Consider the following 57671-nt stretch of genomic DNA (forward strand, 5'->3'; position numbering starts at 1 on the left):
ATAACATAACAGAATTGTTATTTTGTATTTTTACGGATGTAAAGGCACTTTCATGTTTTTTAGAATCGTTATGAATCATTTTACCATGTATTTCATGATCTGGATTAATAAGGTCTAATTCCATCCATAATTGACAACCATTGCAAATACCAACTGATAATGTATCATTTCTTTTAAAGAAGTTATTGATAACTTTATTAGCCTTTTCATTGTATTTAATTGCTCCAGCCCAGCCTTTAGCAGAACCTAAAACATCAGAATTACTGAAGCCGCCAACAGCACCTAAAAATTGAATATCCTCTAAAGTTTCGCGACCAGATATTAAATCTGTCATATGTACGTCTTTAACATCAAAACCAGCTAGATACATAGCATTTGCCATCTCTCGTTCTGAGTTACTTCCTTTTTCTCTTAAAATTGCAGCTTTTGGTCTTGATGCATTAAATTTCGGTAATTTTCCAGTAAAATGCTCAGGAAACTTGTAGTTAAGAGCTTGATTTTTGTAGTTCTCAAAACGAGCATCAGCTAATTTGTTTGCTGTTTGTTTGTGGTCGAGTAGAAGCGAGGTTTTGTACCACATGTCTCTTAACCTTGAAACTGTCATTGTAAAAACTTGGTTGCCATTAATAATACCTAAAACATCTGAATTTGTGACATGTCCTATTTTATGGAAATCAATATTAGCACTAGATAATTCAGACTCAATAGAATCATCTACAGACTGAATTACGATTCCTGCATTTTCAGCAAATAAAATTTTGAAAGCATCTTTTTCACCAATACTAGTAATATCCAGTTCTGCGCCTAAATTATTATCTGCAAAACAAAGTTCTAAAAGTGTTGTGATTAATCCACCTGAAGCTACATCATGGCCAGCTACGATCTGATTATTTTTTATTAGTTTTTGTATCGTATTAAATACGTTTTTCACATATTCTGCACTTTTTACAGATGGTGTTGTATTTCCAATTTTATTATTGATCTGTGCAAAAGAACTACCACCTAGCTCAAACGAATCTTGAGATATATTGATGTAGTAAATAGCGCCTTTATTTTTTTGAAAAACGGGCTCAACGACATTTGTAATGTCATTACAATTTGCAGCAGCTGAAATAATTACAGTACCTGGTGAAATAACATCACCATCAGGATATTTTTGCTTCATTGATAATGAATCCTTTCCAGTAGGAATATTGATTCCTAAATCAATAGAAAATTCTGAAATTGCTTTTACGGCTTCATAGAGTCTTGCATCTTCCCCTTCATTTTTACAAGGCCACATCCAATTTGCAGATAAGGATACACTTTTTAATCCATCTTTTAGTGGTGCCCAAATAATATTTGTTAAGGCTTCGGTAATAGAATTTCTACTTCCAGAGACAGGATTAATTAATCCCGAAATAGGTGAGTGTCCGATAGACGTCGCAATACCTTCTTTACCTTTAAAATCTAGCGCTATTACACCAACATTATTTAGAGGTATTTGTAAAGGACCTACGCATTGCTGTTTAGCCACTTTTCCACCTACACAACGGTCTACTTTATTTGTTAACCAATCTTTGCAAGCGACTGCTTCCAGTTGTAAAACCTGATCTAAATAATCGTAAAAATTATCTGTATTATAAGCAATCTCTGAATACTGTTTGTATACAGTTTCATCAGTCATTATAGTTTTTGGGGAACTTCCAAACATATCTTCAAGAGCTAAATCCATCGGTTTAGCTCCATTGGTTTTGGATTCAAATGTAAAACGATGCTTTCCTGTAACCTCTCCAACATCATAAATTGGTGAACGTTCTCTATCTGCTATTTTATGTAGCGTCTCTAAATGCTTATCAGCAATCACTAATCCCATACGCTCCTGAGATTCGTTGCCAATAATTTCTTTTGATGATAAGGTTGGATCACCAACAGGTAGTTTATCTAAATCTATATGTCCACCTGTATCTTCTACCAATTCAGACAAACAATTTAAATGCCCTCCAGCTCCATGATCGTGAATAGAAACTATAAAGTTTTCTTCACTTTCTACCATACCACGTACAGCATTTGCTGCACGTTTTTGCATTTCTGGATTAGAGCGTTGCACAGCATTTAATTCTATACCAGAATCAAAAGCGCCAGTGTCTGCAGACGAAACTGCAGCTCCTCCCATACCAATTCGGTAGTTATCACCACCAAGAATTACAATTTTATCACCTTCTTGTGGTATGTCTTTTAAAGCTTGTTCTGCTTTTCCATAACCAATACCTCCGGCTTGCATTATCACTTTATCATAACCAATTTTGTTATTTTGTTCTTGATGCTCAAAGGTTAAGACAGAACCGCAAATTAAGGGTTGACCAAACTTGTTTCCAAAATCAGATGCTCCATTACTTGCTTTAATTAATATATCCATTGGTGTTTGGTACAACCACTTGCGTTCGGGAAATTCTTTTTCCCAAGGTCGTTCATCGTTAAGTCTAGAATATGAGGTCATATAAACTGCAGTTCCTGCTAATGGTAAGGAGCCTTTACCACCTGCGAGTCTATCTCTAATTTCACCTCCAGATCCAGTAGCAGCTCCATTAAATGGCTCAACAGTTGTTGGGAAATTATGCGTTTCTGCTTTTAAAGAAATAACAGATTCAAAATCTTGAATGGCATAAAAATCTGGAATATCAGCACGTTTTGGTGCAAATTGCTCTACAACTGGTCCTTTAATAAAGGCAACATTATCTTTATATGCTGAAACAATATCATTTGGATTTTGCTTAGACGTTTCTTTTATTAGTTTAAAAAGAGAGGTTTCTTTTTCTTCACCATCAATTACAAACGTACCGTTAAAAATTTTATGACGACAATGTTCTGAATTTACTTGAGAAAACCCAAAAACTTCAGAATCGGTTAATGGCCGTTCTATTCGTTTTGAAACACCTTCTAAATAATCGACTTCTTCTTCACTTAAGGATAGACCTTCTTGTTGATTATATGCAGAAATATCTTCAATATTTTGAATAGCTTCTGGTTTTATATCAATTGTGAATATATCTTGATTTAGGCTGTTGAATTTTTCAGAAATCATTGGATCATAGCTCTTGAAATCTTCATTTATCTGAACAAATTCTTCAATTCTAATAAGACCAGAAATACCCATGTTTTGTGTGATCTCCACAGCATTGGTACTCCATGGAGTGATCATAGCAGCTCTCGGCCCAACAAAAAAAGCATCAATTGATGCTTGTTCTATTTTTGGTTGGTCGCCAAATAACCATGTCAGTTTTGATATAGTTTCAGTTGATAATTCTTTTGTGGCTTGAACGGCAAAAACTTTGCTGTTTTGGTTTCCAAAGAAATGAATCATTTATGTCTTGTTTTTGATGTGAAAATTAAAATGTAAAGTTAATTTATTTTGTGATACTCTCGAGAAAATTTAAAGAGCATATAGTTAAGTATTCAACATGTTTTAAACAAAAAAAAGCAGCTTATAAGCTGCTTTTTAATTATTTAATAATAAGACGTTTTATTTGAGATTTATCTTTCTGTATAAATTTAAAAATATACAGACCTGTTTTGAGCGAACTGATATCAATAGGTAAAGACTCATTTACTTTTCTAATAAATACACGCTTACCCAATACATCATAAATTTCAATTCTTGTTTCCTGATTATTAGAAATAGTTACATTAACTCTGTTTCTTGCAGGATTAGGTGAAATATTAAATACTGATTTAAAATCGAGTACATTGACATTAAGAATATTCCAAGTATCTTCAGGCTCTGGCGTACCACCCCAAATTGTTTTAGCTAAATAAGGATTATCAACAAAAGGATTACGATTACCATAAACACCTTCTAAATGATTATTTCTGTTATTTTCTATGTCTGAAACAGGATCATCCGCATTCCATTCTAGATAAATCTGAAGCATATCAGTAAAAGGTTCTGTAGCGCCAGATCCATTTAGATTCGGTAGACATCTGTCGCCATATCTTACGTACATATACATCATGGTGCGAGCTACATCTCCGCGCCATTCATCACCAGGATACCAATCGCCACTTCCTACATCACCAGAATTCCCTGTTCCTGCTCCAAATTTTTTACTTCCTCGAGCTCCATTACGTTGCACGTCACTGGCTCTTAGGTTATGAGGATCAGCAACTATACCTGTAAAAGAATTACTTGCGGAACCCATACCTGGATTGGCATTGGATCTAGCAAATATGTGCTCTCTATTATAATCGCAGTTATTACCACCAAAATCGTCTTTGTCTCTTATTCTTCTATCAGTTTGACCACTAGTACAGCTTAAAGTATTATTAAAACCATAAATAAGAAGTACGTTGCTTGAATTCGTTGGATCTAAATCCATTATTTTAAAATCATCTCTTACATCTCCGTAAGTATAAGTATCAGTGTTTGTATTATTACTTATTTTTAATTGTAATGCATTATACATATTTTGACCTGTTAGCGTAAAATCTACATTGTTTTGGCCATTAGTATAATATGCTTGTTGTGAGTAAGATGTTAGGGTAATTAGTAATAAAAATCCTAAGTAAATTTGTTTCATAAATTTCATTTAATATAAATTCGGGCTATTTTTTTTCTAATAATGCCATATAAAATCCGTCAAAACCAGATTTATAGGCTAATACTTTTTTATCTTTTACAAAGGTAAACTCTTTTCCTGCATCTGATGTTAAGAATTTGTCAACTTGTTTCTGATTTTCCGATGGCAATACAGAACATGTAGCGTATACCATTTTTCCGCCAGATTTAACCATTTTAGAATACTGTTCTAAAACTTCTAATTGGGTTTGTTTAATACTTTCTATGAATTTTGGTTGTAATTTCCATTTAGCATCAGGGTTTCGTCTTAAAACGCCAAGTCCTGAGCATGGCGCATCTATTAATAAACGATCTGCTTTGCCATGTAATTTTTTTATTGGTTTTGTAGACTCAATAACTTTCATTTCAATATTATGCACACCATTGCGTCGTGCCCTAATCTTGAGTTTTTTTAATTTACTTTCGTAAATGTCCATTGCAATTATTTGACCTTTATTTTCCATTAATGATGCAAGGTGTAATGTTTTACCACCAGCACCAGCGCATACATCAACTACTTTCATCCCTGGTTTTACATCTAAATAATCTGCAACTAATTGAGATGAAGCATCTTGTACTTCAAACCAACCGTTCTTAAATGCTTCAGTTCTAAAAACATTAGTTCGTTCTAATAATTTTAAGGCTGAAGGATGATTTGGTAAAAATTCAGTTTCTATGTCTTCAGATTGTAATTTAAGTTGTAAATCTTTTTTAGTTGTTTTTAAAGTATTTACTCTTAGAATAACATCAGCTTGTTCATTTTGCTTGGCCATTTCTTTGGACCATTCAGATTCACCCAATTCTTTTACACCCAATTCATCGATCCAGTCTGGTATCGACTCTTTAAATTTTCTGATTTTAGAAAGTTCATCAAATCGTCCTTTTATTTTACGACTAGGAGTATCAGAAAAATATTTCCAGTCTGGTAATTTAATTCCCTTAAGCGTGGCCCAAACAGCGAACAATCTCCACAAATCATCTCTATGATATGGGGCTTTTACATTTGCAATTTCTGCATAAAGTCGTTGATAACGTACTATACTATAAACGGTTTCTGCAACAAAACCTCTGTCGCGACTTCCCCAACGCTTATCGCGTTTTAATAATTGCTGAATTACTTTATCAGCATATTCACCTTCATTAAAGATGAGGTGTAGACCGTCTATAACGGCAAAACATAAGTTTCTGTGTAGTCGCATTTCAAAAAAATCTAAGCGTGCAAAGGTAAGGTAAAAGTTTAAAAATGTGAGACTTTATTGAAAAGTGTTATCTTTTAAAATAAATAAAAACAACGCAAGTTTTTATGCTAAAGAACATCTAAATTATATTAAGCCTTAAAAATATTGTTGACGGAAGCTGAGTTTATAAAAGAATTAAAACTGAAAAGCACTAGTGCGTACAGTAAATTGTTAAATGACTTTCAGCAAAAAGTATTTGCGACTTGCATTTCTTTTGTTCCTAATAAAGAGGATGCAGAGGATATCGCACAAGAGGTTTTTGTAGAGGTTTTTAGATCGATTATTAAATTTAAAGGTGATTCTAAATTATCAACATGGATTTATAGAATTACTACTAATAAATGCTTGGAGTTTATTAGAAAGAAAAGCACAAAAAAGCGTTTCGCTTTTTTACAATCAATAACAGGAAACGCAATCCCTTTTGATAAAACAAATTATTTTACAGATATAAAGCACCCAGGCATATTATTAGAAAATAAAGAACTCAGCATAACCCTATTTAAGGCTATTGACAGTTTGCCAGATAGTCAACGTGTAGTTTTTACACTTCATAAGGTTGATGGAAAAAGTTACCAAGAAATAACTGAGATTACTCAACGTAGTTTATCCTCAGTAGAATCTATAATGTTTAGAGCAAAAAAGAATTTGCAAAATATTTTAGAATATTATTATAAAAATGAAGTATAGCGCAAGTTTTATGCAAATTGTGCATCAAAAGTAATAGTTATGAAAGTAGATAATGAAATGAATAACAAAGTACAGAATACTCTAGAATCTGGCGAATTTATTGGAGAAGTTGAGGTGTCTCCCTTTTTTAAAGAAAGCGTTATGCATCGAATTCGTAATGAGTCAGAAGTGGTAACTGATTTAAATCGGTCTTGGTTTACGCCTAAATTACAATTGGCAACTTTGGCTTGTGTAATTATTTTAAATATTGTTGCATTTAATGAAATGAGAACAAGTACTTATGATGAAGATGTTAACGATTTTGCCGAGTCTTACGGACTTTCAACTAATATAGAATCCTCTATTTTATACTAAATATGAAAAGAAATACAGTTTTATACGTTCTGATAATTTTCTTAATAATAGCTAATGGGTTTTTCTTATTCAATTATATAGGAAACAATAATCATAAAGGCCCTGAGACTGAGGGTAGAGATAAAGAGTTTCTTGTTAAAGAACTTAATTTTAATGATGCTCAACTCGCTGAGTTTAGAGAAAAAAGTAAAGATCATCGCGAAATTATGATACTTTATTCGGATGATATTAAGCGCCTTAAAGACGAGCTTTTTAGCCACCTATCTAATGAATTGGTCAACGATTCAGTGATTGATTCGATTACATTATTAATCGGTGAAAAAGAAAGGCAAAAAGATCGAGAAGTCTTTAATCATTTTAAAATGATACAAGAAATCTGTAATAATAAACAAAAGGAAAAATTTAAAGTTATCATAAAGGATGCTATGCGCCAAGGAGAGCGTAGGCAAAGACCACCAAGGGGCAACAACAATGGTCAAAGACCACCACCGCCACCTCGATAATAATAGCTTTTAATAAAAAAGATCTCTCACAAAATGAAGGTCTTTTTTTATTAATGTTAGTAAAATTTTATTACTCAAATAAAACGCATTCTTTTATACTTTTTTTAACAATAATGCACACAAGTTTAAAATAACTCCAACATCTAAATATATATAAACTTAAAAACTCTAAACATGAAAAGTAATGCGTTTAAAACTTTAGTAATGGTATTTGGAATTGCACTTATATCTAATATAGTATATGGCCAGAATCAAAGAAATGAAGAACGGAAATCCCCTCCAACATTTAAGCAACTTTTAAAAGAGATGGATAAAGATGAAGATGGTAAGTTATCTAAGAAAGAGATTAAAGGGCCTTTAAAGGAAGATTTTGAGAAAATTGATCTTGATGAAGATGGATTAATTACTGCAGAAGAGTTTAAAAAAGCTCCGAAACCAAAGCGCAGAGAAAGAAATAATTAAATAGAAGAACTTATTTGAGTTAGTCCAAAAATAAATTTTAGTTTGATTGATTTGTTGGTTTGAAAAAGTTTCTCAAGAGATTGAGAAGCTTTTTTTGTGTTTAGACACAAGTATTTTCTCAAAAACTCATCTTAATTATAACAACCTTTTAAAATTATACAAATGCGCTATTCAATTTTATTATTACTAGTTATGGCATGTAATAGTCATAAGACAACAGAAGTACATAGCCATGATGATATTGCTCACGCGCATAATGATGCGCAAGAAGTAACATCTTATTTTAATGAGTATACTTTAAACGATAAAACCTACGGAACAAAAACTAGTGTTAAGATTAAAGGGGATAAGCGAATTATGACTACTAATTCATTACCAAATCATAAAACAGGTCAATTTCCAAATCAAGGTAATCCTAATTCTATATCTGCTCAAGAACGTACTTTTGATTTTCCGTTAAATCCTGTTTACACAGGGATAGCCAAATGGGCTAGAGAGCCTGGTATTGCTTTAAACGGAATAAAGTTCGAGCCTGGAACAGCTGAGGTTGTAGTTTGTGATACAGGTGAAAACTATAGAGTAGAGGCATTACAAGAGGTTATTGATTTAGGGTTAGATTTTAATCATGCACACGTGCAACCAACAGGTGCTTACCATTATCATGGAACACCAACATCTGTTATAGAGAATTTCGACGCAGGTAACGATTTGGTCCATGTAGGTTTTGCTCATGATGGTTTTCCTATGTATTATTCAAAAAGTGGTAAATATAAGCCAAGTTATAAAGCGCTATCAGGTAATAGAGAAGGGGAGGATTGTTCTTATGAAAATCCACATCAATCTATGAACCTTTCTGTGGGAGGTCATCATGATGGAACGTTCACTTCAGATTTTGAATTTATTGAAGGTTCGGGTGATTTAGATGAGTGCAACGGTATTACAATTAATGGTAAATATATGTATTTGGTTACTGCCGAATTTCCCTATGTAAGCCGATGTCTAATGGGTTCCTATGAAGAAGCCAGACCACAAGGTCCAGGTCAAGGATTAAATAGTAGAAATAGCACTGAGCCTAATCATAGACAGGGAGGTCGACCAAGCTTTTCAGAATTATTAAAGATGATGGATACTAATAATGATAAAAGGATTAGTAAAAAAGAAGCTAAAGGACCTTTGAGTGAAGATTTTGATAAAATTGATAAAAATAAAGATGGTTTTTTATCAGAGGAAGAAATACAAACAGGAGCAAGATCTAGTAAAAAAGAGCCTGAAGGTAGAAGACCAAGAAATTGATTCCTTGGCAGCTCATTAAACCTTATAAAAATTATAAAGTCTAAAACATAATGTAATAGTTGTTTTGAATGAATTTTTAAATAAAACAGATTAGAGAGCAATTTTTTTTAGTTAATCGCATCTAAATAATATATACAAACATAAATCAAAGAAAATGAAGAATTTATTTAAACTTATGTTACTTATAGTAGCCGTGTTTACACTAAGTGTTGCGTGCTCCTCAGATGATACAGGTAATGACAATAACGAGAATTCAAACCCCTCAGTATTTAATGTCACAGTTAGTTCTGTAACTGAATCTTCTGCGGTTGTTAACTGGACAAGCTCCACTGACACAGATGGAGATGTTGTAACATACACAGTTACTTTAAATGGCACGGAAGTAGTTTCTAACTCCTCAGATTTATTAATTTCACTTACAGCTTTAAATTTAGATACGCTGTATTCTGGTGATGTAACTGCAAGTGATGGTAATGGTGGAAGTGTAACAGTAGATTTTAATTTCACAACGTTGGCCGAAGCACCTACTTTACATGCAGCATTTGCTGCTTTTGACGTAGACTATACAGATATCTATTTGGATGGTTCTGATGTAATTATTGAAACGATAGGCGAGCCAAATCATTTAACACCATATTACAGTACAAGTCATCCATTGTATACTGCGCCAACAGTGACAAGTCAGGCCCAAATGACGCCTACACGAATTGATACGGCAAATCGCGATTACGAAGCCGCTTTAACAGTGTCGTCTAATCCACAACTTGCCAATACTACATCAGCCACTCAACTTGGTTCTATTGGTATTGCAGTAAGCGGTGCCTTTATATATAATGACCAAGAAGGTAATGGACCTTTAGATTCAGCAGCAGGAAGTTTAGATTATGCTGGTGCGCATATTGGGCCTTCAAACTACCATTATCATTTAGAGCCACTTCCTTTTACAGATGATGATGAAAATTTAGTAGGTATTATTTCAGATGGGTTTTTTATTTATGGAAGACAATGTAACTCTACAGGAACTTACCCTACAGATTTAGATGCATCCGGTGGACATACAAGTACAACACAGCATACCGATGAATCTGAGTATCATTACCATATTATTAATGAAGTATATGGTTCACTAGGTAGATATTTAGTTTTTGCAGGACCTTACCAAGGTACACCTAATGCCATCAATTAAGTATATAAACATATTAGTTTTTATACTACTTTTTAGTAGTTGTAATGTATCCTCTAAAAAAGAGATACAAATACAGACCTATAAAAGAATAGAAGATGTTAATATTGAAAAAAGTCAGCTCATTTTAAATGCATCGAAAGGCCAGTGGTTTTATAAGGGTAAACCCTTTAATGGATATGCTCTAAAATATTTTAGAAACAATGATTTGGCTGAAAAAACAGGCTATTTCAATGGTAAAAGAGAAGGTGAGTCCTTTGCTTATTACAGTAACGGAAATAAAAAAAAAGTAGCCTATTATTCTAATAATAAACTCAATGGTAAAAAAATGAATTATTATGAGAATGGTACTGTTGTAACAGAATTTAATTACGTGGATGGTATACCACAAGGAGTTCAAAAAACGTGGTTTCCAAATGGTCAGTTAGCAAAAAAAAGAATTTTAAATAAAGGGGTTGAAGAGGGTTTGCAGCAAGCTTGGTTAGAAAATGGTAAACTTTATGTTAATTATGAAGCTAAAAACGGGCGAATTTTCGGTATGTTACGTGCTAACTCATGTTATAAATTAGAGGATGAAAAAGTTGTTAGAAAAGATTAAATTCAGAATTATTTTTGTTTTCATCTTCTTAATAAATTTGAGTTGTAGCGAAAACACAAAGAAAGAAGAAATAAGAGCTGAAGAGACTAGCAGAGTAGATTACCTGCCTTATTATAATGAAGAATCATTTACTCCAAATTGGATAACACCAGGCACTGAAAAAGAAAAAGAGTTTCATAAAATAGAAGATTTTGAATTAACAAATCAGTTAGGGGAATTGGTAACACAAAAAACCTTTGATGATAAGATTTATATAACAGATTTCTTTTTTGCTAGCTGTCCAGGGATTTGTCCTCAAATGACTGGTAATATGTTTAAATTACAAGAAGAATTTAAACAAGATGATGAAATTTTGTTTCTCTCCCATACGGTAACGCCAACAAAGGACTCAGTACCTGTTTTAAAAAAATATGCAGAGAGAAATGGTGTAATAGATAATAAGTGGCATCTGGTAACGGGTGATAAATTAGCTATTTATAATTTAGGAAGAAAGCAGTATTTTGTTGAAAACGATTTAGGTGAACCAAAGGATATTAATGATTTTCTGCATACTGAGAATTTTTTATTGATTGATAAAAATAGACATATTAGAGGTATTTATAATGGATTGAATAGAGCATCCATGCAACAATTAATAACAGATGTTAAGGCTTTAAAAAAAGAGAATTAATTGTAAACGAATTATTTGGACTGATTGATAGTTGAATTTTACCTTGAAAGCTTTACGATTATATCGTAAAGCTTTTCTATTTTTAAAGAAAATTGGAGTAATGCGCATTTTATTTATTTTCTTAGTTTTTATTGGTTTTTATTCGTGCAAGGAAGGTTACGTTAGACCAATTAATGTTTCAGAAGTTTTTATAGAACCTATTGCCGAAGATAGCTTATTAAGTGTTAGAGCTTTAGATTTTAATGAAGAATATGTGTTTTATGGAAGTGCAGACCATTTCGGAAAAAGAGCTTTGAACAAAGAACTAAAAATCAATATTATTGATTTAAATGTAAGTAACGGTAAAAATCATTTTAAGTATATACATAAAGGTGATAGTTTGCCACTTCACTTTAGAGCTATCGCTGAGGTTAATGGTAACTTTTTTGCGCTCTCTATTTCTAATCCAGCACGACTTTATAAACTTAGTAGAAAAGGAAAAGGTGCTAATTTAGTATATGAGGAAAGACACGAAAAAGTGTTTTATGACGCTTTAGACTTTTGGAATGACCAAGAAGGTATTGCCATTGGTGATCCTACAGATAATTGTATAAGTATTATTATAACAAGAGATGGCGGCAATTCTTGGACTAAACTATCTTGTAACAATTTACCAACGGCTGAAGAAGGTGAAGCCGCTTTTTCAGCAAGTGATACTAACATAGCAATAGTTGGAGAGCATACTTGGGTCGCCACAGGTGGTAAAGCAAGTCGAGTTTTTTATTCACCAGATAAAGGGCAAACGTGGGAAGTTTATAATACACCAATAATTCAAGGTAAGGAGACCACTGGCATGTATTCAATAGACTTTTATGACCAAAATAACGGATTTGCAATAGGTGGTGATTATACTAAACCTAACGAGATATTAGCAAATAAAATTAGAACTAAAGATGGTGGTAAAACTTGGCAAATTGTTGCAGATGTAAGTGGACTAGGTTATAGAAGTTGTGTGCAATATATCCCAAACAGAAATGGTAAAGAGCTAGTAGTTGTAGGTTTTAACGGAATTGATTATAGTAATGATGCTGGCGAAACTTGGAAGCATTTAAGCGACGAAGGGTTTTATACTTTACGATTTTTGAACGACTCTGTTGCTTATGCAGGTGGTCGTGGACGAATTAGTAAACTAACATTTAGATAATAAAAAAGAGCCATTTGGCTCCTTTTTTTTATCTAATTTCTTTTACGACTTCCTCTATCCCCAGAATGGCGTTGTTTGAACTCTTCAATCATTTTTCGTTTAAAAGAGCGCTCGGCTTGTAATAGTGAGACTATCTTTTTAGCAGGCAAAATTTGAAGTAAGTCATTAATCATTTTAGATCTTAATCCTACACGTTGCTTTTCTATACTAACCATATTTAAGAGTAATGCTTTTGCTTCACTCTCATTTAACTCTTTATTTTTTCTATTACCCCTTTCGTTAGATTTAGTTCTTAATTTATTTTCAGCGTCTTCATTGGCGTTATAAACTGGCCAAAATTTTTGAGCCTCTTCTTTTGTTAAATCTAATTGTTCGGTAATATGAGCAATTTTTAAGGCTTTAATTTTTTCTCTATCTGGCCGTTGCCCAAAAACACTAGCAGAAATTAAAAGCGTAATAAGTAATAATTTTAGTGTCTTACTCATAGGATTTCTATTTTGTATATTCAATTGGTGATATCTATTTGTAAAGTTCATAAATTCTAATCTAATATAAAATCTTCTGTATCTATACTTTCTAAGTATTGATTTAGTGTTTCTTCACTAATGTTAACATCGATAAAATCAGTGTCTGAAATTTCATTCGTTTGAAAGAGTGATGCTAAATCGTCATTAGAATAATCTTCTTGATACAAATAACTTTCAATAGCCACTGTATCTATTGCGTCTATATCTACAGCTTTTTGTTGGCTAAACACCAAACCAAAAAATAAAACACAACTTGCAGCAATGCCACTTATATAATAAAGTTTAGAACTTCGCTTAAAAACTATTACTGGTTTATTAGTTTCACTTAATTTAGTAATTATATTAGTCTCAAAAGTATCAAAATATGTATCTGGTACTGAAAAACCCGAAGTGTCAATATCTTTAATTAATTTATTCTCTTTTAGTTGCTCAAGCAGAGTAACTTCAAAATTCTCAAAGTAGTTATCAGGTGTTTTAAAACCTGTAGATTTAATATTATGTAATTTATCGTTTTTCATTTTCACTTCCCGAAACACCGGAAACCTTTTTATTTTCTATTTATATGACTTCAAATTACTAAAATGGTTTAATCAGACCTTAAATAGGCCTCTATTTTTTTTGCTGCGATATGATAAGATGCTTTAAGAGCTCCTTCACTAGTATCTAGTATTTTTGACATTTCCTTGTATTTTAAATCATCAAAATATTTCATATTGAAAACTAATTGTTGTTTTTCTGGCAAAGTTGCGATAGCTTTTTGTAATTGAAGCTGTATGTCATCTCCCTCAAAGTAAACATCTGCGGTCAAATTATTAATAGCTCTTGCCTTATGTTCTTCATTAGAAATCTGTAAACGCTTAGCATTTTTATTAATATGTGTAATAGATTCATTTGTAGCAATGCGATACATCCAAGAAAAAAGCTGACTTTCTCCTTTAAATTTATCAATGCTTCGGTATATTTTTATAAAGGTGTTTTGCAATACGTCATCTGCATCGTCGTGACTAATAACTATTTTACGTATATGCCAATACAAGCGTTCTTTATAGAGTTTTAATAATTCTCTAAAAGCGGCTTCTTTAGATTTTGGGTCTTTAAGGCGTAATATAAATTCTGATTCGTCAGTCAAGTAATTTACTTTGGTATTTAGACCTCTTAAAATACTAAAAGTTTAACGGATTATTTTTCTTATTTATTTTTTTGAACATAATTATTGATAATCAAGTAGTTATATTTAATTAAATCGATAAAAAGCAATAAAACACGATAAAAAGCATTTTTTTCTTGTTTGCTATCAAGATTTATTTTATGTTTGACACAGCTTAACCTATTACTCGTTATCAGTTTCCCCAAATCTGGTAACAAAAAAGAAAAGGATGCATTTTTAATGCATCCTTTTTGATTTTTTAGTCTTAATTTGTTTTATTCGAAACTCTGCATTTCTACAAGTTTTTTATAAACACCATTTTTTTCTAGAAGTTCGTTATGCGTGCCTTGTTCTGCAATTTCGCCTTTTTGCATTACCACAATTACATCAGCATTCTGAATTGTAGAGAGTCTATGCGCAATTACAATAGACGTTCTATTTCTCATCATATTCTCTAAGGCATCTTGCACTAAACGTTCGCTTTCGGTATCTAAAGCAGAGGTCGCTTCATCTAAAATCATAATTGGTGGGTTCTTTAGTACAGCTCTAGCAATACTTAAACGCTGTTTCTGTCCACCAGATATTTTTCCGCCTGAATCACCAATATTATAATCTAATGCGCCTTTTAAGTCCTTAACAAATTCCCATGCATTAGCAATTTTTAAGGCTTCAATAATAGCCTCATCTGTAGCGTTTTCTTTTCCTAAAAGAATATTATTTCTTATCGTATCATTAAATAAAATAGAATCTTGAGTTACTAAACCCATTAGATTTCTCAATGAATGCTTTGTAAGATTTTTAATATTATCTCCGTCGATGTTTATCTCACCTTCATTAACATCATAAAAACGTGTTACTAAGTTTGCTATTGTAGATTTTCCGCTTCCAGATTGACCAACTAAGGCAACAGTTTTTCCTTTAGGAACATGTAATGAAAAGTTTTTTAAAACAAGTTCGTCTTCGTATTTAAAGGAAATATTATCAAGTTTTACTTCTGTTCTAAAATCACTTTTAACCTTAGCATTTGGAATGTCTTCTAAAGGTGAAACTGTATTTAATATTTCTAAGACCCTTTCGGCAGCTGCATTTCCTTTTTTAACACTGTAACTAGCTTTGCTGATCGCTTTAGCTGGCGTAAGTATATTGTACGCTAACCCCATGTAAACAATAAATAACCCAGGATCTAAGGCGTTTTCATTTAAAACCATTCGACCTCCATACCACAAAAGAATAGCGATAACTGAAATTCCTAAAAACTCGCTAGTTGGTGATGCCAAATTCTGACGATGAAGTAATTTATTTGAAAAATTAAAAAATCGGTTTGTTGAGTTTTGAAAACGTTTATTAAAATTGTCTTCAGAATTAAAACCTTTAATAACTTTTAAACCACCTAGAGTTTCTTCTACAACAGACAAAAATTGACCTTGCTCTTTTTGAACATATCCCGATTTACGTTTTAATGATTTTCCTATCAAGGAAATAATAAAACCACTGACAGGAATAAAAATAAATACAAAAATGGTAAGTTTAACACTAATAAGAAGCATCATTATTATTGTAAATAAGATCATTAAGGGTTCTCTAACAATTAATTCTAAGATAGATAAAAATGACGTTTGAATTTCTTGTACATCACTAGATATTCTAGCTATAGTGTCGCCTTTTCTCTTTTCAGAATAGTATGAAATTGGCAACAACATTATTTTATTGTAAAGGGCGTTTCTAATATCTCTTAGCACTCCGTTTCTGAGAAATGTAATAAAATACATTGCTAAATATGCAAAAATATTTTTGAGTAAGAACATTGATATTACAAGACCTACCATAAAAATAAGTACATCATCGTGCCCTTCGATGGATTTTTGAGTTACAAAATAATTTAGATAATTTTCGCCATAGTCTTTAACATTACCTAATCCCGTCCACTCAGGTTTAACCTTAAGTGGTTCTGTTTTTCCGAATAGTACATTAAGCATCGGAAATAAGGATACCATGGATAATGTGCCAAATAAGGCATAAAATATATTACAGGCTATATTTAAAATCGCGTAGCCTTTATAAGGTCTGGCAAAACCGAGTACTTGTTTAAAATAGTTCATTTAAAGCTTCATGTCCTTTAGGATAGCATCAATTCTATTTTCCAACAACTGCTCCGTTTCTTTAAAAGCAGACACATTGTCTAATTTTGTATTTACACTTATGTAGAACTTTATTTTTGGTTCCGTACCACTTGGTCTTAACGCAATTTTACTACCGTCTTCTGTATAATAGATAAGCACGTTAGATTTTGGTATATCTAGTGTTGATTCAGTATTATTAGCTATATCTTTTGCTTGAGAAAGTTGGTAATCTTCAATACGGATTACTTTAGAGCCATTAACATCTTTTAAAGGATTTTCTCTAGCATCAATCATCATTTGTTTAATTTCTTGCGCTCCTTCTATTCCTTTTTTGGTTAAAGAGACTAAGCGCTCTTTAAAGAAACCATGCTCTACATATAAATCTATTAGTGCTTGGTATAAGGTTTGTTTGTTTGCTTTTGCCTGTGCTGCAATTTCGCAAGCCAAAAGAGTAGAGGTAACAGCATCTTTATCGCGCACAAAATCACCAACCATAAAACCAAAACTTTCTTCACCACCACCTATAAAATCCATGGTTGGGAAATCTTCTATCATTTTTGCAATCCATTTAAAACCAGTTAAGCCAATTTTACATTCTACACCGTATGCATTTGCTAAAACTGTCATCATAGGTGTAGAAACTATAGTTGATCCTACGAATTGATTCCCATTAATTTTATTCTGATTTTTCCATTGTTTTAATAAGAAATCAGTCATAAGAATCATAGTTTGGTTACCATTAAGAATAACCAATTCGTTCTCCAAATTTCTTACCACAACACCTAAACGGTCACAGTCTGGGTCTGTACCAATAACAATATCTCCATCTACTTTTTCTGCAAGAGCCATTGCCATTTTTAATGCTTCTGGTTCTTCAGGGTTTGGGGAAACTACAGTTGGAAAATCGCCATTAGGTTCTCGTTGCTCTTCTACAATACTCACATTGCTATAACCTGCTCTTTTTAGAGTTTCTGGTATTGCTGTAATAGAAGTACCATGCAACGGAGTAAATACAATATTTAAATTTTGTTTTGCTTCTGCAGATGTATTAAAACTGCCGTTTTTAATAGATGCATCAATAAAGACATCATCTATATCTTTTCCTATATATTGAATTAAATCTGAATTAGAGTTGAATTTTATTTCAGAATAATCCAAACGATTAATTTCAGCAATAATTTTACCATCCTGAGGTGGTACTAGTTGACCGCCATCTTGCCAATATACCTTATATCCATTATATTCTGGTGGATTATGTGAGGCTGTCAATACAATACCACAATGGCAGTTTAAATGTTTTAAAGCAAACGATAATTCTGGTGTAGCTCTTAAATCTTCAAATAAATAGACTTGTATACCATTTGCAGAAAACACATCTGCAACTACTTTACCAAACGTTTTACTATTATGCCTGCAGTCATAAGCAATTGCTACCTTAATTGTTTCTCCAGAGAAAGATGCGTTTAGGAAATTACTTAATCCTTGCGTATTTTTTCCTAGTGTATATTTATTAATACGATTTGTACCCAATCCCATAACGCCGCGCATACCTCCAGTACCAAACTCTAAATCTTTATAAAAACTTTCTTCTATTTCCTTTGGGTTTGAAGCTATTAGATTTTTAATGTCATTTTGAGTGTCTTCATCGAAAGTATCTGTTAACCAAGAGTTAACACGTTCTAAAATTTCAGGTTTGATATGAATCATAAATAAATAAGTTTAATGTAAATGTAATAAATTCTAAATTTTAGACCTTAGGATACGTCTAAATATTCTTTAATAAAATAACGTTGTTGTTGACGCTTAGATCTGAGAATAAGTTCTCCTAGAAAACCAGCAATAAAGAATTGAGAACCAATAATCATAGTTGCTAACGCTATGTGAAATTGTGGTCTATCGGTTATTAATCTGCCAGTTGGGTTTAAAAAAAGTTTGTCTACTCCAAGATAAAAAGAAAAACCAAAACCAATAATAAACATAATGACGCCGAGGGATCCAAAGAGGTGCATTGGTCGTCTACCAAAACGAGATATAAACCAAATGGTTAAAAGGTCTAAAAAACCATTTATAAAACGATTCATGCCAAATTTAGTTTTACCATATTTGCGTGCTTGGTGCTGTACTACTTTTTCACCAATATTTAAAAAACCAGCATTTTTTGCGAGTACAGGGATGTAACGATGCATTTCGCCATAAACATCTATGTGCTTTATCACTTGATTAGAATAAGCTTTTAAACCACAATTAAAATCATTCAGCTTAACGCCAGATGTGCGTCTTGCAGCCCAATTAAATAGCTTTGATGGTAAGTTTTTTGAAATAATAGAATCGTAACGTTTCTTTTTCCATCCCGATACCAAATCAAAATTTTGTTTGGTAATCATTTCGTAAAGTTCAGGGATTTCCTCAGGATTATCTTGTAAATCGGCATCCATAGTAATAACAACATCACCTTGTGCTTTTGCAAAACCAGCATGCAAGGCTTGCGACTTCCCAAAGTTTTTTATAAAACGAATACCTTTTACATCGGTATTGATCTTAGAAAGTTCTGATATGACGCTCCAAGAATTGTCGGTACTACCATCATCAATAAATAGAATTTCATAAGAAAACGAATTGGACTGCATCACTGATACAATCCAATTGTGTAATTCTTTTAAAGATTCATCTTCGTTAAGTAGTGGTATAACTACTGATATATTCATATTGATGTTGTCTAGTTTTCGAGACTCCAAAAATAATAGAAATTATTTAAGCAGTTAATCATTACTTCGCATAATCAATCCCGTAATTAAAGAGACAATTAATCCAAAGACTAATGCTCCAATTATTGACATAATACTGAAGAAACCGGGAGTCATAAACATACTGCTCATGCCCATTGCCTGATCTATTTGATCTTGAGTCATACTAGGGTTGTTCTCTATCATCTGATTGTAAGCTGTTTCTTTTTGCATTTCAATGAATTCAGGGTAGATAAATTCATAATGTACATAAGAATAAATTGCCGTGATTAAACCACCGATTACTGCTATGGCAAGTCCAACTTTTATCGCTTGCCCTACAGATAAGACATTAGCGTTTGATAATTTATAAGCTCTGATTCCATAAACGTAAACAAGAATTCCAAGAATTAGACTAGCACCAGACAAAATCCAGCTTTTATCTATATTTGCGATGTACATTATTATTAGTCCTGTTATGCTAATAAGAGCAGAATATAAACCCCATGTATATGCGATTGGTTTAATAGGTGCAGTTTGATGTTCCATAATTTTGTTGATTTTATAGTTAATTGAATAGTTAGTAACCAAAGATAACGAAATGTTACACTAATTTAGTGAAATAAAATTATCAAAAAAGATTGTAGATTTATAAAAAATATTTAAATTTGCACCTCGAAAAAATCGAATTTATTTAAAGCATTTAGTGATGAAAGCAGGAATACATCCAGAAAATTATAGAGTAGTTGCCTTTAAAGATATGTCTAACGAAGACGTGTTTTTAACAAAATCTACAGCAAATACAAGTGAGACTATTGAAGTTGATGGTGTTGAATATCCATTAGTTAAATTGGAAATTTCTAGAACTTCACATCCTTATTACACTGGTAAATCTAAATTAGTAGATACAGCAGGACGTATTGATAAGTTTAAAAACAAATACGCTAAGTTTAAGAAATAAATATAGCTTACCGATAATCGAAAAAGCCTTTCTATAAACAGAAAGGCTTTTTTGTTTTCTATAATTAGGCTACTTTTGATATGCTAATCAGGGTTTTAGGATAAACCTCAAATTTTAAAAATCATAATGAATTACATACTTTTTGATGGACCTTACCGAAACAATCTCTTACCATTTACCTACACAAGACCAGTAGCAGATATAAGGGTAGGTATTTTAACTATACGCCAGAAGTGGGAGTCTTATTTAGAATATACCACAACTACTGTAACTGAAGATTATCTTACTGATAAATTTCCGATGGTAGAAATGGAAAGTAATATAATGATTAATGCATCTTTTTTGCCAAATGCAGAAGTTATTGAGTTTGTCAAAAATATAAAGCATAACCAAGCCTTGTTTAAGGATGAGGATGTTATTGCTTTTTTTGCAAAAGAGGGAGAAGAAGTAGTAGGTTTTTCGCAATTTGAAGCAATTGAGTTTGAAGGAGATATTTTAAAAATTGAAAATACTTGGGATATTTTTTCAAAAAATGGAGAAGCTATTGAAGAAGATTTTAGACTTATCACTAAGGACAGAATATCTCAACCTATACCATCTACAATTAATACAATTAATCCTGAGCATATATTTATTGAGGAAGGAGCTCTTTTAAATTTTGCTACACTTAATGCAAGTTCAGGACCAATTTATATTGGTAAAAACGCAGAAGTTATGGAGGGCTCAATTGTTAGAGGTCCTTTAGCATTATGTAATAACGCAGTGCTAAAATTGGGAACAAAAATTTACGGACCAACAACAATTGGTCCTTATAGTAAAGTAGGTGGAGAAGTTAACAATTCAGTGTTATTCGCATATTCTAATAAAGGGCACGATGGGTTTTTGGGTAATTCTGTCTTAGGAGAGTGGTGCAATCTTGGTGCTGATACAAATAATTCTAACCTAAAAAACAATTATGCAGAAGTTAGACTTTGGGATTACCAAACGAGTGGTTTTGCAAAAACGGGTTTACAATTTTGCGGACTAATGATGGGTGACCATAGTAAATGCGGAATTAACACCATGTTTAATACTGGTACAGTTGTTGGTGTTAGTGCTAATATCTTTGGAAGTGGCTTTCCTAGAAATTTTGTTCCAAGCTTTTCTTGGGGTGGACATAAAGGTTTTGTAACCTATAAAACCAATAAGGCCTTTGAAGTTGCAGAGGTTGTTATGGCAAGGCGTAAGGAAGAATTTACAGATAAGGATAAAGCCATTTTAGAGCATATTTTTGAAGAAACAAAACAATACAGAAGAGAATAAATTATGAGAAATACCAAATTTACAATACTACTTATTTTAGCCTTTACCTACGGATTTTCACAAAGTACTGATGTAAATGTGAAAAAACTTAAGATTAATACAGAACTAGATCATTTTGCTGCTAGAGTGGTTGGTGACAAAATTTATTTCAGTCATAACCTTACCACTAAAAGAGGGCGTGCCATAAAGGATAAATTTGATGGCTTTATTTATACAATGTATGAAGCACCATTAAGTACTGATGGCGAAATAAAAGAACCTAAACTTATTGATAAAACAGAATTAGGACGTTTTAATATGTCTGCAGCTACTTTTTCTAAAGATGGAAAAACTATATATTTTACGACAAACCAACTTGGTAAAGGCACAAATAAATTAAAAGGGATTGAAACCTACAATTTACAGATAAGACGAGCTGAATATATTGATGGCAAAGGTTGGACGAATTTTGAAACACTTCCATTTTGTAATCCAGACCATAACTATGCACATCCTGCTTTAAGTCCAGATGGAAATACACTTTACTTTATAGCAGATGAGAAAGGTACCAAAGGAAAATCGGATTTATATAAAGTATCGGTTTCTAGTCATAAAACTTATGGTGATATGGTAAAGTTGAATGACAAGATTAATTCATCTCGTACAGAGATTTTTCCATTCGTGAGTGCAGATAATATATTGTATTTCACTTCAAATAGAAGAGGTGGTAAAGGTGGTTTAGATATTTATAGTTACGATTTAAATTCTAAGAATACTGAGCAGTTACCCGTTTCTTTAGAAGCACCTATAAACAGTAGAGGAGATGATTTTTCTTTTTTCTTAAATGACGACTTAACAACGGGCTATTTATCATCTAGACGTTCTAGAGGTGAAGGTGGTGATGATTTGTATTATTTTTCTAAGTTTTAGGCATTAGAATTTAGTGACTTTATTAATATAATGACTTTGTCTTAGCGAGAACTATTTAGTTTTTTAACACCCTTCAATTCTAACAAATTAGTAGCATTAATACCAAGTCCATTAACGTCTTTTCTAGTAAAACGAATTACTTCATCATAAAATAAAGGAACAATCGGTGCATTCTCCATAATCAAAGAATCCATTGAAGTATAAAGTTTAGCTCTTATCTCTGGGCTGGTTTCTAAATAGGCAGCTTCATACATAGCATCAAATTTAACATTTTTAAAATGTGTATAGTTTGGGCCATTTGGCGCAAAATTGTTACTGTAATACAATGATAAGTAGTTTTCAGCATCAGGATAATCTGCAATCCAACTGGCTCTAAAGAAATCTAATTGTCCATTAGCTTTAGCATCCTTTAGGCTTGATGCAGGTATAACATCGACGTTAACTTGTAGTCCTATTTTTTGAAGTTCACGTTGTATAAATTCACAAAAGCTTAAATAGTTACTGGTTGTAGTTAAAGTTACTTCAGGGTTTTTAATTCCAGTTTCAGATTTAAATTTGGAAATAAGCTGTTTTGCCTGTTCAGGTTGATAAGTAAAACCTATAGAAGCATTATAACCAGGCAAGCCTTTTGGTATAAATCCACCAGAAGCTGGTATCCCAATTCCATTTCTTAGATAGGTCATCATTTTAGATCTATCAAAACCTAAGTTAATTGCTTTTCTAAGTTTTATAGATTGTAACTCAGAAACATCAGTTTCCATAAAAAAGGCTAAATATTCAGTATTTAAATATGGACCTCGAATCATGTTTACTCTATCAGCATAATTAGGTCGTAACTTGCCATCCGTGGTTAAAATTTCATCTTTATAAGAACCATCTAAACCAGATACAAAATCGATATTTCCTTGAGCAAATTGTAAAAATTCACTCTGTTTATCTGGTAAGAATGTTATAGCGATAGCTTCAAGATAAGGTAGGCTCTTATTGTCTTTGTCAGTTTCAAAATAGTTGTTATTTTTCCTGAAAACGAGTTTGATATTTTCTTCCCATCGCTTAAACTTAAAAGGACCAGTTCCTATTGGATGAGATCTAAAGTCGCTGCCGTAATGTTCTACAATTTCCTTCGGCACTACAGAACAATATTTCATAGTTAGCAAACCTAAAAAAGCAGGAAAAGGTTGTCCTAACTTTATTTGAAAAGTAGAATCGTTAATAGCTGAAAATCCTTCAACTTTATTTAAAACCCAACTACCTGGTGAAGCTAAGGATTCATCTTTTAAGCGATTAAAACTGTATTCAAAATCTGACGCATTTACAGTTCTGGTAGAGTCTTTTCCAAATAAATTGTCCTTATGATAAAATACATCTTTTCTAAGGTTAAATGTATAAGTTCTTGCACTATCAGAAACTGACCAAGTTTTGGCTATACAAGGTTGTACAGTAAGTTGGTCATCCATTTGTACCAAACCATTAAACAATTGATGCGTTCCCCAAATATCAGCTAAGTCTTTTGAAAATGCAGGATCTAAAGATCCAATGTTCTTATGTTCGTTGTATCTAAATACCAGCGCATCATCAATAGGTTTTTCTTTTGAACTACACGAAGAAACACCTACAATAATCAAAGTTAGTATTAAGAATCTTGCGAGTTTTAGCATATAACTAATATGTTGTAAATTTGCCAACTTGGTAAAAATACAAGAATGAATCCAACTAAAAAAGTCGCATTTTATACCTTAGGCTGTAAACTTAATTTCTCTGAAACTTCTACGATAGCTAGAAATTTTACTGAAGAGGGTTTTTACCGTGTGGACTTTAAGGAAAAAGCGGATATTTATGTTATAAATACATGTTCAGTTACCGAGAATGCAGATAAACGTTTTAAGACTATTGTAAAACAAGCCCAAAAGGTTAATCCAGATGCATTTGTTGCTGCGATAGGATGCTATGCGCAATTAAAACCAGAAGAATTAGCGGATGTTGAAGGTGTGGATTTAGTTCTAGGTGCAACTGAGAAATTTAAGATTACCGATTACTTAAATGATTTAACAAAAAATGACTTTGGAGAAGTATATTCTTGTGAAATAGAAGAGGCTGATTTTTATGTTGGTAGTTATTCTATTGGTGACAGAACTAGAGCATTTTTAAAGGTACAGGATGGCTGTGATTATAAATGTACCTACTGTACAATACCATTAGCTCGAGGGATCTCTCGCAGCGATACTATGGATAACGTTTTGAATAATGCCAAGGCCATTTCTAAACAAGGCATAAAAGAAATTGTACTAACTGGTGTTAATATCGGAGACTACGGAAAGGGCGAATTTGGTAATAAAAAACACGAACATACGTTTTTAGATTTAGTTACAGAGCTAGATAAAGTAGAAGGAATAGAACGACTTAGAATTTCTTCAATAGAACCTAATCTATTAAAAAATGAAACGATAGACTTGGTATCTAAGTCGAGAGCATTTGTGCCGCATTTTCATATCCCATTGCAGAGTGGTAGTAATGAAATTCTGAAGAAAATGAAACGTCGTTACATGCGAGAATTATATGTAGATCGCGTTTCAAAAATTAAAGAAGTGATGCCTCATGCTTGCATTGGAGTTGACGTTATTGTTGGTTTTCCGGGTGAAACAGAGGAACACTTTTTAGAAACCTATAATTTTCTTAATGAATTAGATATCTCTTATCTGCATGTTTTTACCTATTCTGAACGCGATAATACAGAAGCCGCTGAATTTAATGGAGTTGTGCCTAAGAATTTGCGTGCCAAGAGGAGTAAGATGCTAAGAGGTTTATCTGCTAAAAAACGCAGAGCTTTTTACGAAAAGCAATTAAATACGGATAGAATTGTTTTATTTGAAAGTGAAAACAAAGCAGGTTATATCCATGGATTTACAGAAAATTATGTAAAAGTAAAGGCACCATGGAATCCAGAATTAATAAATACTATACATAATGTACATCTCACTAAGATAGATGAAGACGGGTTGTTGCGATTTCAGTTTGCTAAAACCTGTGTTTAACAAAATTAAAAACCCGAAACTAAATGAGTTTCGGGTTTTATATAAAATCTCTTTTTCAAGTTAGATTCGGATGCCTACTGGAAGCATACGCTTATACTTTCTGTTACTTCTTACAAATTTCGCTATTTCTGGACTAGTTGGAACAACACTTATATTTCTTTCTTTGATATCCGCAAAAACCATTGCTAAAAAATCTTTTTCAAATTCAGTAGTCTTAATTGTATCTGGTATAATCATTTTCGTTAGGAATATTTTACGCTCTTGCAAAGAATATTCTATCACGGCCATCTCATCTTCAACCTTTAATTCATACTGACGCAAAAAGTCATTGTCAATCAATTCAGCAATTTCAGTCATAATTTTCTTCGTTTTAAAATTAGCGGTTGGCAAGTAGAAACTATATTTTATATAGATTTGCAGTGCAAAGGTACAAAATTTCAACGTAAGTTTTGGTTTAACCTTGTTAAAACCTTAAATCACACATAATTATCAAGACTTTATTTAATACAAAATTTGTAAATGAATAATCAAATAACGCACGTCTATTTAATGCCAGGAATGGCTGCGAATCCTACAATATTTGAGCATATTCAATTGCCAAAAGAACAATATAAAATTCATTGGTTAGAATGGCAAATACCAAATAAACAGGATACACTGCAAGCATATGCTAAACGGATGTCTCAGCTTATAGAATACGATAATTCAGTTTTACTAGGTGTATCTTTTGGTGGTATGTTAGTGCAAGAAATGAGTAAATTCTTAAAGCTAAAGAAACTGTTTGTGGTATCTAGCGTGAAATCGCACCACGAGTTACCTAAACGGTTAAAGCTTCTAAAGGTAACTAAAGCTTATAAAATTTTACCAACGCAACTGTTTAGCAATATAGATTTACTTGCAAAGTATGCTTTTGGTGAGACTATTAAGAAGCGTGTTGATCTTTATAAAAAATATTTATCAGTAAGTGATAAAGTATATTTGGATTGGTCGATTAAGCAAATTGTATGTTGGGACCAAGAGAAACCAAATGAAGAAGCAATATATATTCATGGTGATAAGGATATTGTTTTTCCACATTCATGCGAAGGTAATTGTATTATTATTAAAGGTGGAACTCATATAATGGTGATAAACAAATATAAATGGTTTAACGAAAATTTACCAAAACTTATAGAGTCATGAATTTGAAAGAATTAAATAGATTACTTACATTGTAAAAAAAACGAAGCCATGCAAATCTTTAAAAATATTTTAGCCGCAATCGGATTAGTCTGTTTATCAGGCTTTTTTATATTCTCAATGCAAAAAGCACCATCGGATCAAAACTTTGGTAAAGAGCAACCGATAGTTAATGATTATAATGTTTATGCTTTAGAAATGCCAGAAGGATTAAATTTTGCAGGCGAAGCAGTTCCAATTGAAAGCCCAGATATATATGAGCGTATGGATAGAGAGCTTTTGGTAAACACCTATTGGCAATCTAATGGTTTGCTGATGTTTAAGCGAGCTCAGAAATATTTTCCTATTATTGAGCCAATTCTGAAAAAAAATGGGATTCCTGAGGATTTTAAATACTTAGCAGTTATTGAAAGTGGACTAACAAATGCAGTTTCTCCAGCCGGTGCTAGAGGTTTTTGGCAAATAATGAAAGTTACAGGTAGAGAAAACGGATTAGAAGTAAACTCTAATGTAGATGAGCGTTATAACTTAGAATTAGCAACAGAAGTAGCTTGTAAATATTTAAAAAATGCAAAGAATAATTTAGGGTCATGGACTTTAGCAGCTGCAGCTTATAATGCTGGTAATGCAGGTGTGTCTAGACGGCTAAAAGAACAAGGTGTAAATGATTATTATGATTTGTTATTAGGTGAAGAAACTGGACGATATATGTTTAGAATAGTAGCGCTAAAAGAAATTTTAAGTAGTCCATCTAAATACGGTTTCAATTTTAATAAGAGCGATTTGTATAAAGGTGTACCGACTTATAAGGTAGAGGTTGATACAGCTGTGGCAGACTTCTCAAAATTCGCGAAGCGTTTTGGTATAAATTATAAAATTTTAAAGATTCATAACCCATGGTTAAGAGAACCACATTTAAATAATAAATCTCGTAAGTCTTACATTATTGAAATTCCTAAAGAAGGATTTTACAAGTAGTAAAATAAATTTATAAAAGTAAAAGGCTTAAATACATATTGTGTTTAAGCCTTTTACTTTTATAATATATAATAGAATTTAGCGTCTACTTCTGCGATTTTGTCTAGCTGAAGTAGGCTGTCCATATTGTTGTTTTGGTATAGAGGCTTTTTTCATTTGTTGCTTCATCATTTTAATTTGTTCTGCTAACATATCTCTTTTGTCGAGCTTTTGTGCTTCAGCTAATAATTTTTGTGCTTCAGGTTTACGACGTTTAGAAAAAGCGATACCAGCTAGGTTTAATTTTGCCATAGCTAAATCATGATCCATCGATAGCCCCAAATCAATAGCTTTTTTAAAGTACTTTTCGGCTTCATTCATGTTAGTCTGCGAAACCATAACACCATTTAAATAATTTAAATAGCCTTGTTGTTTCTTTACCAATGCTCCTTCTGGGTTTTTAATTTTATCCAACCATTTTTTTGCACCAGGAAAATCTTGTTTTCTAAGTTTTAAAAACGCTAGTAAAATCATTTCATTTTTAAAATACAAGAAAATAAAAATGGTAGATAATAAGAGGTACATTATGCCATTGCCTATTTCTCCTTCTGTAAATTGATATACTGCGAAGGCAATAATTAAGGCGGTGATAACTAATTTTATATTTTTATTGAACATGTTTTATAGTATTTTTGCAGTGCGCAAAGGTAATAAAAACAATTAAAAATAATTTTATTTAGCTACTTGTAAAAGTAAAAACTTGTTGTATATTTGCACGCAGTTTTGAGATAGCTTAAGACTATTAAAAAAGATATTCAGATTTTAAATTCATAAGACATGCCAAAAAGAACGTTTCAACCATCAAAAAGAAAGAGAAGAAACAAACATGGTTTCAGAGAAAGAATGGCTTCTGTTAACGGAAGAAAAGTATTAGCACGTAGAAGAGCTAAAGGAAGAAAGCGTTTGTCTGTGTCATCTGAAACAAGACATAAGAGATAATGATTAACAATTGTTAATATTTTAAAGGTGTTACTTAGGTGTAACGCCTTTTTTTGTATCCTATTGATAACTATTTTTGCAAACCAAAACATATTCTCATGCCAAAAAACAAAAACATCAAGTCTATTTTACTTATCGGTTCTGGCCCTATAGTTATAGGTCAGGCCTGTGAATTCGATTATTCAGGTTCTCAAGCATTAAGGTCTTTACGAGAGGACGGAATAGAAACGATTCTTATAAATTCTAACCCAGCAACTATAATGACAGATCCTACAATGGCGGATCATGTTTATTTATTACCGTTAAATACAAAATCTATTATTAAGATTTTGAAAGAGCATCCGCAAATTGATGCTGTACTGCCAACTATGGGAGGACAAACTGCCTTAAATCTTTGTATAGAAGCAGATGAAAAAGGTATATGGAAAGATTTTGATGTAGAGATTATTGGTGTAGATATTGATGCTATTAATATTACTGAAGATAGAGAAAAATTTAGAGAGTTAATGCTTAAAATTGGTGTTGGTATGGCACCTCAAGCAACAGCAACTTCGTTTTTAAGAGGAAAAGAAATAGCTCAAGAGTTTGGATTTCCTTTATGTATTAGAGCATCATTTACTCTTGGAGGTGCTGGTGCTTCTATTGTCTATGACGAAAAGGAATTTGATGAGAACTTAACCAGGGGATTAGAAATTTCACCTATCCATGAGGTAATGATCGACAAAGCGCTATTGGGTTGGAAAGAATATGAGCTTGAGTTGTTGCGAGATTGTAATGACAATGTCGTAATTATATGTACTATTGAGAATATGGATCCGATGGGAATCCATACAGGTGATTCTATTACAGTCGCGCCTGCAATGACCTTATCTGACAAGGTGCAACAAAAAATGCGAGATATGGCAATCCATATGATGCGCAGTATTGGTGATTTTGCTGGTGGTTGTAATGTGCAATTCGCAGTGAGTCCGGATGAAGAAGAAGAAATTATTGCTATTGAAATTAACCCACGTGTATCTCGTTCTTCTGCATTAGCAAGTAAAGCTACAGGATATCCAATTGCAAAAATAGCTGCTAAATTGGCATTAGGATACTCATTAGATGAATTAAGCAACCAAATTACAAAATCAACATCTGCTTTATTTGAGCCTACATTAGATTACGTTATCGTTAAAATCCCACGTTGGAATTTTGATAAATTTGAAGGATCTGATAGAACTTTAGGATTGCAAATGAAAGCTGTTGGTGAGGTAATGGCTATTGGGCGTTCTTTTCAGGAAGCTCTTCATAAAGCAACACAATCATTAGAGATTAAAAGAAATGGTTTAGGAGCTGATGGCAAGGGTTATAAAGATTATGAGACTATAATTAGCAAATTAAAGTATGCAAGTTGGGATCGTGTTTTTGCCATATATGACGCTATTGAAATAGGTATTCCGTTGAGTCGTATTTTCGAAATCACAAAAATTGATATGTGGTTCTTAAAGCAGTATGAAGAGTTATTTCAACTTCAAAAAGAGATTTCTACTTACACTATTGAATCTTTAGATCGTGAATTGCTTCTAGAAGCTAAGCAAAAAGGTTATGGCGACAGACAAATAGCCCATATGCTAGGTTGCTTAGAAAGTGAAGTTTATAATAAAAGAAGAGATTTTAATATCAATAGAGTCTTTAAGTTAGTAGATACATGTGCTGCCGAGTTTAAAGCACAAACACCATACTACTATTCAACTTTTGAAAGTGAAGTGGAAACAGCAGATGGAAAAGTATTTGTTGATAATGAAAGTATAGTAACCGACAAGAAGAAAATTATAGTTCTAGGCTCTGGACCAAATAGAATTGGACAAGGAATTGAATTTGACTATTGTTGTGTGCATGGTGTATTAGCTGCCTCTGAATGTGGTTATGAAACTATAATGATTAACTGTAATCCAGAAACTGTTTCGACGGATTTTGATATTGCCGATAAACTCTATTTTGAACCTGTTTTTTGGGAACATATTTATGATATTATTCAGCATGAAAAACCTGAAGGGGTCATTGTACAGTTAGGTGGACAAACTGCATTAAAACTTGCTGAAAAGTTAGAGAAATGGGGAGTTAAGATAATGGGTACTAGTTTTAAATCTCTTGATTTAGCCGAGGATAGAGGGAGTTTTTCAAATATTTTAAAAGAAAATAATATTCCTTATCCAGAATTTGATGTGGCAGAATCTGCTGATGAAGCTTTAGCAATTGCAGACGTGTTAGACTTTCCAATATTGGTAAGACCTTCTTATGTATTAGGTGGTCAAGGAATGAAGATTGTAATAAATAAACAAGAGCTAGAAGCACATGTCATAGACTTGCTAAAATCTATACCAGGGAACAAATTATTGCTAGATCATTATTTAGATGGAGCAATAGAGGCTGAAGCAGATGCTATATGTGATGCAGATGGTAATGTTTATATCATTGGTATAATGGAACATATAGAGCCTTGCGGTATTCACTCTGGTGATAGTAATGCTTTGTTACCAGCTTTTAATTTAGGTGATTTAGTTAAGCAGCAAATTATTGATCATACACATACAATAGCAAGGGCTTTAAATACAGTAGGTTTAATAAATATTCAGTTTGCTATTAAGGATGATATTGTATATATCATTGAAGCTAATCCTAGAGCATCGCGTACAGTGCCATTTATAGCAAAAGCTTACAAGGAACCTTACGTAAACTATGCTACAAAAGTGATGTTGGGTGAGAACAAAGTGACAGATTTTGACTTTAATCCACAATTGGAAGGTTACGCGATTAAGCAGCCAGTATTTTCATTTAATAAATTTCCTAATGTAAACAAAAAACTAGGACCAGAGATGAAGAGTACAGGAGAAAGCATATTATTTATAGATAGCTTAAAGGACGATGAATTTTACGATTTATATTCTAGGCGAAAAATGTATTTAAGTAAATAATGGCACAGTTTTCGATAAACGGTTAACTATATTCGATATAAATCATTAACTTAGCTTTATTAAGACTCAAATCTATGAAAAGAATTTTACTATTAATGTGTTTATCAATTGGCTTCATTGGGTTCTCTCAAGTAGTTGCGAATCAGGTAGATGACTTCCAAGATGGTACAACTCAAAATTGGCGAATTGGTAATGCTGCTGGTCCTACTCAGGTACCAATGAATATTGCCGATGCAGGTCCAAGTGGAGTTGGCGATAATTGCTTACAATATACATCTGTAGGTGGTGGTGGTGTAGCCAGTAAGATGGTAATTTATACTCAAAATTTTCAATGGAGTGGAGACTTTACTTCAGAAGGTGTTGTTAGTATTGACATGGATGTTAGAGTACAAACCAATGATTTAAACCTAAGAGTAGCTATACAAGGTAATGATGGAACAAGAATATGTTCTACAAATGCGGTAGCTGTATCGGCTAGTGGCACATGGACAGTAATTAGTATTCCTGTTAGTGCTTCTGATTTTACTTATCTAAGTGGAACAGGTGATGCCTCATCGGCATTAGCTAACGTTGCTACGCTAAGACTTTTGAGTAGTAGTGCACCAACTTGGACAGGAGCTGATTCAGTGGCCTCTATATTACAAACAGATAATATTACGGCTACGACTATCTTAAGTACATCTGAATTTGATTTACAAAACACCGAGTTTGTAATTTCTCCAAACCCTTCAAAAAATAAGTTAAACATTACCTTACCAAAATCGGATGAGGACATGGTATTCGAAGTTTTTGATGTTTTAGGTAAAAGAGTTCATAAAGGTTTATTGACAGGTATTACCTCTTCTATAAATGTTTCTAATTGGAAAAGTGGAATTTACTTAGTGCGTGTTTCAGATAGTAAATCAACTCAAACAAAACGATTTATTAAACAATAAATAAATTTAACTATAATAAAAAAAGCCATTTCAATGAGAAATGGCTTTTTTATGTTTAACTCTCTGGTAATTCAATCTTAATGCGATAATTCTTTAACTCCTCTAAATAATCTTCAGGAGAAAAGTTAATACTATTAAATTCTTTTTGCCTGTGCTTCTTGGTTTCAATACGTTTTAAGGATTTTAAGAAGCGCTTTAGCTCAGTTTTATCATTAATTATAAGACCAGGTACTTGCTTTGATGTGTCATCTTTATATCTTGCAACCATTGTAAAGTAAGATGAGTTACAATGTTTTATTTCACCAGTTTGTATATGTTCTGCTTCAACTCTAATGCCTATTACCATTGAGGTTTTACCCACATAGTTTACTGAAGCTTTCATAGTTACTAACTCGCCCACTTCAATTGGATTTATAAAATCAACAGTATCTACAGATGCAGTAACGCAGTAGGTACCAGAGTGTTTAGATGCACAAGCAAAAGCAATTTGATCCATGAGGTTTAGGATATAACCACCATGAATTTTACCGCTAAAATTAGAATGCGATGGTAACATTAATTCTGAAATACTAATTCGAGATGAATCTATTGTTTTATACATATGTTTGAGTCTTTAAAAATCGTCTTCTGAAGCACGTTTTATTATACTCTCAGGAAGTGCTTTTTTAGCTTTCGCTCCCATTTTTTTTATTTTTTCAACACGAGATATTAAGTTACCCTTGCCTTCAACTAACTTATTCATTGCAGATGAATAATCATTTTTAGCGGCATCAATTTTTTTACCAACACCAGTCAAGTCTGTTACTAAACCTTCAAATTTATCGTATAAAGCACCTGCTTGTTTGGCAATTTCAATAGCATTTTGTTGTTGTTTTTCATTATTCCACATAGTATCAATAGTACGTAAAGTTGCTAATAGAGTAGATGGAGTAACAATTACTATATTCTGCTCAAAGGCTTTGTTATAAAGAGAATTGTCTTCATTGATTGCAACTGCAAATGCAGGTTCAATAGGTATAAACATCAGCACAAAGTCTGGTGATTCAATGTCGTATAAGTCTTGATAGTTTTTAGCAGATAACTGATCTACATGTTTCTTTATGGAATTGACATGGGCTTTTAAATGCATGCTTCTTTCTCCGTCATCTGAGTTGACCATACGTTCATAGTCAGTTAACGATACTTTAGAATCTATAATCATTTTTTTAGAATCTGGTAGATGTAAAACTACATCTGGCATAACACGAGAGCCGTCTTCGCGTTGAAAGTTTTGTTGTACAAAATACTCTCTATCTTTTTCTAAACCAGATTTTTCTAAAACACGCTCCAAGACTAATTCGCCCCAATTTCCTTGTGTTTTACTATCTCCTTTTAATGCTTTTGTTAAGTTAGTAGCCTCTTTTGCCATTTTTTGGTTTAGGTCTTTTAAGCCTAGTAACTGTTCCTTAAGGGCAGAGTGCATACTTATGCTTTCTTTCTGAGTATCCTCAACTTTCTTTTCAAACGTTCTGATTTTTTCTTCAAGTGGATTTAAAATATTTTTTATGTTTTCTTTATTCTGAAGGGTGAATTTTTCTGATTTTTCATCTAAAATTTTAGATGCCATTAATTCAAAATCTTTTCTAAGTTGAATTTGTTGCTGTTCTAGCTCTTCATCACGTTTTAGATTCTGTTGCTGAAGGTTTTCAAACTCCGTATTGCGTCTTGAGAGTTCTGTATTTAGAAAATCTTTTTCTCTCCTAATTGCTTCTCGCTCGGTTTCAATTTTTTCAACATTATTTTTTAAATCATTAATCGAGTTATTGAGTTGGTGTTGACGTTCTTGGAGCGTGCTTTTATCACTTTTGCTTTTTAGTTCTGCAAATTTAAGTCCAATAAAAGCGCCAATACCTGCAGAAACTATAATTGCTATGAGCAGAATGAGTGTATCGTTCATGTAAAATTAGAAATTTATCAAAGATAAATTTTAATGTTGAAAGTGAACTTAAAATTAATCTCGAAAGTTATTTAATAATTCTAAAACTACCAGTAGAATTATCAAAAGCAATTAAGTCTTTTGGAAAAAGTGATTCAAACACACCTTCTGATATTAAGTGAAAAGGCTTGTCGCAAATAACTTCGGTACTATTCATAACAATCATCGTATCACATAATTGAATTGCTAAATCAATCTCGTGTGAAGAAAACAAGATAGTTTTACCGGTTTCTTTTGTTAACTTTTTAAGTAACTTTAAAATGTAAGCTTTGTGATACATATCGAGATGTGTGGTTGGCTCGTCTAAAACTATAACATTAGTATCTTGAGCTAATGCTCTAGCAATCATCACCTTTTGAAGTTGACCATCACTAAGCTCATAACATTTTTTGTTTTTTAAATTAGTAATATTTACAAGACTTAATGCATTATTTACAACTGTATAGTCTTCTTCTGTAAGATTCCCAATCCAATTTGTATAAGGCTGTCTTCCTAAGGTAACTAACTCAAAAACTGAAAGATTTTTTGAAATTAAAGGCTCAGTTAAAACAATACTTAATTGTTTTGCCAATTCTATATTCGATATTTCATTTAAGTCATTTTCATTTAATATTATGTGGCCAGATAATCGTGGCTGTACTTTAATCAATGTTCTTAGAAGAGTCGATTTGCCAATACCATTAGCACCAACTAAACCAATAAGTTCTCCTTTTTTTAATTCAAAATCTATGTTAGATGTGATTACAGTTTCATTCTTTTTAGTTTTGTAACCTATAGAAAGTTGCTCTGCTTTAAGGACGATATGTGATGTTCCTTTTTTCATTAAAACATCATTTTACGTTGTTTAACTAGAAGCCAAATAACAACAGGTGCGCCAACTAAAGCTGTTATTGCGTTAATTGGTAATGTATAATCACTACCTGGAATTTGAGCAATGCTGTCGCAAATGAGCATTACAATTGCACCAAACAGTAAAACTGCTGGCACTAATATTTTATGATTTGAAGTTTTGAAAATTTGACGTGTTAAATGCGGAATTGCTAGACCTATAAACGCAATAGGTCCTGTGAAAGCTGTTATAGTGCCCGCAATTAAGCTGGTGGCTAAAATTATAATGAGTCTGCTTTGTTTTAGATTTAGACCTAAACTTTTAGCATAATTATCTCCAAGTAGTAGACTATTTAGCACCTTTAAAGAAGCTATACTTAATAGCATCCCAATCATATAAATTATGAAGAAAATTAAAATCTCATTCCAAGAGAGGTTACTTAAACTACCGAATCCCCAAAAAATATATTGTTGTAGCTGCTCAGCTGAGCTAAAATATGATAGTACACTGACCACAGCAGCTGTAATACTCCCAAACATTAAGCCAATGATAAGAATAGCCATTGTGTCTCTAACTTTACTAGAAACAGTTAAAACTGCTAGTAAAACAATAAAGCTTCCTAAACTTGCAGCGATAACAACGCTCCATTTAGATATTAATGCAGTAGCAAACAATCCACCAAATAATCCAGATCCCAAAATGACGAGTGCAACTCCTAAGCTAGCACCAGAAGTTATACCCAAAACAAAAGGACCAGCTAATGGGTTTCTAAAAAGTGTCTGCATTAATAAACCAGAAATACCTAATCCAGAACCTACAAGAATTGCCGTTACTGCTTTTGGTAATCTAAAATCGGTAACTATTATTTGCCAGGTTGTATTTTCAATAGTACTAAAAATGCTACCAAAAATACTGTCAATTGGAATATTTACAGAACCTAGACTTATATTAATAACAAGGCATAGGGCTAAAACTGCTATTAACAATAGAAATTCAATTTTGTATGTTTTTTGATTATCCAATTAATTAAGTGACTTAAAGAAATAGGGTTTATAATCTTCTAAAAGTTCTGGATGACAGATTTTAATAATATCTTTTAGTATTAAATCTGGTCTTGCAGTGCCTAACTCATAATATAAAACTCCACCTGTAGCTCCTGTAGTATCAGAAAAACTATATATCTCCTTATTTTTGAAAGCAGTAAAGTTAGTATATAAAGTATTAGCACTTTCTAACTGATCGTAGCTCGAGTAATATGATGGGCTTAACCATATATCAGCTTCTTTGGCCTTATCTAAAACAACTTCGAAGCTTAATGCTAAACTGCCATTTCCTGTTGTTTCGCTCCATAAGTAATTGACATTAGCATCTTTTAAAAATTGCGCTTCAGGACTAGAGCCATGTGGCAGATACCATACTTCCTTATGCATTGCTCCACTTAAAACAGTTGGCTTTTTTTTAGAGTGTTGTGCTATTGTTTTTGCTTCTAAATACGCTGTTTCGATAGTATTGAAAATGGAGTCTGCTTCCTTTTCTTTATTAAATAAGATTCCAAAAAACTTTATCCATTCTGCTTTGGCTAATGCAGAGGATTCTACCCAATCCCCATTATATATTACAGGAATTCCTGCTTTTTTAATAGTTTCAAAGGTTTTGTTTACACCGTCAACACCAAATCCTATGACTAAATCAGGGTTGAGTTCTAATAATACTTCGGTATTAATGCCTTCGTTTTTTCCGAGTTCTCTAATCTTTCCATCATCTACTAACTGGCGTGTTTTATTTGAAGAAATGTAATCCGTGCCAGGAAACCCAACTAGAGTTTGCTCTACATCTAATAATTCTAAAGCAGGAATGTGTGTTGTGGATGTAACAACAATCTTATTTATTTTATGATCAATTGTTGCATCAAATGCTGCGGATTTAAAGTCAACGTGCGCCTCATTATCAACTATTCCGTATCTATAACTTATTTTTGATTCAGGCCATGGTTTTAATATTTCTAAGACCTTATGAGTTCCATAATTTTTTAAGGTAAAACCTTTAGCGTATTTTAACTCTAACGTTTTTACTTCTGTAATATGAGTATCTATTAATTCCCTATTTGATTCATTCTTACAAGAACAAAAAGCTAGTAGAAGAAAAAGGAAGACTGATAGTTTCATTTTGTTTTCAATGTCTATTATAGATTCAAAAGTAATATTAATTAAAGTTTTGAGTGAAACATTAAACATAATGTTTACTTTCGCGGCGAAATTAGGTTTCATTCGTTTCACCGAATGGATTAAAAGGGAATTTGGTGTAAATCCAAAACTGTTCCCGCAACTGTAAGCTATAACGCTTGTTATTACCTTCAATGTCACTGGATGTTTATCTGGGAAGACCAATAACAAGACGCAAGTCAGGAGACCTGCCAATTTCAACATAGAAGTCAAACTTTCGGGATAAAAGTTTACATACAAATTTACGTGTGTTCTCTCGAGTAATTAAAAATTAAAATGAACAAAACAAAATTGTTTTGTAGCATCCTAGGTTTAGGTATGCTATCCATTGGTGCAGCACAAACGCAGACCGACTCAAAAAATGTTGAAAAATTAGAAGAAGTCGTAGTTACGGACTCACGCTTTAATCTAAAACGTGAAAATTCTGGTAAGGTGATTACCAAAATCACATCAAAAGATTTGGAAAAATTACAAGGCCAATCTGTTGCAGAAATAATTGGTAGAACGGTTGGTGTAGAAGTTAATGGAGTACGCAGTAATGCAGGTCAGAATCTTAATTATTTTATACGTGGTGGTCGTAATCGCCAAGTTTTAATTCTAGTTGATGGAGTGCAAGTTACAGATCCATCTCAAATTGCTAATGATTATGATTTACGTTTATTAAATGCAGACCAAGTAGAGTCAATTGAGATTCTTAAAGGGGCATCGAGCACACTTTATGGTACTGGCGCAGCTACAGCTATTATTAATATTAAGTTAAAGGAAGCTTCTAAAAAAGCATTTAATTTAAATTTAAGAAGTACACTCGGTACAAATCAGTCTTCAGATGAAAATAATTATGCTATTGAAGATTTTAGAAATAGTGTATCTGTTAATGGTAGTGCAAGTAAATTTAATTATTTAGCAAGTTTTGGTCAGCAATTTACGGATGGCTTATCTGCAATAGAAAGTGGTACAGAGTCTGATGCCTTTAATAGCTATAACGGAAATTTAAAATTAGGATATACTTTTAGTAATACGTTTAAATTAAATACGTATGCAAGCTTTGATAGATTTAAAGCCGATTTTGATGATAGTTTTGGGATGATGGATGCTGATAACCGTTCAATTTCTAAACAATATAGAATAGGTGTTTCGCCAGAATTTAAATATAACAAAGGAAGTATTACTATAAACGCAGCCTACAATGATGTAGAACGTGAGATTGAATCTGGTTTTCCTTCAATGTTTAACGCACAAAGTATTATAATAGATGCGTTTAATCGCTATAATTTTAGTGATACGTTTTACACGGTTTTGGGAGTTAATTTTCAGGATAACACGATGGAAAGCTTTTCAATTCCTTTTGGAGCATCAGACTTCAGCCAAGCTATTGATCCTGAAGTTGCACAATTTACCATAACAGATCCTTATGCGAATGTAGTCTATGTTTCAGATTTTGGTCTGAATGTAAACGCTGGTTTACGCTTAAATAATCATAGTGAATATGGAAGTCATTTAGTGTATAGTTTAAATCCTTCTTATAAGGTAGATTTAGATTTTGGTTATATAAAAGGATTAGCGAGTTATAGTACAGCGTTTATTACACCATCATTATTTCAGTTATTTGAGCCTACTTTTGGAAATGTAGATTTACAACCTGAAGAAAATCAAACTATAGAGGTAGGTGCGGAGCTGTCTATAAGAGATAACGCAACTTTTAGTATAGTTTATTTTAATAGAAACGAAGATAATTTTATTGATTTTATAGATACTGGTGGATTTGTTTTTCAGTATCAAAACATTGATCAGTCATTTACAGCAAGTGGTTTAGAATTTGTAGCTCAGGCAAAACTGACTGATGGCTTAGATATTAATGTAAATGCAACCTATACATCTTTAGATGAAGATTTAAATTTAAGAATACCAGAATTAAAAGTTAACGCTAGGCTAGACTATAGTTTAAATGAAAAAACACAATTAGGATTAGCATATCAGTTTAATGATGATAGAGAAGACTTAGTATTTAATAATATAACGTTTGCAAATAACGTTGTGACTTTAGAATCTTATGGGTTGTTAGATTTTTATATTAGCCATAGGATTATAAATAATAAGATGACCATTTTTGCAAATGTTACTAATATTTTTAATGAAGATTACCAAGAATTATTTGGATTTGCGACTAGAGGCAGAGGAGTCAATCTAGGTTTTAATATTAATTTATAGGTCCTAGTATTTATAAAAAAAAGCCGCTCTTTGAGCGGCTTTTTCTAGTCTATAAACATCTCTTGCTCTAGATATTTACTATTTATTTTTACTTGAGACTGGTTGTTATTTGTGTAACTAGGACGTCCAGTTCCTAAAATATCAGATATGGCCGCAGCTAATAACGTTTCGTTAATGTCACCCAGAATACCTAACGAATTTCGTATTTCTCCAAGTTGTATATCTGGCACTAAACCATCAGAGGGTACGAGTTCATCATTAACATTTGTAGAATTTGCAACGAGTGGCTGCATGGCATATGTATGGTTTGGGTTAACATTTTCGAAAGTTAGATTAGGAGAATCATATACAGTTATAGAGGCTTGTGTTTTACCAACCGTATTTTCACCAATTACTACAACGTCAATATAAGATGCCAAACTATTAATTACAAGTTCACTCGCAGAAGCCGTTCTCCCATTTGTAGTTAGGATATAGACCTTAGACAAGTTTAAGCTATTAATAGATCCACTTCCCTCAATTGAATTTGTGAAAAGAAAATCTGTATTATTGTTTTGTAAGTTTTCATTATAAAATAATTTCGAATATACCTGACCAGTAAACTGACCAGTAATCATGCTTCCCATATAAGCAGCTGTCTGTACAGAGCCACCACCATTATATCTTAAGTCTAATATCAGTTCTGTTACACCATCTGCCTGAAAACCTCCAAATGCTGTGTTTAAGGCGTCGTCAAAATTATTATTAAAACCATTGTACATTAAATAACCAACTTTAGTATTATCATTTAAAGTTAGTGTTTGCGCTATATGTACAGGGTTCTCTGTGTACTGAACCTTGCTTAAATCCGCACTTTCTCCATTTAATGTAATAACATCATCATCTATTTCTGATGTACCATTATCATCATAATTTGCGAAATTTAAAGTATAATCATCTTGTCCAACGAGTAAATCAACAAAGTTTGAGTCGGTTAAGTTAACTCCATTCACTGCTTTAAAAATTTGACCACGTTCTAACCCTAAATTAGCTGCAAAACTATTATTTAACACTAAGGTAATTGCTCCAAAAACTTCAGGACTGCCTTCAGTAACTCTATAAAGATTAAATTCAAGACCATTACTAAGGCTAGTGCCTTGTTGCTGATTTTGTAAATCGAAATAATTATCTGTAATTCTACTAAATCTATCTACTGATTCTGGTAGATATTTTAAAGATTCAAATAAAACCTCGGGCGTTTCAAAGCTATTTAGATATGTAGCGTATTCTGCGTTAGTAGCAAATCTATCATTTGCAAGGTTAGGAATTTCAGACTTATATAAGTATACAGCATTCATACCCTTCCAAACAAAGTCCTTAATGTCGGAGGTAGCAATTAAGTTATCATCTAAATCCTCAAAACAGCTAACTAGGGAAAATGCTACTATAAACATAAGTAGCAGAATTTTAATATTTTTCATCTTTTTCTTTATTTAATAATAAATAGCAATCTTTTTACTTATGTCTGTAAAACTCTAAATTTACTTACATTATTATAAATAAAAAAACTTTGTAACAAAATGTAAAGTGTATCGTCGTAATAATGAAGGCTAGTAAAAAAGCATTCTACCACCAATCAAAATAGTAATGGAGCAAACAGATTTTGTAAGCTTAGTAATGCCGTTTAAGGATAAAGTATTTCGTTTAGCAAAACGATTACTAGTTTCTCGTGAAGAAGCGGAAGATGCTACGCAAGAAATACTTTTGAAGTTGTGGAGAAATAAAGCGAAGATAAGTGAGTATAAAAATGTAGAAGCTTTCTCAATGACGATGACAAAGAATTTTTGTTTGGATCGATTAAAATCGAAACAAGCGCAGAATTTAAAGATTGTACATAGTAATTATACTAATAACGATTCGTCATTACAAAAACAAGTTGAAGCTAGAGATAGTATGGACTGGGTTTCTAGGATTATGGAAGATTTACCAGAACAACAAAAAATAATAGTGCAACTAAGAGATATAGAACAATACGAGTTTGCTGAGATAGCTAAAATGCTAGATATGAACGAAACAGCAATACGTGTAAATTTATCTAGAGCACGAAAAACAATAAGAGAAAAATTGACTAGTACACATAAATATGGTATTAAATAAAATAGAAAAATTATTAGAAAAGTACGACGATGCAGAAACATCGCTTAAAGAAGAAGCACAGTTAAGAGCTTATTTTGCAAGTGATAATGTTGCATCACACTTAGAACATTATAAGCCAATGTTTCAGTATTTTTCTGTATCGCAAAAAGAACAGTATACAAAAGACGTTCCATTAAAAACTAATAGAACAAAATTGTATCAATGGATTTCTGTCGCAGCTGTAGCCGTTCTTATGCTTGGTTTCCTAGTTCCTAATATGTTTGGGCCAACTGAGGCTGAATTAAAGCAGCAAGAAGAAGCTTTAATAGTCTATAACCAAACTAAAGAAGCTTTTAAGTTAGTTTCAATAGGTATGAATGAAGGAAAGCAGCAACTTAATTCTTTGGCTATGGTCTCGGATAATTTAAATCAAGGGATTGAAGAAGCTGGAAGATTAAGTGAATTTTCTAAAACAACAAACAAAATTTTTAAAAACAATTAAAACACAAAAATTAAGAAATTATGAAAAAAGTAATAGTAATAATCGCACTTATTGTAGCGCCAATGATATCAGGAGCTCAAAGTATATTTGATAAGTTTGAAGATATGCCAGATGTTGCTTCAGTTATAGTTAATCAGAAAATGTTTAGCATGATTGCCAGTATTGACATTGATATGGATGACCCAGAAGCTCAAGAGTATATGAATATGGTAAAAAAGATTACAGGTCTTAAAGTTTTTACCACAGGGAACGAAAAAATATCTGCTGATATGAAAGCTACTGTAACAAAGTATTTAAAATCTTCTGATCTTGAAGAGCTAATGCGTATTAAAGATGGTGATCAAACGGTAAAGTTTTATGTTAAAGAAGGTAAAGATGAAAACCATGTAAAAGAATTATTAATGTATGTAAGTGGACTTAAGGAAATGACTAAAGGACAAAACATTGAAATTAATGGTAAGAAGCGCGAAATAGAAACTGTTTTATTATCGTTAACAGGAGATATCGATTTAAGACAAGTGTCTAAAATTACGAACCAAATGGATATTCCAGGTGGTGAGCAGTTAAAGAAAGCTGGAGAAAAGAAAAACTAAATTAATGATACAATCAATCAAAAAATCAATGGTAGTGTTGTTCTTGGTTGCGGCTTTTATAAGCTGTAACCAAGGACCAACATTGCAAACGTATTATGTTGACAATGAATTAAAACCAGGTTTTGCATCCTTTGATGTACCAACCAGTTTTATAGATGTAGAACATGTTGAAATGACAGATGAGCAGCGCGAAGCTTACAATTCTGTCGATAAGTTAAATGTATTAACATACATCGAGGAAAATACAGATTTAGCAGAATATAAAATAGAGCTAGAAAATGTAAAAACGATTCTAAAAAACCCGAAGTATGATGAGTTAATGCGTGGAGGAAATTCTAAAGATGGAAAATTTGTTGTGAAATTTTTAGGTGATGTAGATAGTATAGATGAACTTATCATTTTTGGTAATGCCAACAATAAAGGCTTTATGATTGCTAGAATTTTAGGAGACAATATGAATGCCGGCGAATTAATGTCATTGCAATCTGTATTAAAGGATGCAAATTTTGAAGACACAAATCTTAGTGGATTAACAGACTTTTTTAAATAAACTTATTTAAATAAAACTGACAAATTATTTAAATGTTAATGTGAATCGTCTTGAAATTTATCTTCAGGGCGATTTTTTTTTATGTCATTTTTTAAAGCATACTTAATAGCTAAAAATAATAAAACTCCATAACTACCAAAAAGTAAAACTTTAATAATAAAATAATCCAATACCTCTAGCATACCACCAATAAAAAAGCCCATGGTGACAATGCAAACAAGACTGAGAACTAATGCGTTTTTAGTAATTGGTAATATATTCATATTCCAGTATAATTACTTGGTGTAATTGCTTTAAGCTCTACTTTAATTAAATCTGAAATTTCTAAGGTATCAATAAAATTAGATATTGAGCTTTGTGTTATTGCTTCATTTGTCCTAGTTAAACCTTTTAATGCTTCATATGGGTTAGGGTAAGCTTCACGTCTTAATATGGTCTGAATTGCTTCGGCAACTACCGCCCAATTATTTTCTAAATCTTGTTTGAATTTAGATTCATTTAATAACAGTTTACCTAAACCTTTTAGAGTAGATTTAAATGCAATCAATGTGTGTCCAAAAGGAACTCCAACATTTCTTAACACCGTACTATCCGTAAGATCACGTTGTAATCTAGAGATTGGTAATTTGGCAGAAAGATGCTCAAAAATGGCATTTGCAATGCCTAAGTTACCTTCACTGTTTTCAAAGTCAATTGGGTTTACTTTGTGCGGCATGGCAGAACTACCAACTTCACCTTTCTTAATTTTTTGTTTAAAATAATCCATAGATACGTAAGTCCAAATATCTCGGTCTAAATCTATGATTATGGTATTAATTCGTTTTAAACCATCAAATAATGCAGCAGCATGGTCGTAATGCTCAATTTGTGTTGTAGGGAACGAATGTTGTAATCCTAATTTTCCTTGTACAAATTCGCTTCCAAAGGCTTTCCAATCTATGTTAGGATAAGCCACTTTATGTGCATTAAAATTCCCTGTTGCACCACCAAATTTAGCAGCGCTTGGTACGTCATTTAATAAGTTAAACTGTTCTTTTAAACGTACTGCAAAGACTTCAATTTCTTTACCAAGACGTGTAGGAGAAGCAGGTTGACCGTGAGTTCTTGCAAGCATAGGGATATGTGCCCATTCTTTGGCAAGACTTTCAATTTTTTCAAGTAAAATAATATATTCAGGAACATAAACTTCATTCATAGCATCCTTAATACTTAAGGGAATTGCTGTATTATTTATGTCTTGTGAGGTTAAACCAAAATGAATAAACTCCTTATAATCTGATAGGTCTAAAGCATCAAATTTTTCTTTAATATAGTATTCTACAGCTTTTACATCGTGATTAGTAACCTTTTCAATCTCTTTTATTGCTGATGCATCTACAGATGTAAAATTTTTATAGATATAACGGAGATCATCAAATACAGAACTAGATATTGATTCGAGTTGTGGTAATGGCAATTCGCATAAGGCGATAAAGTATTCTATTTCAACTAATACACGATATTTAATCAATGCTTCTTCAGAAAAATAGTTGCCTAAAGCTTCTACTTTAGATCTATATCTACCATCGATTGGAGAAATTGCGCTTAATGCTGAGAGTGCCATTTTTAGTGTTTTTTAAGAAGTGGCAAAGATAGTAAAGTATGTTGTAAGTATAAAGTATAGAGTGTAAAGTAAATTAGGTTTTAATAGAGTTAAGGTACTTTATATTAATTACAAATTATTTTTATTAATCTTTCTTAGTATGTGCCTAGCTCTAGCCTTAAAGCCAGAACTTTGCATCTGAAAGTCACGTTCTAATATTAATGCTAATTCTGGGTGAATCCAATCAATATCGTTACCTAATAAGTAGAGACTATTCATAGCATAAGCCTTTGGAGCAATTTTTTCATCATTAATCATCCAGTCAAAACAAGCTTCAACAATAGTATCGATATGCGTTTGGGTTAAAGCATTTTTAATTTTATTCTCCGTTTTGTCATAGTAGGCTTTGATTAAGTATTCACAAACTTTTGCTACTGGTCTTACGGCAGAATCTAAATGAACTTTAGATATATTTTTAGTAAAAAAAGTAAGATGAGGTATTATTTTATCTAGGTTTTCACCACACATAAATTCAAAAACCCATGCTGCTCTGCAAGAAATCTTATCATCAACGCTAAAAAGAATTGTGAGAAGAGGCTGAACTAGTTCTGGATTATCAATTACCAAATTGGCATAGTGTAAACGTTTTTCTCGCGAATGATTTACGTAATTTAATTCTTTATAAAGTTGATCTTTTGTCAAGGTGAAACTTACTTAGTTAAGGGCTGTGTTATTTGCATTTTAGGTCTAAAATACTAAAATAATTAATGTGACTTTAAGGAATACTTAAAGCGCCTTAAAATTATTTAGAATTTTTCTAAATAATTTTTATATCCAAAGTTTCATATGTAAATTTGCTACTTCATATTAAAAAATTAAGAAAAATCGTTTGCGTCTAAAGAGAGTTATTTTATTGGCTTTTGCACTAATAACAGTAGGTACAGTGTTAGAGCTTTATTTGCTTCACCATTACGAATCTATTTATCAGCTTATACCAATTCTCTGTATTGCATTGATTGTGGTATCGGTAATAGCTTTAGTTTTTTTAAGGACCATATTTGTAAAAAATAGTTTTAAGTTCATATTACTAGTTACAGCTTTAAGTGGTGTTTATGGTGTTTATTTACATCTCTATGCTAATTATGAATTTGAATTAGAAATTAGACCAAGCGCAGATACTTGGGATTTGATTTCTGAAAGTTTTTCTGGTGCTTTACCAGCGTTGGCACCTTTCAGTATGGTCGTTTTGGCATTAATTGGATATTCATATTTAATACTTATAAATCAAAAACAATGAAAAATATATCAAAGTTATTAGTAGTAATCGTTTTAATTGGCTTTAGCCTTACATCTTGTAAAAATTCTAAAGAAGATAATAAAGAGACAAATACTATAGTAGAAACAGAAGAGAAAGAGGTTAAAACTGAGCAGAAAACTGCAGTTGAAACTGTCATCAATGCAAATTTAGCTAGTGAAGAAGATTTAAAAGGACTTGGTCTTTCAGAAGCTATCGTTTCGAGCATTTTAGAACAACGACCGTTTCTAGTAATGAACGATCTAGATGCGATACTTCAAAACACAAACAAAGAAGCGCTTTATAAAAAAATGTTTGTACCTTTTAATTTAAATACCACTGCTGAAGCCGATTTTAAGATGATTCCTGGTGTAGGCGATAAGATGGCACATGAGTTTGATGAGTACAGGCCTTATATAAGTGTAAAACAGTTTAAAAGAGAAATAGGTAAGTATGTCGATGATGATGAAGTAAACCGTTATTTAAACTACGTATTTGTACCAGTAGAATTAAATACTGCCTCAGAAGAAGATATTAAGGCTTTACCAGGTGTAGGAAAGCGTATGACACACGAGTTTGAAGAATACAGACCTTATGCAAATCTTGCTCAATTTAGAAAAGAAATAGGGAAATACGTAAATGATAAGGAGCTTAAGCGTTTAGAGCGTTTAGTATATTTAAAAACTGAATAAAAACATGTATCTTATTTATCATTATCAAGGATATATTAGTTTTAAATTAAAAGGTTGTTATGGCGTATAACAACCTTTTAGTTATTGGTTTTGTTTGGCCTGAGCCCAAAAGTTCTGCTGCAGGCAGTAGAATACTACAACTGATAAAGCAATTTCAGAAACAAGGTTATGATATAACATTTGCCTGTGCGGCGAAGACTTCAGATAACACCTTCGATTTATCATTAATCGATGTTAAGACAGCAGACATTGTTTTAAACGATGTGTCTTTTGATGCGTTTATATCAGAACTACAACCACAAGTTGTATTGTTCGATCGGTTTATGATCGAAGAGCAATACGGTTGGCGTGTGGTAGAACAATGTCCCAGTGCGTTACGAATAATAGATACAGAAGATTTTCATGGCTTAAGAAAAGGGAGAGAACTTGCTTTAAAAGAAAATGCAGAAGTTTCAATAATACATTTACAAAATGATACTACAAAACGCGAAATTGCTAGTATTTATAGATGTGATTTAAGTTTAATTATTTCTGAAGCTGAGATAGAGCTTCTTACCACCCAGTTTAAGGTAGATGAAAGCTTATTATATTATTTGCCATTTTTATTAAAACCAATTTTTGAAGAAGACAAAGAAACTCTTCCAACCTTTCAATTACGACAACATTTTATAACCATTGGTAATTTTCTACACGCACCAAATTATGATGCAGTTTTGTATCTAAAACAAACGATTTGGCCACTAATTAGAAAGCAATTACCTCAGGCAGAATTGCATATTTATGGTGCTTATATCTCTCAAAAAGTATCACAATTAAATAATGTAAGGGAAGGGTTTTTAGTAAAAGGTTTTGCAGAAGATGTAAATAAAGTGATGCAAAATGCAAAAGTTTGCTTAGCACCTTTGCGTTTTGGAGCCGGACTTAAAGGTAAACTAGTTGACGCAATGCAAAACGGAACACCTTGTGCAATGTCATCCATTGCAGCAGAAGGTATGTTTGGTGCTTTTGAGCCAAATGGTTTTGTAGAAGATAATACTGAAGCATTTTCTAATAATGCTGTTGAGCTTTATTCTAATTTTGATATTTGGAATAAAAGTGAAGCAAACGGTTTTAAAGTTTTGAAAGAACGTTTTAATAGCGCTAATTTTGAAACAGATTTTGCCATAAGAATAAGTGAACTTCTAGCTAACCTGAAAGCACATCGCCAGAATAATTTTATTGGTAATATATTACAGCATCAAACACTGCAGAGTACTAAGTATATGAGTAAGTGGATTGAGGCTAAGAATGGTTGAGTTTGGTTCGTTAACTTTTCACTTATATTAATCTTCTCTAACGACTTATATCAGACCTTAATAAAGTTACCCGAATATTTTCACAAAGTCAATTTTTGTAAAATACATTTGCATAATTTTAAAATGTAAAGTATATTTGTCATATAGTAAAAATAATTTTACTTAATATAAAATATATTTGTCAATTATGAATAAGGAAAGTGTTATAGATTGTGAACGAAACCGATTAGAAAAAATCACAAAATTTAGATTACCTCATAAGTTTATGAATGTAGGTGTAGCGATAGCAGGATTATCTATTATAATGATGTTTGTGAGAGCCTTTGCTATGGACGGTGATACAGAATGGTTAAAAGTAGTATTACAAAAAACACTGCTAGTGGGTATGTTGCTTATGTCTGTTTCTAGAGATAAAGAAGAGGATGAACTTACTATAAAATTAAGAATGCAATCTTATGGTTGGGCTTTTATAGTTGGAGTTGTTTATGCTTTAGTTATGCCTTATGTAGAGTTTGGTGTCTCTAATGCTGTCCATTCTGGCGGTGAAGCTTACAAAGATTTAGGAGATTTTCAGGTGCTTCTTTTTATGCTTATGGTTCAATTGATGTGTTATCATACCTTAAAAAGCTACAGATAATGGAAAACACAATAAAAGTTGAACGCGCTATATTAAGTTTAACCCAAGATGACTTAGCAAAACAAATTGGAGTGTCTAGACAAACTATAAATTCTATTGAAGCTAATCGTTATGTGCCATCAACTGTTTTAGCTTTAAAGCTTTCTCAAGTTTTCAATAAACCTGTAAACGATTTTTTTAAATTAAGTACAGATGATTAGCGTGGTGATTATCGTTATTGAGATTCTTTTAATAATGTTACTAAATCTTTTAAGCCTATAGTTGCTGATTTTGTAATTACTGTGACTTTATCTGAATTAGTAATGGCAGGTTTAGGGTCTATATAGAAAATAGGTGTATTTGGTTGTACGTAATCTATAAGACTTGCAGCAGGATAGACCTGCATACTAGTGCCAATTATAACAAGGATATCTGCGGCATAACATATTTTAATAGCGGTATCTATCATCGGTACTGCTTCTCCAAACCAAACAATGTGTGGTCTCAGTTGATAGCCTTTTTCGCAGGTATCACCTATTTTTATATCTTCTTTCCAAATTTTTATATCATTCTCATTTCCTGTGCTACGTATTTTTCTTAATTCACCGTGTAAATGCAATACATCGCTACTTCCCGCGCGTTCATGTAAATCATCTACATTTTGAGTAACAATTGTAACTTTATAATCCTTTTCTAGTAAAGCTAAATCCTTATGAGCTTGGTTAGGTTCTACTTCTTTTAACTGTGCTCTTCTTTGATTATAGAAATCTAAGACTAATTTTGGATTACGGGCAAAACCCTCGGGAGACGCTACTTCCATAACATCATGGCCTTCCCAAAGTCCATCGGCATCTCTAAAAGTTTTTATGCCACTTTCGGCACTCATACCTGCGCCAGTTAATACTACAATGTGTTTCATAGTTTAAAAATAAAAAATATAATCACATTCCGTATTTTTGAGATATGTTAGACTTAAAACTTCTCGAATATCTAGAAACTTTTCTCACATCCCATAGAAGAAAACGATTTTTAGAGGTGCTAGCTCAGCGTACTAAACATTTTACAGTGGCGACAGAAGATGTTTATCAATTGCATAATACGAGCGCAGTAATGCGTTCTTGTGATGTGTTTGGTATACAAGAATTAAATATTGTTGAAGAAGTAAATTCTAAACAAATTGATAGAGAAATTGCAATGGGTGCACAAAAATGGGTAGATTTAAATCGTTACCATACGACGAAAGCATGCATCCAAGATTTAAAAGCTAAAGGTTATCAAATCGTTGCTACAACTCCACATGCAAGTGGTTGTGATTTAATCGATTTTGATAGCACTAAAAAATCCTGCTTTTTCTTTGGACGTGAAACAGAGGGATTGTCACAGCAAGTTTTGGATCAGGCAGACTGTTTTCTTAAAATACCTATGGTTGGGTTTACGGAGAGCTTAAATATTTCAGTTTCGGCAGCAATTATATTACAACACGTTACGGCTCAATTAAGAAAATCGGATATAAAATGGCAATTAACGGAGAAGGAGCTAATAGAAAAACGTTTTGATTGGATTAAAAAAACTATAAAGGATTACGATGCGATTGTAGAACGTTTTGAAAACAATACCAACAATTAGGCCTTATTCTTTTTACGCTTTTTTCGGTCTTTACTTCTCTGAATTACTTTGTATTCTTCATAACACTCACTTATAGCATCTAACACCTGAAGATCATTAGCCGTGTTTATAAAGTCTTTAGAATAATCACATTGATTAACAATTTCATCTAAATCGAACTTAGAGATTTGAAGTAATACCATAAGCATTTCTCTATCGAAACGTTTAGCAAGCTGATTTCTAATTTCATCATCCTCTTTCATTTTTTTCAACTTTTGCATTTCATTAGGTTTCTTACCAAACATATTATACAAGAAGTCAGCAGGATTAAAGATAGCTCCTAATACTTTGGTAGCTATATTTGGTTGTCCACCTTCGTAAGCCTTACCATATAAACCAGAAATTCTGTAACGATTATTTGATTGAATAGGTACTTGCTTCATATCAACTGCCAGGTAACCAGTTAGTTGTAGTTGTTTAACAGTTACTTCTTCTAGCGCAAGTGCCAATTCGGTCATTGCAATTTCTGTATTACCGAATTTTAACCAATCATTTGTTACTCTAACCTTAATAGATTTATAACCTAGATATGAGAGATGTAAGGTATCGTTTGCATTTGCTTTTATCTCAAACTCACCATTATCGTCAGTTGCAGTACCCACTACTTGATTAATATTTACAATATTTACTTCACTCAATGAACCATCAGTAGAAGAACTAATAATAGTACCTTTAACTGTCTTTGGTGTCTTAGCAGATGTACTGTCTTGGCTAAAGCTGCTAACTGTAGAAAAACATAAAAATAAAATGAGTAAATAGCGCATTAATATCGTTTACGAAGTAAAGGTACTAAACAAAACGCATTTTAACATATGGCAATTACGATTTGACTAAATATTAACATGAAACCCATAAAAAAAGCCTCAATTAAGAGGCTTTTAACAATATTATTTAGTCGCGTCTACGAGAACGTCTTGGTCTATCAGACCTAGAACCACTAGATTCTGAACGTCTATCCCCTTTAGAATCATCAAATTTTCTTTCTCCTCTATCTGATCTTCTTTCACTAGACCTTCTGTCGCCTCTGTTACCAGATCCACCAGAAGAACGTCTATCCCCTCTGTCATTAGAGCGTCTATCTCCTCTTGATTTATCGTCGCGTCTTCGGTTTCCGCTACCAGATCTTCTTTCACTTCTTCCGCGGCCTCTATCTCTATTGCGACCTCCGCCTCCACGGCCTTTGTTTTCGCTAACTTCTACATTAACAAAACGACCATCGTGCTTAAAGTCTGTAAAGAAGGCTAATACCTTTTCTTGCAATTCTTTTTCGGTATTAAAAAAGGAGAAGCTTTCTTTTACGTCAACTTTAAAGACATCATCTCTTCCAAGTTCTAATTGTTCTTTTAGGAAATCTTTCAATTTCATCCAATCAAAACCATCTTTACGACCGACATTAATAAAGTAGCGTGAATCATTTGATGATTTTCCGTAATTGCGTCCACCACCATCTCTATCAGAACCTCTAGAATCTGAAACGGTTAAGTCTTTTGATTTTTGATAATAGTTGAAAAAGCGATTAAACTCAACAGAGAAGAATTTTTTGATTAATTCATCTTTGTCGGTATCCGCAAATAATTCATTAATACTTTCGAGGTGCTTATCAATTTCATGATTAGTTTCAGTTGTATGAATTTTATTAGCTAAAGCCATTAACTGTACTTCGACTATGTCGCTACCAGAAGGAATTTCTTTCTTCTCAAACTGCTTTTTTATAATGCGTTCTATACTTTTTATCTTTCTAACTTCGCTTTTAGAAACAATAGCCATAGAAATACCTGTTTTACCGGCACGTCCTGTTCTACCAGATCTATGCGTATATATTTCTGGTTCATCTGGTAATTGGTAATGAATTACGTGAGTTATGTCATCTACATCAATACCTCGAGCTGCAACATCTGTAGCAACTAAAGTTTGTATCTGTCGGTTTCTAAAAGACTTCATCACCATATCACGTTGATTCTGGCTTAAATCACCATGCAAAGCACCTGCGGAATAACCATCTTCAATTAAGTTTTCGGCGACTTTTTGTGTATCGCGTTTTGTACGGCAGAATACAACCGAGAATATTTCAGGATTTGCATCTGATAAACGTTTTAAGGCCTGGTAACGGTCTCTTGCATTTACTAAATAGTATTCGTGAGAAACATTCTTTGTACTTTCATTCTTATTACCTACTGTAATCTCAATAGGATCGTACATAAAGTTTCTTGCAATTGTAGCGACCTCTCTTGGCATCGTTGCTGAGAAAAGCCATGTACTTTTATCATCAGGTGTATGCGATAAGATATCTGTAATATCTTCCTTAAAGCCCATATTTAGCATCTCATCGGCTTCATCTAATACGCTGTACTGTATTTTAGAAATATCTACCATATTTCGGCTGATCATATCTTTCATACGACCAGGTGTTGCAACAATTATTTGCGCACCACGTTTTACAGATCTCGCTTGGTCAGATATACTTGCTCCACCATAAATAGCGGTAACGTTTAAACCTTTGCAGTACTTACCATAAAGTTTAAGTTCGTTTGTTATTTGCAAACAAAGCTCACGAGTAGGAGATAGGATAAGACCTTGAGTCGTTCTGCTATCAATATCTATTTTTTGCAACATCGGAAAACCGAAAGCTGCTGTTTTACCAGTTCCAGTTTGAGCCAAAGCGACTAGATCTTTGTCTTCTTCTAATAATAACGGGATTGCTTTTTCTTGGACTTCAGATGGTTTTTCAAAACCTAAATCCGTAATAGCGCGCAAAAGGTCTTCATTAAGACCGAGTTCTTGGAATGTGCTCATTCTTGAGTTTATGTATTCGATTATGTGCTTTTGGTGTTACAAAAGAAGCGAATCGACATACTAAACACTTAAACTTCTAGGCAACACATCCTCACTCTGAGGAATTTAGTGAAACTCTAAATTTGCCTTGCAAATTATCTGTTGAACTAACCTTAAATTTATTTTAAGCGTCTTAATGTCCGAGTTTCAATTTGCAAAGATACTCTTTTAGTTGGATTTACCCTTATGAGCTTTGATTTTGTCTAATTAGGCGAAAATAATTTCGTAGTTAATCGATATTTGATTTTAAAAATACTTTTGCAAATTATCTTTAAAATATTTGGCACTAAAGGCAGCACTATTTATTGAGTTTTCTTTAAAATTTCCGCCTTGTTCAATATAAAAGTATTCAAGACCAGAATCTTTAGGCTTTGGCATTAGATTTACATAATCAATAGAACCATTACCCAATTCAGTATAATCTCGAGATTCTTTATGCATGTCTTTAATGTGCCACATCACAAATCTTTCAGGATCTTTGGCAATTACCGCTACTGGTGTGGTTTTGGCTTCATGCATTATCCAATACATATCTAACTGTAATTTAACCAGATTAGCATCAGTTTCCTTACATATAATATCGTAACCCATAATTCCTTGTGAATCATCAAATTCATATCCTTGATTATGGTATGCAAATCCCAATCCAGCTTGAGTAATTTTTTCACCTAAAAAGTTTAGTTTTTCACTTAGCTTCTTATAACCATCAGTATTTCTATCCTCTGGTGCTATCCATGGCCACACAATATATTTGCTCTTCATAGCTAAAGCACCTTTAATAGTCTTATCAGCATATTTTGAAAGTTCTGCTATGGGCTTATCAATAAAATTAGCAAATGGGTAATGACCACTGCTAACAGTAAGGTTAAGATCATCTAGCCTACTTTTAAACTCAGAAACTTTGAATCCATAGTAATTTCCATTTTTAGCACTAAATCCATAATGCTCAAAGTCTTCATACCCCATGCTTTTTAGGGCTTTTATAGTTGAAATAGGATCTTTAGCCATTTCATCTCTAATTGAGTAAAGTTGGTAACCTAATTTAAATTTCGAAGAAGTTGAATTATGTAAACAAGAATAAGGTAACAAACTTAGGGTGCCAAGTGCAGCACTTGCTTTTAAAAATTCGGAACGTTTCATAGCATTAATAGCTAGCTTTATCTAAAAGTAATAGATTTTATGCTTTATTCTTATTAATCTCATCTTGCAATTGACGTCTTACTTTTTGCTCTCGTTCTAAGGCTGTGCGTCTGTGATCTTCAAATTCAGTTTCTACTTCTTCTAGTTTAAGTTTTGCCTGACGTGTAGAGGAGTTACTTCCTTTAAACTTATAAATAAAGAATAATAAAAACGCTAATAAAGCAGCAACGATAGACCACATAATAACGTTGTAATTAGTTTTACTGGTTTGCATACCTAATAAAGCCATATTGTTTTTTTCGTCATTAGTTGTATCTAAAGTACTTTGTGTATTGGTGAGTTTCGCTTTTAGTTCTTCAATTTGTTTGGCTTGGTTTTCTACTGTTTTTTTAGAATTAGCTAAAGAAGCATAAGTCGTTTTTAACGAATCTAGCACATGAGCTTTTAATGTTAAAAGCGATGAAAACTTTACAGCTTCATATTTTTGACCATTGGTGCCTTTAAAATTTCCTGATTTTCTAAATATATATTCAAATTGATTATCTATTGTGCCACTATTAAGAGATAATTGATCTTCTGCATCTGCTTTTTGGTTTTGCGCAGTTAGTGTTTGTAGACTTAAAAATGTAACTACAAGAATTACAGCGGCTTTGGATAAGAATTTCATTTAAGATATACTTTTGGTTTGGTTATTATAATTACTGCCAAGATAAGAATTATTAATAAATTTCTAAGCAAATAGCCTCTAGATTACCAGAGGCTATTCTATATACGCAAGTAATAATATTTTAGATGTTTATGGTGCTAAGTAGATTTATGTTGGTTATGTCATTACTATCTAAACTGTATTGATATAAGCCACTATCGCCAATTAACACTAAGTTTCCGTTGTTAATAATAACATCAAAACTGTCTACATCTATAGCTGTTACTAATTCAGAATTTTCAGGATTTGAAATATCAAATACTTTTACCTCGTCATCACAGACAAATAAGTAATTACCATAAAGTCCTAAGCCAATAGGACGTATTAAATTTCTAGAAGATACTTGTATCGGTGTTGTTACATCTGTGACGTCATAAATCTCTAACACATTAATGTTTGTGCCACAACCTATATTGGTGTGCAAAGTGACAAATGCATGCGTGTCATTAGCTACAACTGGGTCACAAGCTGTAAAATGTTGGACGTCTGAGGCATAAGTTGGTTCTTCGGGATTATCTATATTATAAATAAACATACCATTTCTAGATCCTATATATAGGTAGTTTTTATAATTGAAAAGTGTCTCTATATTGAAGCCAATAGGCACGGTATTTACTTGTACAGGTTCTTCCGTATCTATAATACTAAATACATTTAGATTGGTGTCGTCTACTACGTATAGATAGTCTAAGTAAAGAGCAAATCTTGCTAGAGAGCCACCAAGACCTGTTCCGTCCGAAGCTGACGTGTTAGCAGAATCACTATCAGCATCGCATGCTAATAGTATTATTGTAACAATTAATATTGTATATATTTTTTTCATTACTCGTTGTTTGTTAGTTGCCAGTCGATTATTATTTCATTTTCTTCTATTGCATAGTAGATTTCGCCTTCTGGTGACCATATTTGCGGAAATACATTTTCTAGCCGTTTGGTAATATTAAGCGCTCCTATAGATTGATCTATTGTAAATGCTAGTAAGTCTGTTGCATTATTTACATAAAAAACATCTCCTTTGATACTTAGGTCAGAAGCTCCTAAGACATTAATAAAACCAACATTTATTGGGTTAGAAGGATTAGTGTTATTTATTATGTAGAACCCTTTGTTAACTTCGTTTATAAAAATGTAATCGTCCTTGACATAAATTTTCCCTGTATTTTCAATAGGTCTTGAGTTGGTGTCTAGTGTTGTTGTGGTTTCAAAGTTAGAGCGTTGCATTATAACAGGCTCATATATTGAGAATTGACCAATATCATCGCCACCACTTGTGCCCCAACCAATGCAACTCTGCAATAGAAAGGTCACTATTAGTGTAAGTAATAGAAAAGATTTTTTCATGATTGATTAGATAAGTTTTTATTTAGATGACATAACTGTAAAATGGTTGCGTCTTAAACAAAAAAATCTTGCCTATTGGCAAGATTTTTCACTTTTCTTCTTCAAGAATTCTAATAGTAAGCATAGCGTCTTACATTAGATATATATTTTGCTAAACGAATAACCTGATGACTATAACCATATTCATTATCATACCAGATGTACAAAATGGCATTCTTACCGTCTTTTCGGACAATTGTTGCTTTGCTATCGTAAATCGATGGTGCCGAACTACCGACAATATCACTTGACACTAATTCATCACTCATTTCGTATTTAATCTGCTCTACCAAATTACCTTCTAAAGCATATTTCTTCATTATTGTATTTATGCTTTCAACAGACGTTTTACTTTTTAATTCTAAGTTTAGAATAGCTAAAGAACCGTTTGGTACAGGAACTCTAATTGCATTAGAAGTTAGTTTTCCTTCAAATGATGGTAATGCTTTACTGACAGCTTTCCCAGCGCCAGTTTCGGTAATTACCATATTAAGTGCTGCAGCACGACCTCTTCTGTATTTGCCATGAAAGTTATCTACTAAATTTTGATCATTAGTATACGCATGAATAGTTTCTAAATGACCAGACTTTACACCAAAAGAATCTTCAATAGCTTTTAAAACAGGAGTTATTGCATTTGTAGTACAAGAAGCGGCGGAGAAAATATCGACTTTATTTGGGTTATGCTCCAAATGGTTAACGCCATGAACAATATTTGGTATGCCTTTACCAGGAGCAGTTAATAAAACTTTACTTGCGCCTTTAGATTTTAAATGTCTAGCTAAAGCTTGGTCATCTCTAAACGCACCTGTATTATCGATAATTAGTGCATTGTTGATACCATGCTTTGTATAATCAATATCTTCTGGCCCTTTTGCTGATATTACTTTGACTGTTGTACCATTTATTATTAAGGCACTGTTTTTTGAATCAATACTTACCATACCCGAAAAATCACCGTGTAC

Annotated in this window: 59 protein-coding genes and 1 riboswitch (2 of these 60 running past the window's edge); of the genes, 29 read left to right on the plus strand and 30 right to left on the minus strand. The window is 32.5% G+C overall.

What is annotated here, in order from left to right; translation table 11 throughout:
- The 3 genes from purL to ACFWU4_RS07900 all read right to left on the minus strand — a co-directional run.
- A protein-coding gene (gene purL / locus ACFWU4_RS07890) for a phosphoribosylformylglycinamidine synthase (protein ID WP_411126552.1) crosses the window boundary here: on the minus strand, positions 1-3343 show its 5' portion. Its footprint begins 314 nt before the window's first position; only the first 3343 of its 3657 coding nucleotides appear in the window; its start codon is at positions 3341-3343; the stop codon falls past the left edge of the window.
- 139 nt (positions 3344-3482) lie between these two features.
- Positions 3483-4556, minus strand: a complete 1074-nt coding sequence (locus tag ACFWU4_RS07895; RefSeq protein ID WP_411126554.1) for an endonuclease — start codon at positions 4554-4556, stop codon at positions 3483-3485.
- A 25-nt stretch (positions 4557-4581) separates the two neighbouring features.
- A complete protein-coding gene (locus ACFWU4_RS07900) occupies positions 4582-5793 on the minus strand; it encodes an RsmB/NOP family class I SAM-dependent RNA methyltransferase (RefSeq protein WP_411126556.1) in 1212 nt (403 codons plus the stop codon).
- A 147-nt stretch (positions 5794-5940) separates the two neighbouring features.
- Between ACFWU4_RS07900 and ACFWU4_RS07905 the strand changes: the two genes are divergently transcribed.
- From ACFWU4_RS07905 to ACFWU4_RS07945, 9 genes are all read left to right on the plus strand, one after another.
- Complete coding sequence (locus ACFWU4_RS07905) at positions 5941-6519, plus strand: RNA polymerase sigma factor (RefSeq protein WP_411126558.1); 579 nt, start codon at positions 5941-5943, stop codon at positions 6517-6519.
- A 39-nt stretch (positions 6520-6558) separates the two neighbouring features.
- Positions 6559-6873 (plus strand): hypothetical protein, encoded by a 315-nt coding sequence (locus ACFWU4_RS07910; protein WP_411126560.1) that lies wholly within the window; start codon positions 6559-6561, stop codon positions 6871-6873.
- Positions 6874-6875: 2 nt separating this feature from the next.
- Positions 6876-7376 carry a Spy/CpxP family protein refolding chaperone gene (locus tag ACFWU4_RS07915; RefSeq protein ID WP_411126562.1) on the plus strand — a complete coding sequence of 167 codons (501 nt, stop codon included), beginning with the start codon at positions 6876-6878 and terminating at the stop codon, positions 7374-7376.
- A gap of 174 nt (positions 7377-7550) precedes the next feature.
- Positions 7551-7838: an EF-hand domain-containing protein gene (locus ACFWU4_RS07920; protein WP_411126564.1), complete on the plus strand. Its 288-nt coding sequence runs from the start codon at positions 7551-7553 to the stop codon at positions 7836-7838.
- Positions 7839-8000: 162 nt separating this feature from the next.
- Positions 8001-9131 (plus strand): YHYH protein, encoded by a 1131-nt coding sequence (locus ACFWU4_RS07925; RefSeq protein ID WP_411126566.1) that lies wholly within the window; start codon positions 8001-8003, stop codon positions 9129-9131.
- Positions 9132-9285: 154 nt separating this feature from the next.
- Positions 9286-10317 (plus strand): YHYH protein, encoded by a 1032-nt coding sequence (locus tag ACFWU4_RS07930; RefSeq protein ID WP_411126568.1) that lies wholly within the window; start codon positions 9286-9288, stop codon positions 10315-10317.
- Positions 10304-10912, plus strand: a complete 609-nt coding sequence (locus ACFWU4_RS07935) for a toxin-antitoxin system YwqK family antitoxin (RefSeq protein WP_411126570.1) — start codon at positions 10304-10306, stop codon at positions 10910-10912. The genes ACFWU4_RS07930 and ACFWU4_RS07935 overlap by 14 nt, the downstream gene beginning before the upstream one ends.
- On the plus strand, positions 10887-11582 hold the full coding sequence (locus ACFWU4_RS07940; RefSeq protein ID WP_411126572.1) for an SCO family protein: 696 nt from the start codon (positions 10887-10889) through the stop codon (positions 11580-11582). The genes ACFWU4_RS07935 and ACFWU4_RS07940 overlap by 26 nt, the downstream gene beginning before the upstream one ends.
- Positions 11583-11682: 100 nt before the next feature.
- Positions 11683-12765, plus strand: a complete 1083-nt coding sequence (locus ACFWU4_RS07945; protein ID WP_411126574.1) for a WD40/YVTN/BNR-like repeat-containing protein — start codon at positions 11683-11685, stop codon at positions 12763-12765.
- A 32-nt stretch (positions 12766-12797) separates the two neighbouring features.
- Here the strand turns inward: ACFWU4_RS07945 and ACFWU4_RS07950 are convergent, their stop codons facing one another.
- From ACFWU4_RS07950 to ACFWU4_RS07980, 7 genes are all read right to left on the minus strand, one after another.
- Positions 12798-13250, minus strand: coding sequence for a sensor of ECF-type sigma factor (locus ACFWU4_RS07950; RefSeq protein ID WP_411126576.1), 453 nt, complete (start codon positions 13248-13250; stop codon positions 12798-12800).
- 56 nt (positions 13251-13306) lie between these two features.
- Positions 13307-13810: a hypothetical protein gene (locus ACFWU4_RS07955; protein WP_411126578.1), complete on the minus strand. Its 504-nt coding sequence runs from the start codon at positions 13808-13810 to the stop codon at positions 13307-13309.
- A gap of 68 nt (positions 13811-13878) precedes the next feature.
- Entirely contained in the window at positions 13879-14421 is a 543-nt protein-coding gene (locus ACFWU4_RS07960) for an RNA polymerase sigma factor (RefSeq protein ID WP_411126580.1), read from the minus strand.
- A 293-nt stretch (positions 14422-14714) separates the two neighbouring features.
- Positions 14715-16538 carry an ABC transporter ATP-binding protein gene (locus ACFWU4_RS07965; RefSeq protein ID WP_411126582.1) on the minus strand — a complete coding sequence of 608 codons (1824 nt, stop codon included), beginning with the start codon at positions 16536-16538 and terminating at the stop codon, positions 14715-14717.
- Positions 16539-18266, minus strand: a complete 1728-nt coding sequence (locus ACFWU4_RS07970; RefSeq protein ID WP_411126584.1) for a phospho-sugar mutase — start codon at positions 18264-18266, stop codon at positions 16539-16541. It abuts the gene before it with no gap.
- Between the two features lie 47 nt (positions 18267-18313).
- Positions 18314-19264: a glycosyltransferase family 2 protein gene (locus ACFWU4_RS07975; protein ID WP_411126586.1), complete on the minus strand. Its 951-nt coding sequence runs from the start codon at positions 19262-19264 to the stop codon at positions 18314-18316.
- A 54-nt stretch (positions 19265-19318) separates the two neighbouring features.
- On the minus strand, positions 19319-19831 hold the full coding sequence (locus ACFWU4_RS07980; RefSeq protein WP_411126588.1) for a DUF4199 domain-containing protein: 513 nt from the start codon (positions 19829-19831) through the stop codon (positions 19319-19321).
- Positions 19832-19991: 160 nt separating this feature from the next.
- Between ACFWU4_RS07980 and ACFWU4_RS07985 the strand changes: the two genes are divergently transcribed.
- From ACFWU4_RS07985 to ACFWU4_RS07995, 3 genes are all read left to right on the plus strand, one after another.
- The gene (locus ACFWU4_RS07985) at positions 19992-20243 is read left to right on the plus strand and encodes a type B 50S ribosomal protein L31 (protein ID WP_411126590.1); all 252 of its coding nucleotides are present in this window, start codon (positions 19992-19994) and stop codon (positions 20241-20243) included.
- 126 nt (positions 20244-20369) lie between these two features.
- A complete protein-coding gene (locus ACFWU4_RS07990) occupies positions 20370-21545 on the plus strand; it encodes a GlmU family protein (RefSeq protein ID WP_411126592.1) in 1176 nt (391 codons plus the stop codon).
- Positions 21546-21548: 3 nt separating this feature from the next.
- Positions 21549-22454, plus strand: a complete 906-nt coding sequence (locus ACFWU4_RS07995) for a TolB family protein (protein ID WP_411126594.1) — start codon at positions 21549-21551, stop codon at positions 22452-22454.
- A gap of 41 nt (positions 22455-22495) precedes the next feature.
- Here ACFWU4_RS07995 and ACFWU4_RS08000 read toward each other — a convergent pair whose 3' ends face one another.
- The gene (locus ACFWU4_RS08000) at positions 22496-24112 is read right to left on the minus strand and encodes an ABC transporter substrate-binding protein (protein ID WP_411126596.1); all 1617 of its coding nucleotides are present in this window, start codon (positions 24110-24112) and stop codon (positions 22496-22498) included.
- A 45-nt stretch (positions 24113-24157) separates the two neighbouring features.
- On the opposite strand from ACFWU4_RS08000, the gene mtaB reads away from it, so the two are divergent.
- On the plus strand, positions 24158-25486 hold the full coding sequence (mtaB, locus tag ACFWU4_RS08005) for a tRNA (N(6)-L-threonylcarbamoyladenosine(37)-C(2))-methylthiotransferase MtaB (RefSeq protein ID WP_411126598.1): 1329 nt from the start codon (positions 24158-24160) through the stop codon (positions 25484-25486).
- A gap of 60 nt (positions 25487-25546) precedes the next feature.
- Here the strand turns inward: mtaB and ACFWU4_RS08010 are convergent, their stop codons facing one another.
- A complete protein-coding gene (locus ACFWU4_RS08010) occupies positions 25547-25843 on the minus strand; it encodes an N-acetyltransferase (protein WP_411127241.1) in 297 nt (98 codons plus the stop codon).
- 162 nt (positions 25844-26005) lie between these two features.
- Here ACFWU4_RS08010 and ACFWU4_RS08015 point away from each other — a divergent pair, with 162 nt between their 5' ends.
- On the plus strand, positions 26006-26668 hold the full coding sequence (locus ACFWU4_RS08015) for an alpha/beta hydrolase (RefSeq protein ID WP_411126600.1): 663 nt from the start codon (positions 26006-26008) through the stop codon (positions 26666-26668).
- A gap of 48 nt (positions 26669-26716) precedes the next feature.
- Positions 26717-27643 (plus strand): lytic transglycosylase domain-containing protein, encoded by a 927-nt coding sequence (locus ACFWU4_RS08020; protein ID WP_411126602.1) that lies wholly within the window; start codon positions 26717-26719, stop codon positions 27641-27643.
- A gap of 78 nt (positions 27644-27721) precedes the next feature.
- Here the strand turns inward: ACFWU4_RS08020 and ACFWU4_RS08025 are convergent, their stop codons facing one another.
- Entirely contained in the window at positions 27722-28300 is a 579-nt protein-coding gene (locus tag ACFWU4_RS08025; RefSeq protein ID WP_411126604.1) for a DUF2892 domain-containing protein, read from the minus strand.
- A gap of 159 nt (positions 28301-28459) precedes the next feature.
- On the opposite strand from ACFWU4_RS08025, the gene rpmH reads away from it, so the two are divergent.
- The 3 genes from rpmH (at position 28460) to ACFWU4_RS08040 (ending at position 32510) form a co-directional block, all read left to right on the plus strand.
- A complete protein-coding gene (rpmH, locus tag ACFWU4_RS08030) occupies positions 28460-28621 on the plus strand; it encodes a 50S ribosomal protein L34 (RefSeq protein WP_411126606.1) in 162 nt (53 codons plus the stop codon).
- A 98-nt stretch (positions 28622-28719) separates the two neighbouring features.
- A complete protein-coding gene (carB, locus tag ACFWU4_RS08035) occupies positions 28720-31575 on the plus strand; it encodes a carbamoyl-phosphate synthase large subunit (protein ID WP_411126608.1) in 2856 nt (951 codons plus the stop codon).
- A gap of 74 nt (positions 31576-31649) precedes the next feature.
- On the plus strand, positions 31650-32510 hold the full coding sequence (locus ACFWU4_RS08040; RefSeq protein WP_411126610.1) for a T9SS type A sorting domain-containing protein: 861 nt from the start codon (positions 31650-31652) through the stop codon (positions 32508-32510).
- A gap of 55 nt (positions 32511-32565) precedes the next feature.
- On the opposite strand, the gene ACFWU4_RS08045 is transcribed toward ACFWU4_RS08040, so the two are convergent.
- From ACFWU4_RS08045 to ACFWU4_RS08065, 5 genes are all read right to left on the minus strand, one after another.
- Positions 32566-33111: an acyl-CoA thioesterase gene (locus ACFWU4_RS08045; protein ID WP_411126612.1), complete on the minus strand. Its 546-nt coding sequence runs from the start codon at positions 33109-33111 to the stop codon at positions 32566-32568.
- A gap of 12 nt (positions 33112-33123) precedes the next feature.
- Complete coding sequence (gene rmuC, locus ACFWU4_RS08050) at positions 33124-34446, minus strand: DNA recombination protein RmuC (RefSeq protein ID WP_411126614.1); 1323 nt, start codon at positions 34444-34446, stop codon at positions 33124-33126.
- Positions 34447-34513: 67 nt separating this feature from the next.
- A complete protein-coding gene (locus ACFWU4_RS08055; RefSeq protein ID WP_411126616.1) occupies positions 34514-35308 on the minus strand; it encodes an ABC transporter ATP-binding protein in 795 nt (264 codons plus the stop codon).
- Positions 35308-36336, minus strand: coding sequence for a FecCD family ABC transporter permease (locus ACFWU4_RS08060; protein ID WP_411126618.1), 1029 nt, complete (start codon positions 36334-36336; stop codon positions 35308-35310). Before ACFWU4_RS08060 ends, ACFWU4_RS08055 begins: the two co-directional genes overlap by 1 nt.
- Positions 36337-37479 (minus strand): ABC transporter substrate-binding protein, encoded by a 1143-nt coding sequence (locus ACFWU4_RS08065; RefSeq protein WP_411127243.1) that lies wholly within the window; start codon positions 37477-37479, stop codon positions 36337-36339.
- A gap of 85 nt (positions 37480-37564) precedes the next feature.
- Positions 37565-37747: riboswitch (cobalamin riboswitch) on the plus strand.
- 65 nt (positions 37748-37812) lie between these two features.
- Here ACFWU4_RS08065 and ACFWU4_RS08070 point away from each other — a divergent pair.
- Positions 37813-39744, plus strand: a complete 1932-nt coding sequence (locus ACFWU4_RS08070; RefSeq protein ID WP_411126620.1) for a TonB-dependent receptor plug domain-containing protein — start codon at positions 37813-37815, stop codon at positions 39742-39744.
- Between the two features lie 44 nt (positions 39745-39788).
- On the opposite strand, the gene ACFWU4_RS08075 is transcribed toward ACFWU4_RS08070, so the two are convergent.
- Positions 39789-41204 carry a S41 family peptidase gene (locus tag ACFWU4_RS08075; protein WP_411126622.1) on the minus strand — a complete coding sequence of 472 codons (1416 nt, stop codon included), beginning with the start codon at positions 41202-41204 and terminating at the stop codon, positions 39789-39791.
- Between the two features lie 166 nt (positions 41205-41370).
- On the opposite strand from ACFWU4_RS08075, the gene ACFWU4_RS08080 reads away from it, so the two are divergent.
- From ACFWU4_RS08080 to ACFWU4_RS08095, 4 genes are read left to right on the plus strand one after another with little or no spacing between them, the layout of a single operon-like run.
- Positions 41371-41880: an RNA polymerase sigma factor gene (locus tag ACFWU4_RS08080; RefSeq protein ID WP_411126624.1), complete on the plus strand. Its 510-nt coding sequence runs from the start codon at positions 41371-41373 to the stop codon at positions 41878-41880.
- Positions 41867-42361 carry a hypothetical protein gene (locus tag ACFWU4_RS08085; RefSeq protein ID WP_411126626.1) on the plus strand — a complete coding sequence of 165 codons (495 nt, stop codon included), beginning with the start codon at positions 41867-41869 and terminating at the stop codon, positions 42359-42361. Before ACFWU4_RS08080 ends, ACFWU4_RS08085 begins: the two co-directional genes overlap by 14 nt.
- Positions 42362-42381: 20 nt before the next feature.
- The gene (locus ACFWU4_RS08090; RefSeq protein ID WP_411126628.1) at positions 42382-42954 is read left to right on the plus strand and encodes a DUF4252 domain-containing protein; all 573 of its coding nucleotides are present in this window, start codon (positions 42382-42384) and stop codon (positions 42952-42954) included.
- A 4-nt stretch (positions 42955-42958) separates the two neighbouring features.
- Positions 42959-43504, plus strand: coding sequence for a DUF4252 domain-containing protein (locus ACFWU4_RS08095; protein WP_411126630.1), 546 nt, complete (start codon positions 42959-42961; stop codon positions 43502-43504).
- A gap of 35 nt (positions 43505-43539) precedes the next feature.
- On the opposite strand, the gene ACFWU4_RS08100 is transcribed toward ACFWU4_RS08095, so the two are convergent.
- The 3 genes from ACFWU4_RS08100 to ACFWU4_RS08110 form a co-directional block, all read right to left on the minus strand.
- Entirely contained in the window at positions 43540-43767 is a 228-nt protein-coding gene (locus ACFWU4_RS08100; protein ID WP_411126632.1) for a hypothetical protein, read from the minus strand.
- On the minus strand, positions 43764-45107 hold the full coding sequence (purB, locus tag ACFWU4_RS08105) for an adenylosuccinate lyase (protein ID WP_411126634.1): 1344 nt from the start codon (positions 45105-45107) through the stop codon (positions 43764-43766). The genes ACFWU4_RS08100 and purB overlap by 4 nt, the downstream gene beginning before the upstream one ends.
- 108 nt (positions 45108-45215) lie before the next feature.
- Positions 45216-45788, minus strand: a complete 573-nt coding sequence (locus tag ACFWU4_RS08110; protein ID WP_411126636.1) for an adenylosuccinate lyase — start codon at positions 45786-45788, stop codon at positions 45216-45218.
- 187 nt (positions 45789-45975) lie between these two features.
- Here ACFWU4_RS08110 and ACFWU4_RS08115 point away from each other — a divergent pair, with 187 nt between their 5' ends.
- The 5 genes from ACFWU4_RS08115 to ACFWU4_RS08135 all read left to right on the plus strand — a co-directional run bounded on the left by ACFWU4_RS08115 (position 45976) and on the right by ACFWU4_RS08135 (position 49204).
- Positions 45976-46383, plus strand: coding sequence for a hypothetical protein (locus ACFWU4_RS08115; RefSeq protein ID WP_411126638.1), 408 nt, complete (start codon positions 45976-45978; stop codon positions 46381-46383).
- Positions 46380-47072 carry a hypothetical protein gene (locus tag ACFWU4_RS08120; protein WP_411126640.1) on the plus strand — a complete coding sequence of 231 codons (693 nt, stop codon included), beginning with the start codon at positions 46380-46382 and terminating at the stop codon, positions 47070-47072. Before ACFWU4_RS08115 ends, ACFWU4_RS08120 begins: the two co-directional genes overlap by 4 nt.
- A gap of 59 nt (positions 47073-47131) precedes the next feature.
- Complete coding sequence (locus ACFWU4_RS08125; RefSeq protein WP_411126642.1) at positions 47132-48367, plus strand: glycosyltransferase; 1236 nt, start codon at positions 47132-47134, stop codon at positions 48365-48367.
- Positions 48368-48554: 187 nt separating this feature from the next.
- Positions 48555-49004 (plus strand): hypothetical protein, encoded by a 450-nt coding sequence (locus ACFWU4_RS08130; RefSeq protein WP_411126644.1) that lies wholly within the window; start codon positions 48555-48557, stop codon positions 49002-49004.
- Positions 49004-49204, plus strand: a complete 201-nt coding sequence (locus tag ACFWU4_RS08135) for a helix-turn-helix transcriptional regulator (protein WP_411126646.1) — start codon at positions 49004-49006, stop codon at positions 49202-49204. Before ACFWU4_RS08130 ends, ACFWU4_RS08135 begins: the two co-directional genes overlap by 1 nt.
- A 14-nt stretch (positions 49205-49218) precedes the next feature.
- Here ACFWU4_RS08135 and ACFWU4_RS08140 read toward each other — a convergent pair whose 3' ends face one another.
- Positions 49219-49902, minus strand: coding sequence for an SIR2 family NAD-dependent protein deacylase (locus tag ACFWU4_RS08140; protein ID WP_411126648.1), 684 nt, complete (start codon positions 49900-49902; stop codon positions 49219-49221).
- Between the two features lie 44 nt (positions 49903-49946).
- Between ACFWU4_RS08140 and ACFWU4_RS08145 the strand changes: the two genes are divergently transcribed.
- Positions 49947-50609 (plus strand): TrmH family RNA methyltransferase, encoded by a 663-nt coding sequence (locus ACFWU4_RS08145; protein WP_411126650.1) that lies wholly within the window; start codon positions 49947-49949, stop codon positions 50607-50609.
- Here the strand turns inward: ACFWU4_RS08145 and ACFWU4_RS08150 are convergent.
- From ACFWU4_RS08150 to ACFWU4_RS08180, 7 genes are all read right to left on the minus strand, one after another.
- Positions 50606-51412 (minus strand): carboxypeptidase-like regulatory domain-containing protein, encoded by an 807-nt coding sequence (locus tag ACFWU4_RS08150; protein ID WP_411126652.1) that lies wholly within the window; start codon positions 51410-51412, stop codon positions 50606-50608. The two genes, ACFWU4_RS08145 and ACFWU4_RS08150, sit on opposite strands and share 4 nt — an antisense overlap.
- A gap of 127 nt (positions 51413-51539) precedes the next feature.
- Positions 51540-53441, minus strand: coding sequence for a DEAD/DEAH box helicase (locus ACFWU4_RS08155; protein ID WP_411126654.1), 1902 nt, complete (start codon positions 53439-53441; stop codon positions 51540-51542).
- Positions 53442-53726: 285 nt separating this feature from the next.
- Complete coding sequence (locus ACFWU4_RS08160; RefSeq protein ID WP_411126656.1) at positions 53727-54620, minus strand: sugar phosphate isomerase/epimerase family protein; 894 nt, start codon at positions 54618-54620, stop codon at positions 53727-53729.
- A 37-nt stretch (positions 54621-54657) separates the two neighbouring features.
- On the minus strand, positions 54658-55287 hold the full coding sequence (locus tag ACFWU4_RS08165; RefSeq protein WP_411126658.1) for a tRNA (guanine-N1)-methyltransferase: 630 nt from the start codon (positions 55285-55287) through the stop codon (positions 54658-54660).
- Between the two features lie 121 nt (positions 55288-55408).
- A complete protein-coding gene (locus ACFWU4_RS08170) occupies positions 55409-56149 on the minus strand; it encodes an LVIVD repeat-containing protein (RefSeq protein ID WP_411126660.1) in 741 nt (246 codons plus the stop codon).
- A complete protein-coding gene (locus ACFWU4_RS08175; RefSeq protein ID WP_411126662.1) occupies positions 56149-56667 on the minus strand; it encodes a hypothetical protein in 519 nt (172 codons plus the stop codon). Before ACFWU4_RS08175 ends, ACFWU4_RS08170 begins: the two co-directional genes overlap by 1 nt.
- A 110-nt stretch (positions 56668-56777) precedes the next feature.
- Positions 56778-57671, minus strand: the 3' portion of a protein-coding gene (locus ACFWU4_RS08180; protein ID WP_411126664.1) for a glyceraldehyde-3-phosphate dehydrogenase. Its footprint extends 555 nt past the window's final position; the window shows 894 of its 1449 coding nt (coding positions 556-1449); the start codon falls outside the window, past its right edge; its stop codon occupies positions 56778-56780.

Origin of the sequence: Winogradskyella sp. PE311 (genome assembly GCF_046545555.1) — a bacterium.
In the GTDB taxonomy this organism is placed as follows: Bacteria; Bacteroidota; Bacteroidia; order Flavobacteriales; family Flavobacteriaceae; genus Winogradskyella.

Bases quoted from the DNA above. Each gene is read 5' to 3' on its own strand.
- ACFWU4_RS07985 (WP_411126590.1), top strand. From the start codon at position 19,992: ATGAAAGCAGGAATACATCCAGAAAATTATAGAGTAGTTGCCTTTAAA.
- ACFWU4_RS07940 (WP_411126572.1), top strand. From the start codon at position 10,887: ATGAAAAAGTTGTTAGAAAAGATTAAATTCAGAATTATTTTTGTTTTC.
- ACFWU4_RS08020 (WP_411126602.1), top strand. From the start codon at position 26,717: ATGCAAATCTTTAAAAATATTTTAGCCGCAATCGGATTAGTCTGTTTA.
- carB (WP_411126608.1), top strand. From the start codon at position 28,720: ATGCCAAAAAACAAAAACATCAAGTCTATTTTACTTATCGGTTCTGGC.
- ACFWU4_RS08070 (WP_411126620.1), top strand. From the start codon at position 37,813: ATGAACAAAACAAAATTGTTTTGTAGCATCCTAGGTTTAGGTATGCTA.
- ACFWU4_RS08175 (WP_411126662.1), bottom strand. From the start codon at position 56,667: ATGAAAAAATCTTTTCTATTACTTACACTAATAGTGACCTTTCTATTG.
- ACFWU4_RS08165 (WP_411126658.1), bottom strand. From the start codon at position 55,287: ATGAAATTCTTATCCAAAGCCGCTGTAATTCTTGTAGTTACATTTTTA.
- ACFWU4_RS07910 (WP_411126560.1), top strand. From the start codon at position 6,559: ATGAAAGTAGATAATGAAATGAATAACAAAGTACAGAATACTCTAGAA.
- ACFWU4_RS08080 (WP_411126624.1), top strand. From the start codon at position 41,371: ATGGAGCAAACAGATTTTGTAAGCTTAGTAATGCCGTTTAAGGATAAA.
- ACFWU4_RS08025 (WP_411126604.1), bottom strand. From the start codon at position 28,300: ATGTTCAATAAAAATATAAAATTAGTTATCACCGCCTTAATTATTGCC.
- ACFWU4_RS08120 (WP_411126640.1), top strand. From the start codon at position 46,380: ATGAAAAATATATCAAAGTTATTAGTAGTAATCGTTTTAATTGGCTTT.
- ACFWU4_RS08055 (WP_411126616.1), bottom strand. From the start codon at position 35,308: ATGAAAAAAGGAACATCACATATCGTCCTTAAAGCAGAGCAACTTTCT.
- rmuC (WP_411126614.1), bottom strand. From the start codon at position 34,446: ATGAACGATACACTCATTCTGCTCATAGCAATTATAGTTTCTGCAGGT.
- ACFWU4_RS08000 (WP_411126596.1), bottom strand. From the start codon at position 24,112: ATGCTAAAACTCGCAAGATTCTTAATACTAACTTTGATTATTGTAGGT.
- ACFWU4_RS08135 (WP_411126646.1), top strand. From the start codon at position 49,004: ATGGAAAACACAATAAAAGTTGAACGCGCTATATTAAGTTTAACCCAA.
- ACFWU4_RS07925 (WP_411126566.1), top strand. From the start codon at position 8,001: ATGCGCTATTCAATTTTATTATTACTAGTTATGGCATGTAATAGTCAT.
- ACFWU4_RS08075 (WP_411126622.1), bottom strand. From the start codon at position 41,204: ATGAAAAATATTAAAATTCTGCTACTTATGTTTATAGTAGCATTTTCC.
- ACFWU4_RS08045 (WP_411126612.1), bottom strand. From the start codon at position 33,111: ATGTATAAAACAATAGATTCATCTCGAATTAGTATTTCAGAATTAATG.
- ACFWU4_RS08155 (WP_411126654.1), bottom strand. From the start codon at position 53,441: ATGAGCACATTCCAAGAACTCGGTCTTAATGAAGACCTTTTGCGCGCT.
- ACFWU4_RS07945 (WP_411126574.1), top strand. From the start codon at position 11,683: ATGCGCATTTTATTTATTTTCTTAGTTTTTATTGGTTTTTATTCGTGC.
- purB (WP_411126634.1), bottom strand. From the start codon at position 45,107: ATGGCACTCTCAGCATTAAGCGCAATTTCTCCAATCGATGGTAGATAT.
- ACFWU4_RS07930 (WP_411126568.1), top strand. From the start codon at position 9,286: ATGAAGAATTTATTTAAACTTATGTTACTTATAGTAGCCGTGTTTACA.
- ACFWU4_RS07920 (WP_411126564.1), top strand. From the start codon at position 7,551: ATGAAAAGTAATGCGTTTAAAACTTTAGTAATGGTATTTGGAATTGCA.
- ACFWU4_RS07970 (WP_411126584.1), bottom strand. From the start codon at position 18,266: ATGATTCATATCAAACCTGAAATTTTAGAACGTGTTAACTCTTGGTTA.
- ACFWU4_RS08145 (WP_411126650.1), top strand. From the start codon at position 49,947: ATGTTAGACTTAAAACTTCTCGAATATCTAGAAACTTTTCTCACATCC.
- mtaB (WP_411126598.1), top strand. From the start codon at position 24,158: ATGAATCCAACTAAAAAAGTCGCATTTTATACCTTAGGCTGTAAACTT.
- ACFWU4_RS07935 (WP_411126570.1), top strand. From the start codon at position 10,304: ATGCCATCAATTAAGTATATAAACATATTAGTTTTTATACTACTTTTT.
- ACFWU4_RS07990 (WP_411126592.1), top strand. From the start codon at position 20,370: ATGAATTACATACTTTTTGATGGACCTTACCGAAACAATCTCTTACCA.
- ACFWU4_RS08170 (WP_411126660.1), bottom strand. From the start codon at position 56,149: ATGAAAAAAATATATACAATATTAATTGTTACAATAATACTATTAGCA.
- ACFWU4_RS08130 (WP_411126644.1), top strand. From the start codon at position 48,555: ATGAATAAGGAAAGTGTTATAGATTGTGAACGAAACCGATTAGAAAAA.
- ACFWU4_RS07900 (WP_411126556.1), bottom strand. From the start codon at position 5,793: ATGCGACTACACAGAAACTTATGTTTTGCCGTTATAGACGGTCTACAC.
- ACFWU4_RS08095 (WP_411126630.1), top strand. From the start codon at position 42,959: ATGATACAATCAATCAAAAAATCAATGGTAGTGTTGTTCTTGGTTGCG.
- ACFWU4_RS08150 (WP_411126652.1), bottom strand. From the start codon at position 51,412: ATGCGCTATTTACTCATTTTATTTTTATGTTTTTCTACAGTTAGCAGC.
- ACFWU4_RS07955 (WP_411126578.1), bottom strand. From the start codon at position 13,810: ATGAAAAACGATAAATTACATAATATTAAATCTACAGGTTTTAAAACA.
- ACFWU4_RS08140 (WP_411126648.1), bottom strand. From the start codon at position 49,902: ATGAAACACATTGTAGTATTAACTGGCGCAGGTATGAGTGCCGAAAGT.
- ACFWU4_RS08090 (WP_411126628.1), top strand. From the start codon at position 42,382: ATGAAAAAAGTAATAGTAATAATCGCACTTATTGTAGCGCCAATGATA.
- ACFWU4_RS08065 (WP_411127243.1), bottom strand. From the start codon at position 37,479: ATGAAACTATCAGTCTTCCTTTTTCTTCTACTAGCTTTTTGTTCTTGT.
- ACFWU4_RS07975 (WP_411126586.1), bottom strand. From the start codon at position 19,264: ATGAATATATCAGTAGTTATACCACTACTTAACGAAGATGAATCTTTA.
- ACFWU4_RS07965 (WP_411126582.1), bottom strand. From the start codon at position 16,538: ATGAACTATTTTAAACAAGTACTCGGTTTTGCCAGACCTTATAAAGGC.
- ACFWU4_RS08040 (WP_411126610.1), top strand. From the start codon at position 31,650: ATGAAAAGAATTTTACTATTAATGTGTTTATCAATTGGCTTCATTGGG.
- ACFWU4_RS07995 (WP_411126594.1), top strand. From the start codon at position 21,549: ATGAGAAATACCAAATTTACAATACTACTTATTTTAGCCTTTACCTAC.
- ACFWU4_RS07915 (WP_411126562.1), top strand. From the start codon at position 6,876: ATGAAAAGAAATACAGTTTTATACGTTCTGATAATTTTCTTAATAATA.
- ACFWU4_RS08160 (WP_411126656.1), bottom strand. From the start codon at position 54,620: ATGAAACGTTCCGAATTTTTAAAAGCAAGTGCTGCACTTGGCACCCTA.
- ACFWU4_RS07895 (WP_411126554.1), bottom strand. From the start codon at position 4,556: ATGAAACAAATTTACTTAGGATTTTTATTACTAATTACCCTAACATCT.
- ACFWU4_RS08125 (WP_411126642.1), top strand. From the start codon at position 47,132: ATGGCGTATAACAACCTTTTAGTTATTGGTTTTGTTTGGCCTGAGCCC.
- ACFWU4_RS08010 (WP_411127241.1), bottom strand. From the start codon at position 25,843: ATGACTGAAATTGCTGAATTGATTGACAATGACTTTTTGCGTCAGTAT.
- ACFWU4_RS08015 (WP_411126600.1), top strand. From the start codon at position 26,006: ATGAATAATCAAATAACGCACGTCTATTTAATGCCAGGAATGGCTGCG.
- ACFWU4_RS08100 (WP_411126632.1), bottom strand. From the start codon at position 43,767: ATGAATATATTACCAATTACTAAAAACGCATTAGTTCTCAGTCTTGTT.
- rpmH (WP_411126606.1), top strand. From the start codon at position 28,460: ATGCCAAAAAGAACGTTTCAACCATCAAAAAGAAAGAGAAGAAACAAA.
- ACFWU4_RS08085 (WP_411126626.1), top strand. From the start codon at position 41,867: ATGGTATTAAATAAAATAGAAAAATTATTAGAAAAGTACGACGATGCA.
- ACFWU4_RS07950 (WP_411126576.1), bottom strand. From the start codon at position 13,250: ATGAGTAAGACACTAAAATTATTACTTATTACGCTTTTAATTTCTGCT.
- ACFWU4_RS07980 (WP_411126588.1), bottom strand. From the start codon at position 19,831: ATGGAACATCAAACTGCACCTATTAAACCAATCGCATATACATGGGGT.